Origin of the sequence: Tardiphaga sp. 42S5, assembly GCF_034044155.1 — a bacterium.
In the GTDB taxonomy this organism is placed as follows: Bacteria; Pseudomonadota; Alphaproteobacteria; order Rhizobiales; family Xanthobacteraceae; genus Tardiphaga; species Tardiphaga robiniae.
The window spans coordinates 6,100,515-6,156,817 of sequence record NZ_CP139027.1 but is presented as its reverse complement, the minus strand read 5'-3'; the positions used below and the strand labels follow the sequence as shown (position 1 = coordinate 6,156,817).

Below are 56,303 nucleotides of genomic sequence, written 5' to 3'. Positions count from 1 at the left end.
CGTGAAAGTGTAGTTAGCCATCACCGGCGTTGGCGCCCTTACAGCGCGCTGAGGTCGCTTGGCACTTCGCCAAAGGCGCGGATCACCTGGGCGTCGCCGAACTCGCCGATCATCGGATCGCCGGTACGGCTGAAGGCCAATGCGCCGATTGAACCTGGCGCACGGGACAATAGTTCGGCGCGGCGGATGGCGCCGGATGCGCTCTGACATTCCTCGGCGGCACCGGCGGCCGGCGAACCAGAGTCGTCGTGCAGGAAGGGCAGTGCGACATAATAGGTGATATCGGCCATGGTGCCCTCACGAGTCGATTTGATCTCGGCGCAAGGATGTTCTTATTTTGTTCTTATTGTCAAGTTTCGACAGCGCCTCGTTTGCAGTCGCCCCATTCCGCTCTTGTTAGGCCGCAATAGCTGGCTTGCGCAGTGCGAGCGTCACGTCGGCCAGCGCGAGCGCCATGGCGATCAATTCGCGGAGCCCAGCAGTTTTTACCGCGCCACAATGCGATGCTGGCCAGAATTAAGTCTGCTGTCGTGCCTACGATGCCGCGCGAAAAGAGCGGCGGCCGTCGCGAAGCAAGGTTTTGACGACGGGCGAGTTCAACGCCCAGCCTGCTGCATTCACCGCGAGTTAAAGAAAGCCGATCCATCGATCATCGCGCGTTGAGTTCGTAGCCCTGGCCGTTCTTTAACCCACAGCCACAGCGCGACGCGTTGTCTCAGGCAATAATATCCGGGGTGATCTGGTCTTCGATAAAGGAGATCCGGTCTTTCAGTTGAAGCTTCCTCTTCTTCAACCGTTGCAGTCGCAAAAGATCGGGTGCCGGTGAATGCTGCAAGGCATCGATAGCGGCGTCGAGGTCGCGATGTTCCTGCTGCAATCGGGCGAGTTCTAACGGGAGTTCGCGATCTTCGTCGTCGTTCATGTTTCTAGCTGACTGGATTCGCAAGTCATTTGCGAGAGATTTCTAGAGTGACTATCGCCGGTGCAGGCGCACCACGCAAGCCGTCCGGTTCCAGGTTTTTGCGGCGCAATCAGGTCACGATTCGTTTCAGACGATACCCGAAACTCAAAATACACTTTTCAATACCCATCGACAGATGTCCACTGTCATGTAGAATTCATCGTCCAACCGAACGTATCCTGAGGTTCAATCCTACCGAGGAGTTTTCGAATGGCACTACAGGCGCATCTCGTCGAACTGGAACGCAAGCACAAAGTTCTCGAAAGCGAATTGCACGAAGCGCTCGTGCACCTGTCTACCGACGATCTCCGCATCGTCGAACTCAAGCGTCGAAAACTGATGGTCAGGGACGAAATCCAGCGTCTCAAAAACGGGGCCAGCGAAACGGTGCATTGATCAACGGCTGCACTGATCAGCGAACGATAAATCACAGCATCGACATCGCCGTCTACGTCACTGCTTTCGCGTAGGTGCGATGACGTCTTCCCCTCATCCCGCGATAGGTTTGCGACGAAGCTCCAGTATTCGGTTGGCCTGGATCGCTTCGCCTGCAACCTTTCGCGTTCAATGTCCCGCCATCTCAGCCACGTAGTCCGCGATGGCCAGCGATGATGTCAGCCCCGGTGACTCGATGCCGAACAGGTTGATAAGACCCGGCACGCCATGGGTCTGGGCACCTTGGATCATGAAATCCTGCACCGCGACTGCGGGCGGCACGATCTTCGGCCGCATTCCGGAATAACTTGGCATCAACGCGCCGTCCGGCAAACTCGGCCAGTAACGCCTGATGGCCGGATAGAACCTCTCTCCGCGTGCCGGATCGACCGTGTAGTCGATATGATCCACCCACTCGACGTCAGGGCCGAAACGCGCCTGACCGGCCAGATCGAGCGTCAGATGCACGCCGAGGCCGCCCGGTTCCGGCACGGGATAGATCAGCCGCGAGAACGGTGCTTTCGCATTGCAGCTGAAATAACAGCCTTTCGCCAGATAAGCGGGCGGTATCAGGTCGAGCGGCATGCCGTCGAGCATGCGGGCGATCGCGGTTGCGGACAGGCCTGCGGAATTGATCAGCATGTCGCAGGCTAGTGTCATCGGAGCCTCGCCGCCGACATCCAGTTCGAAACCGTCGGCGGTGACCCGGCCACGTTCTAGGGGAGCGAGGAATGCGAAGGCCGCGCCCGCGGCTTCCGCTTCACCGCGCAGCGACAACATGTAGCTGTGGCTGTCGACGATCCCCGTGGAGGAGGACAACAGCGCGGCTTCGCAAGCCAATGCCGGCTCCAGCGCCCGTGCCTCTGTCCCGGATAATTGCTCGAGATCAGCGACGCCATTGGCTTCGGCATGCGCTTTGATCGACGCCAGTTTGGCGATCTCCTCCGGACGTGTGGCGACGATCAGTTTCCCGGAGTTGCGATGTGGGATGCCGCGATCGCGGCAATAATCATAGAGCGCCTGTTTTCCAGCGACGCAGAGCCGTGCCATCAGGCTTCCGGCCGGATAATAGATGCCGGCATGGATGACCTCGCTGTTGCGCGACGAGGTCACGGTACCGATCGCGTCCGCGGCCTCCAGCACGATGACCTCGCGTCCCGCTTCCGCCAGTCGCCGGGCGATCGCAAGACCCACGACGCCGGCGCCCACCACCACGCATTCAACCTTGTCCATGTCGCGTCCGATAGTTTGCTGCGCCGGTCAGCTGCGGTTCGACCTTGCGCATGTGGCGCATTAGTAAAACATTAAGCATCACAGCTAATTACCACCAAATTTCGCCGCATTCTGCAGGTGCGACGATACGCATTTACCTGATCCACATACCTGTAACCAAACACTCACGCTGCGAATACGCGGGTGTGTAATGACTGGCAAGATCGGGCGATCAGACAGCAAGGCGGCAGTGTCCGTCATCGCGGTCGCGTGCCTTCTTGGCAGCATTACCGGGGCCCATGCCGAATCCCCGGCGGTTCATTATATCAGTGAACTCGACCCGCAAATGATCTGGCAGATTCTCATCGGTGGGTTTGTCGCGCTGGCATTTCTCGCCGCCATTGTGCTGTGGGTCGCCTCGGCGCTGCGAAATGTGCGTCGCGAGCAGCAGCGTCGCAATGCGTTTGTCGGTTCTGCCCTCAATCATCTCGGCCAAGGTATCGTGATGCTCGACGACCAGAAGCGGGTCGTGTTTTGCAATGATCGCTATCTTGAGATCTACGACCTGACGCGCGCCGACATCACCAAGGATATTACCGGCCCAGGATTGCGTGAGTTACGCCGCCAGCGTGGCAAGCTCGATCTGACCACCCAGAGCTTCTACGAGCAGACTGTTTCCGCCGGCGAGTACATTGCCGAAATGCCCGGCGGGCAATCCGTTCACGTCAAGTTCAGCCGGCTTCCCAATGGCGGCGCCATCGGCATTCATGAGGACTGCACCGAGCAGCGTTTCCTGCAACGTGAGCTTGCGACCACCAAGCAATTCCTCGAATCTGTCCTTGATCACGTCCCGATCTGCGTCGCGGCCAAGACCATTGACGATGGCCGCTATATCTTCGCCAACCGGGCTTTCGAGACCTTCTCTCGGCTCTCGCGCGATAAGATCGTCGGCAAGCGACCGGATCAGATATTCTCCGCACAGTCTGCGAAAGCGATTGCCGAAGCCGACGCCCTGGCAGTGGAAACACGCAGTCAGTGTCGCAGCGAGTTCAATGTGGAGATTGGTTCAGACGTCCGCACGCTGGATAGCAATCGCGTGATTGCCTTTAACGAACGCAATGAGCCGGCATTCCTGATTGCGCTGTTCGAGGATGTGACCGACCGCAAGTCGCTGTCCAAGGAACTGGAGAACGCCAAGAAATTCCTTGAGACCGTACTCGACAACATTCCTGTGTCGCTGATGGTGCAACAGATCAGCACCGGTCGTTATCTGTTCGCCAACCGCGGCGCAGAAGTCATTCTGGGTCGCAAACGCGAAGACGCTATCGGTCTGACCGTTCCCGAAATGCTTCGCCCGGAAGAAGCGAAGCTGATCGTCAGCCGGGATCAGGCAGCGATCAGGGGCCGAACACCGATTGCGGAAGAGCATCCGATCAGCACGCGCGACGGATTGCGGCTGTTCCTGACCCGGCGGGTCACCGTCCTCGACGAAGCAGGCGAGCCGCAATATCTGATCAAGACCCACGAAGATGTCACCGACCGCCGCCAGACCGAGGCGCGGATGGCGCATATGGCCTATCACGACGGCCTGACCGATCTGCCGAACCGCCCGGCCTTCTTGCAGGCTCTGTCGCAGATGATCGATGCCTGCGGCGAGACCTCCGAGGAATTCGCGGTGCTGTCGATCGATCTCGACGGCCTGAAGGAGGTCAACGATGTCTTCGGCCATGCCATCGGTGACAAGCTGCTGATCGAGGTGTCGCGTCGTGTCGATGCAGCCGTGGGCGGCGGAGTTGTGGCGCGGCTCGGCGGTGACGAGTTTGGCGTGATCATCGACGGCGCGCAGCCCGCGGCCGGGCTGTTGATCGCAGAGCGGATCTCCGCGGCCCTTGCGGAGGAATTCCCGATCGAGGGCAAATCGGTGCGGACAGGCGTCACCACGGGCATCTCGCTGTTCCCGCGCGACGGCCATGACCCGGCCGCGTTGCTGGCGAATTCCGGCGCGGCGCTGTTCCGTGCCAAGTCGCAGTCGCGCGGTTCGATCAGCATCTTCGAGCCGCAAATGGACCAGCAACTGCGCGATCGCCGCGTGCTGCATCAGGACCTCTCGGCCGCGATCCGCAATGGCGAATTGTCGCTGCACTACCAGCCCCAGGCACGCGCCGGCCAGACCGTCGTCGATGCCGACATTACGGGCTTCGAGGCGTTGGCGCGGTGGATTCATCCGACGCGCGGTTTCGTGCCGCCCGGAGACTTCATTCCGCTGGCCGAAGAAAGTGGCCTGATCGTCGAGATGGGCGAGTGGATCCTGCGCCAGGCCTGCCTTGAGGCCGCCTCGTGGCCGGTACCGCTGCAGATCGCAGTCAACCTGTCGCCCGCGCAGTTCATGCACGGCGATCTCGTCGGCCTCGTGCATTCTATCCTGCTCGAAACCGGCCTGCAGCCCGGTCGCCTTGAGCTGGAAATCACCGAGGGCGTGCTGATCGAGGATTTCGATCGCGGCGTCGCGTTGCTGCGGCGGTTGAAGGCGCTCGGTGTGCGCATCTCGATGGACGACTTCGGCTCCGGCTATTCCTCGCTGACCTATCTGCAGGCATTCCCGTTCGACAAGATCAAGATCGACCGCGCTTTCGTGATCAATCTGGGGCTCAATCCGCAGTCCGCCGCCATCGTGCGCGCGGTCATCGGGCTGGGCCATGGCCTCGACGTCGCGATCGTTGCGGAAGGCGTTGAGACCCACGAGCAACTCTGCTTCCTCGCCAGCGAAGGCTGCGACGGCGTACAAGGCTACTTCATCGGGCGTCCTGCCCCGATTGCGCAATATGCTGCGCTGGTCGGACGGATTGCCGCCGCTGCGCCCGCCGCGCGCATGGTCGGTTGAGCGACAGGCCGTTGCGAAGTGCTGATGTTGTTGAGCCCGCGGCGTTCCGCGGCTAGCTTGCGGTTATGACGAATCTCACTGCGACAGTCGCGGATCCGGCGGCCAGCGATGCGCCGGTCATCGCCTATCCCACGCCCTTGCTGCGGATCGACGGCGTCACCAAGAAATTCGGCGCGCATAGCGCAGTCGACGATCTCTCTTTGGACATCAAGGCCGGTGAATTCTTCGCGCTGCTTGGCCCGAGCGGCTGTGGCAAGACCACGTTACTGCGCATGCTGGCTGGTTTCGAAGCGCCGGACACGGGCAAGATCGAGTTGAACGGCGAGGATATCGCTGCGGTCTTGCCGCATCAGCGGCCCGTCAACATGATGTTCCAGAACTACGCGCTGTTTCCGCATCTCAACGTGCGCGACAATATCGGTTTCGGTCTCAAGAGCGCTGGCCTGACGCGTCTCGGCATCGATACGCGGGTTGCCGAGATGGTGGCGCTGGTCAAGCTCCAGGGACTGGAGAAACGCCGGCCGGATCAATTGTCGGGCGGCCAGAAACAACGCGTGGCGCTCGCCCGGGCGCTGGCGCGGCATCCGCAATTGTTGCTGCTCGATGAGCCGCTGGCAGCTCTCGACAAGAAGCTGCGCGAGGAAACCCAGGTCGAGTTGATGGCGCTGCAGCGCCAGCTTGGGACCACCTTCGTGATCGTCACCCACGATCAGGAGGAGGCGATGACCATGGCCGACCGCATCGGCGTCATGAATGAAGGTCGCCTGCAACAGGTCGCGACACCGCGACAGCTCTATGAGGCGCCGGCATCGCGCTGGATCGCGGAGTTCGTCGGTGACATCAACATCATCGAGGGTGGCATCACGCACCGCGACAGTCATCGCCTGACCATTGCAGGCCGCGATGTAGGAACCCTGTTTGCGATCGAGCCGCGACAGCCTGTCGGCGATGCGGTCATCTGCGTTGCGATCCGCCCGGAGAAGATCCGGTTGTCGCGTCGCGGGCCGGCAACGGACCTCGTCAATAGCGGCGCCATGAACAGCCTTGAGGGTGTCATTTCCGACGTCGGCTATCTCGGCGGTCGCTCGCTCTACAAAGTGAAGCTCGACCGTGGAGCCACATTGCGGGTCGCTCTCGCCAATACGGCGCGGCTCGATGTCGATGCCTATTCGATCGGCGAGCGCGTTGCGGCATGGTTCGCCCCCGATGATTGCGTGGTGCTGGTTCAATGAGCCGCAATCGCATCTTTACGGCGCCGGCGCGGCTTGCTGCGATCCCGCCCTATGTCTGGATGGTGCTGTTCTTCCTGGTGCCGTTCGGCTTCGTCTTGAAGATCAGCCTGTCGCAGACAGCCATTGCGCAACCGCCCTACACGCCGGTTTTCGGGCTGTCCGAAGGGATCGCCGGGCTGAAAGCGTCGTTTGCCGCGCTGTCGCTGGATAATTTCCGGCTGCTCGTTTCGGACAATCTCTATCTCGCATCCTATCTGCGCAGCGTCCTCGTCGCAGTGGTGTCGACCTTGATCTTGCTCACGGTCGGTTATCCCATCGCCTATGGCATGGCGCGGTTGCCGCGGCGCTGGCAGGGCGTCGCAATGATGCTGGTGATCGTGCCGTTCTGGACCTCGTTCCTGATCCGCATCTATGCCTGGATCAACATCCTGCAGCATGACGGCTTGCTCAATAAGGTCCTTCTTGCGCTGCACGTCGTATCGACGCCAATCGTGTGGCTCTCCACCGACAGTGCGATGTATCTCGGCATCGTCTATTCCTATCTGCCTTTCATGATCCTGCCGCTCTATGCCACGCTGGCGAAGCAGGACCCGTCGCTGATCGAGGCCGCCGCCGATCTCGGCGTCTCGCGCATCGACGCCTTCTGGCTGGTGACAGTTCCCTTGTCGCTGCGTGGCGTCGGCGCCGGTGCACTGCTCTGCTTCATTCCGATCATGGGCGAATTTGTAATTCCTGATCTGCTCGCCGGTTCGAATTCGCTGATGATCGGCCAGACACTGTGGCTCGAATTCTTCACCAACAAGGATTGGCCGGTCGCCTCTGCCACTGCCATCGTGTTGCTCGGACTGCTGTTGATCCCGTTATTGGTCTATGACCGGCTGCAGCGCCGGCAGCTGGAGGCGCGCTGATGGCCCTGCATCCGCTCCGCCTGTCGCGCTTTAACGTCACGTCGCTGGTGCTTGGCCTGGCGTTTCTCTATCTGCCGATCGTCATTCTGGTCATCTATTCGTTCAACGCGTCTCGCCTCGTGACCGTGTGGGGCGGCTGGTCGACGCGCTGGTACACCGAATTTTTCAACGACCGCGCGATGCTGGACGCTGCCTGGATGAGTCTCCGTGTGGGTGTCGTGTCAGCAACACTGGCAACGCTGCTCGGCACTTTGGCAGCTATTGCGTTGACGCGTGGCGCGGGATTTCGCGGCCGGATGCTGATGTCCGGGATGCTCTATGCGCCGCTGGTGATGCCCGAGGTGATTACCGGCCTGTCGCTGCTGCTGCTGTTCGTGGCGCTGGATGCCGGGCGCGGCTTTGTCACGGTGACCATCGCCCACACCACACTGACCATGTGCTTTGTCGCTGTCGTGGTACAGTCGCGTCTCGCCGGGATCGATCGCAGCCTCGAGGAAGCGGCGATGGATCTCGGCCGCGATCCGCTCCGCGCATTTATAGCCGTCACGTTGCCGCTGATCTGGCCGGCCATTGCAGCGGGCTGGATGCTGGCCTTCACACTGTCGCTCGACGACCTCGTCATCGCTAGTTTTACGACCGGGCCGGGTTCGGCGACGCTACCGATCCGGATCTATTCGGAAGTGCGTCTCGGCGTGAAGCCGGAGATCAACGCGATCTGCACGCTGATCGTCGGTTTCATCGCCGTCGTTATCGTGCTGGCATCGCTAGTGTCGAAACTGTCGAGCGCCCGCGGCGAAAGCGCCGCGCCGTTGTAAGGCAAAAAGTTAGTTCGCCTTTGGTGCTGCATCCGCAGGCGCTGCCGCCGCAGGTGCATCGGCGGGCTTATCCGGCTCTGCTACCGGCGCCTGTTTGGGCACACCCGTAAAGCGCTCGATCACCGAGCGTACGGCGTCGCGGGTCTTGCGATCCTTCACTGCATCCAGCAAAGGCGCCGCGCCCGGCGAACGACGGATCAGGCTTTCCGGATCTGGGAAGATCAGCGGATCGTCCCATGGGCCCTGGATCACGAAAGGGAGCTCGAAGCCGCCTGTGCCGTTGGTTGCCGGGTTGAGACTGGCGATGCCCTTGAAGTCATATTCGCGCGCCGGCACCGACGCGGTACCGGTCAGCGTCAGTTTCGCAGCGGGACCATCGATCCGGATATCCTGCGCGGTGGCGATGCCGTCGTTGAATTTCACGGACATGTTGAGCGTGTTGAACGGCGTCGAACCCGAACGGAAATTGCCGGCGCCGGACAGCGGACGTCGCTCCAGCCTTTTCAATAGCTGTTCGACGTTGAAGCCGCTGATGGCGCCGTCATGACCGGTCAGCGTCGCGGTGCCGTCAAGCGATTGCGCGAGACCGAAGGGCGATGAGCCCGAGGCCTCCAGCATCATGCTGAGATTGCCGCGTCCGGTGAGCTTGTTGACGCCGAACAGATCGCTGGCACAGGCCTGCAGATCGACATCGCTGAACTGGAACTGGGCCTTCACATCAGCCACGGCATCGGAATGGGCAACATTGAACGAACCACGGACGATGCCGCCATACATCTGTGCCTCACCCACCGACAGCGCCAGTGTGCCGCCGCGCAGGTTGGCGCCGAGCGCGGTGCGGCCGAGTACCGAGGAGCCGACGGTGACCTTGGCGGCCGATAGGCGCATGTCGAGATCGGTGGTGGACAGCGCGTTTAAGTCGAACAGCTGCCGGTTCCAGTCACGCGCGCCGGAGGCCAGCAGCCGCACGGTGGACACATAGGGTGTGAAATCGAGCGCGCCGGCTGCCAGCGTCGCCTGCAGCGTCTGGCGGCCGGTGTTGCTGTAGGTCATGACGCCTTCGGCGCTGTTGCCGTCGAGCTCGACATTGACGTTGGTCAGCGCGATCGACGGACCGACCAGGCTGGCACGCGCCTTCAGGGCAAAGCGGCCGAAACCGCCAGAGCCGGGGGGCGCCTGACCGACCCAGCGCAAGGCGTTGCGCAGCGACATGCTGTCGGCAGTTAGCGTGCCTTCCATGACCAGACTGGCCTTGTTGGCGACGGTGCCGTCGAAGGCCAGCTTGATCGGCGCACCGGCGATGCGGGCCTTCACGCCTGAGCGTTCGCCGGACAGTGCCGCAATGAAGTCGCTGACGCTGAGGCTGCCGTCGATGCGCTCGCCGCGCCAGTCGAACTGACCGGTTGCAGCGAATGAGCGCGAGATCGATGGCCAGGCGAGCGACAGGTCGATGTCGCCGAGACGCTCGGTGTTGTTCGGGTCCTGATAGTGCAGCACGCCGTCCTGGATGCGGATCTCGGAGAAGGATAGTGGCTGTTCAGCGCCCGGCCTCATGGTCCGGGCGATGGACTCGATGAATGGCGTCCAGTTGCTTTCGCCGGAGGCCTCGCGGATCACGCGGATACGTGGCCGCAGCATCATCATGTCGGCGATCTCGAAGCGCTGCAGCAGCAGCGGCAAGAGCCGCAGATTGGCCGTCAACACGTCGACCGTCAAAGCGGGATCGATCGACCCGCCACCTTTCAGGCCAACATCGTGAAACGAGACATAGCTACCCGGAAAGACCGAGACATCGACCGCGCCATTGACGACGAAGTCCAGCCCGGTCACGGCCCGGATCTGTGCCTCCACTGCATGACGCAGCGTATCGCGGTTGAGCAGCCACGACATGGCGAACAGCCCGATCACTGCAACACCCAGGAGCGCCGCAATCGGCATCCCCAGGCGTCTTATTCCTTGGGCACTCGTCAATGAACTATCCGGGTTGGTTGGTGGTCATACATAGCGGGGCGGCATCCACGTGCGCCCACGTCCAAGGTCCTCAATTTGAAGGGTTTTCTTGACGCTTTCAAGGCCATAGCGGGGGTGATGGGGTCGCAGTCCCCCGCGATTGACCTGCCGCGGAGTTTCCGCCTAATAATCCACGACATAGCCGCCCGCGCCCGCTGGGTTCTCAGCGCATTCCTGCATCAGGTCGATTCCCATGAACAAGGTCTACCCCGACGCCAAATCGGCACTCGACGGCATTCTCAAGGACGGCATGATGATCATGTCCGGCGGCTTCGGCCTCTGCGGCATTGCCGAGGACCTGTCGGACGCGCTGCGCGATTCCGGGGTCAAGGACCTCACCGTGGTGTCCAATAATGCCGGCGTCGACGGCATCGGCCTGTCGCGCCTGCTGGAAACCCGCCAGATCAAGAAGATGATCTCGTCCTATGTCGGCGAGAACAAGCTGTTCGCCCAGCAGTATCTGGCCGGCGAACTGGAACTCGAGTTCTCCCCGCAGGGCACGCTGGCCGAGCGTATCCGGGCCGGCGGCGCCGGCATTCCTGGCTTTTACACCAAGACCGGCGTCGGCACGCTGATCTCGGAAGGCAAGCCGACCATGGAATTCAATGGCGAGACCTACATGCTGGAGCGTGGTCTGTTCGCCGACATTGCCATCGTGCACGCCTGGAAGGGCGATACCGCCGGCAACCTCGTCTATCGCAAGACCGCCCGGAACTTTAACCCGATGATGGCGACCGCCGCCAAGATCACCATTGCCGAAGTCGAGCATCTGGTGCCGGCCGGCGAGATCGACCCGGATCACATTCACACCCCCGGCATTTTTGTGAAGCGCATTGTCGAGGTCGGTACCGGCAAGAAACGGATCGAAAAAGTCACCTCGCGTCAGCGTCCCGCGTAACCGCCAAAAGCAAAAACAGGAGAGAACGATGGCTTGGACCCGTGATCAAATGGCAGCGCGCGCGGCTAAAGAACTGCGCGACGGATATTACGTCAATCTCGGCATCGGTATTCCGACGCTGGTGTCGAACTACATTCCCGAAGGCGTGGACGTTCAGCTGCAGAGCGAGAACGGCATGCTCGGCATGGGTCCTTTCCCCTATGAGGGCGACGAAGATCCGGACCTCATCAATGCCGGCAAGCAGACCGTCACCGAACTGCCGGAGACCAGCTATTTCTCGTCGGCGGATTCGTTCGGCATGGTCCGTGGCGGCCATATCGATCTGTCGATCCTTGGCGCCATGCAGGTCGCCCAGAATGGCGACCTCGCCAACTGGATGATCCCAGGCAAGATGGTGAAGGGCATGGGCGGCGCGATGGACCTCGTCGCCGGCGTCAAGCGCGTCGTCGTCGTGATGGAGCATTCGGCCAAGGACGGCGCCAAGTTGCTGAAGAGCTGCAACCTGCCGCTGACCGGCGAGCGCGTCGTCGACATGGTCGTGACCGATCTGGCAGTGTTCACCATCGACAAGCACGGCAACGATGGCATGGCCCTGATCGAACTCGCCGATGGCGTGACGCTCGATGAGGTGAAGGCCAATACCGAAGCTGAATTCCGGGTCGCGCTGACCAACACCTGAACGATTGCGCGCTCCGAACGTTGACATGATGCCCGGCCCCGTGCCGGGCATTCGTGTTAGTATCTGCCTTTTCATCTCTTTAGTTGAGCATGATCGTTCGGAAAACCGGTTGCCACTTTTTCGGGTCATGCTCTAGGAAGCCGACATGCGCGCCAGTCTCGAAGACCGTTTCTTCCTGCTTCTGATCGTCGTGGTCACGTTGGCCTTCGGCTGGATCATGAGCTCGTTCTACAGCGCGATCCTGTGGGGCGTGGTGATCGCGATCATGTTCGCACCGATGCACCGGCGCCTGGAGCGCCGGATGCCGAAGCATCCAAATTCGGCAGCTCTGCTCACCGTAGGTCTGATCGTGTTGATCGTGATCTTGCCGCTGACATTGGTTGGCGCATCGCTGGCGCAGGAAGCGGCCGTCGTTGTCGGAAAGATGAAGTCGGGCCAGTTCAACCTCGGCACGTTTCTGCAGCAGATACTCGATGCCGTCCCGCAATGGGCGAAGGGACTGCTGGATCGCTTCGGCGTTGCCAATCTTGGTGGCATGCAGGACAAGCTGACTGAGGGCCTCGTCAAAGGCAGTCAGTACTTTGCATCGCAGGCGCTCAATATCGGTCAGAGCACTTTCGACTTCATCATCAATCTCGGCATCATGCTCTATCTGCTGTTCTTCCTGTTCAAGGACGGCGAAGCGTTGTCGGAGCGTGTGAAGAATGCCATTCCGCTGCGGTCGGAGCTGCGCGATGATCTGATGGAGAAGTTCACGGTGGTGATCCGCGCCACGGTGAAGGGCGGCATTCTGGTCGCGCTGGCACAGGGCGCGCTGGGCGGGCTGATTTTCTGGATTCTCGGCATCAATGCCGCGCTGCTGTGGGCGGTGCTGATGGCGTTCCTGTCGCTGTTGCCCGCGGTGGGTGCTGGCCTCGTCTGGATGCCGGTCGCGCTCTATCTGCTGGCTACGGGCTCGGTCGTTCAGGGTGTGATCCTGATCGCCTATGGATTTCTCGTCATCGGTCTGGTCGACAACATCCTGCGCCCGATGCTGGTGGGCAAGGATACCAAGCTGCCGGACTATCTGGTGCTGATCGCCACACTTGGCGGCATCGATGCTCTCGGTCTGAACGGTTTCGTTGTCGGTCCCGTGATTGCGGCGATGTTCGTGGCGGCCTGGGCGATCTTTGCAGAGTCTAGAAAGAGGGTGGACAGAGAAGTCGCTTAATCTCGGAGAAGAGCAATGAGCGACGTTTCTCGTGAGTACAGGGACATTATTGAAGCCTATCTCAGTGAGAAAATGGCCATAGGCGATCTCGTCGATGTTTACCTGAGAAAGTTCAAGAGCGACTACCGCAAGATTCCGGCTGAGGAATTTTACGTGCTCGATGAAATTTTTGCTTGCCTCGATTGCTTAACAACAGACGTGGATTTGATTGAAGAAAAACCGGATTTCTACCTCAATGAAAGTCAACTGAAGGACCACCTAGTCAAAGCTCTCGCGCGGCTTTCGTAAATACCGCAGTCTGGATTTACGCTGGCCCGCTAGGCACGTCGGCGAAACGGGTCAGCCACACGACGGGACCGATGCTCGCAGCGACGATCAAGAGTGCGGCCAGGGCGCCTTCTTCAAAGCTGCCACGGCTCGCATATTGATAGATCGAAGTCGCCAGCGTTTCGACATTGAGCGGTCGCAGTAACAGCGTTGCTGGCAGCTCCTTCAGGCAGTCGACAAAGACCACGATGACGGCGCCGAAAAATGCCGGACGCAATAGCGGCAGTTGAATCACGCGCAGCGTGGTCATTGCCGGCGCACCGGCAGCGCGGGCGCTGTCGTCGTAATCGACGGGGATGTGCTCGAAGCCGGCCTTGATGAAACCGGTCGGCACCGCCAGGAACCGGATCACATAGGCGATCACCACGGCGGCGCCGGAGCCGACCATGACAAGCCCGGGCGATGTGAAACTGAGCCATCCGGCGAGCTTGCTGAATCCATTGTCGATGAACAGTATCGGCGTCAGCAGACCCAGCGCCAGCACCGTTCCGGGCAGCGCATAGCCGGTCTGGGCGATAGCGACGGACAGGTTGGTCAGCCGCGAAGCACGCCAGCGCTGAGCGACGATCACCACTAGCCCGAGAAGCAGCGCGGCTCCCGTGGCAATTGCGGCCAGTGCAATGGTGTGGCCGGCATCGCGCCAAACCGTCGTTTCCATCGATAGCAGACCGCGGCGCAGGCTCTCGCGCAGCAGATAGAGCAAGGGCACGGCGAAGCCAAGCAGGGCAGGGAGGAGACAGGCGGTGAAAGCAAGCCATCCGCGTAAGCCTGTCAAAGGCGTGCGCGGTGCCAGTCGCGGATTCTCCGAAGAAAATTCCGCGCTGCCTTCGCGGCGGCCGAAGCGCTCGATGGTGATCAGCACCGCGACGATGGCGAGCATGAACAATGACAGCTGCGCAGCACCTGCAAGGCTGCCGCGGTTGAGCCAGGTCGTGAAAACCGAGACGGTGAGCGTGCGAATGCCCAGATATTCGCTGGCGCCGATATCGTTCAGCGTTTCCAGCGATACCAGTGCGAGGCCCACAGCGAGGGCGGGGCGCGCCATCGGTAGCGAGACACGGCGGAATGTCGTCCAGCGATCGGCACCGAGTATCTTCGCGGCCTCGGCAAAATCTGCGCTGCGATGCTGGAACATCGCGCGGGCAGAGAGATAGACGTAGGGATACAACACGATGCCGATCACGAAGATGGCGCCAGGCAACGAACGCAGGCTCGGCAGCCACCCGATTGCGCCGGGCAACGACATTGCCGTTGCCAATGCGCGATGGACGAGGCCCAGTGGCTCGAACAGGTCCACATAGACGTAAGCGGCGAGATAGGTCGGAATCGCCAGCGGCAGCGGCAAGAGCCAGAGCATGAGCGTGCGGCCGGGGAAATCATGCGCCGAGACCAGCCATGCGGTGCCGGCACCGATCGCGAGCGTGACGATACCGACGCCGATCAGGAGGGCTGCAGTGTCGCGCAGCGCCTGCGGCAACACATAGGCGATCAGATGCTGCCAAAGCTCGGGCTCCGGCTGCAGCGCCAGTAGCGCGATGCTGATGACAGGCGCAGCCACGAGGAGCGCGGTGGCAACTGCGACGAGAATCGCGAGCGCTTCGGTGCGGGAAGGCCTCACGGGCGTGCATGCCCGCGTGAGCACTCTCCACATGTCATCCCCGCGAAGGCGGGGATCCATACCCCAAGGAGAAGTAAGTCAGAAATTGCCGTAGCCACAGCGCCCTACCGAGAGTTCGGTGCGTATGGGTCCCCGCCTTGTGTGCGCTGCAGGCACACAAGGCGGGGACAACATACCGATAGGGTGTGTATCATCGCATCCTACGGAGCAATAGCCGGGCTCAATTATCAAACCCGACCTTGTCCACCAGCGTCGACGCGGCTTTACGGTTGGCGGCAATCTTGGCGATGGGCATCGGATCGGCATTGAGCTTGCCGTAGCCTGCGATCGTCGGGTTCACAGTGATGCCGGCGCGCACGGGATATTCATAATTGGCGTCGGCATAGACCTGCTGGGCATGCTCGCCGGCGAGCCATTCGATCAGCTTCATGGCATTGGCCTTGTTCGGCGCATATTTGGCAAGCAGCACGCCGGACAGGTTCACATGGGTGCCGCCGCCTTCGAAGGTCGGCAGGATCACCTTGGTGGCTTCGGCCCATGGCTTCTTGTCGGGATCGGCATTCATCATCAGTGCCCAGTAATAGGTGTTGCCGATACCGAGATCGCATTTGCCGGCCGCAACGTCCCGCGCGGTCTCGCGGTCGCCGCCGGAGGGCTTCTGCGCCAGATTGGCTTTCACGCCGCGCAGCCATTCTTCGGCCTTGGCCTCGCCATGCTTGGCGACATAGGCGGCGAACAGGCCGTTATTGTAGATGTGCTGGCCGGAGCGGATGCAGATCTTGCCCTTCCACTTCGGATCGGCCAGTTCCTCATAGGTGATGGCGTCCTGCTTGACGCGATCCTTCGACGCATAGACCACGCGGGCGCGCATGGAGATGCCGGCCCAGTGGCCGTCGGGATCGCGATATTGCGCCGGCACAACCTTCTCGATCACCTCGGATTTCATCGGCTGCGTCACGCCCGCCTGCACGGCTTCGTCGATCCGGCCGATATCTACCGTCAGCAGCACGTCCGCCGGGCTGTTGGCGCCTTCGGCCTTCATGCGTTGCTCGAGGCCCGAGCTCGCCGAGATCACATTGACCTTCACGCCGGTGTCCTTGGTGAAGGCCTCGAAGATCGGCTGCACCAGCTTGGTCTCGCGATAGGTATAGACATTGACCTCTTCAGCCGCCTGCAGCGCGGATGAGCCGAGGGCGGCGAAGAGGACGGCGGTGGCAAGGGCGTGATGCTTGATCATGAAATGGCTCCGGCAAGGGGCATATCTACAATGTCAGGTGGAATAGCGCAGTGGGCGTTCGAATGTCAGTGACTGAACGTCGCGTGACAAAAGATTAGATTGATTCCAGATTCGAACGTGGGCCGCAGATTAAGCAACGGCTTACCTGCGGCCCGAGATGAGAGATCTTAGAAGTTAGCCGTCACCGAAGCCCGGAACGCACGCGGCGAGCCCGGCGTGATGTTGTTGGCCGCATCGGCGGTGGCGTAGTAGCTGGTATCGAACAGGTTCTCGATGTTCAGCTGGGCACGCCACGTCTTGTCGAGCCGGAAGTAGATTGCGGCATCGACGCGGGTGAAGGCTTTCAGCTTCACAGTATCATCCGACGTGGCGAAGAAGTCGTCGTAATGGATGACACCGAGGCCGGCGCCCCACATCTCGTTGAACTGATATTTGTTCCACATGGTGAAGGTGTTGAGTGGCACCAGGCCGACGCGGTTGCCCGCGACGATCGTGGCGGAGCTGGCATCGACGATGCGCGCATCGGTGTAGGCGTAGCCGCCGGTGACCTGCCACTGATCGGTGACATAGCCGGTTAGGCTGAGCTCGGCACCCTTGGTGTTGGTCTTGCCAAGGGCGACGACCTGGCCGCCCACGATGAACCGCTGATTCTCACGGTCGAGGTCGTAGATGGCCGCGGAGGCCTGCAGCCGCGGGGTAATGTCCCACTTCACGCCGACTTCGTTGTTGATGAACTTCTCCGGCACGGTGACGGCGAGCGATGGCGTCAGAGAACTGAACTGGTCGCCGGCGCTTGGCAGGTAAGAGATGCTGTAGCTGCCGTATACCGAGACGTTGTCGACCGGCTTGATAATCACACCGGCGCGTGGCGACACCAGGTTATCCACGCGGCTGTCGAGAGTACCGCCCGGATTGAGGTTCTGTGAGGTGAGGTCGAAGCGATCGTAACGAACGCCGCCGATGAACTGCAGGTAACGACTGACCTCGATCTGGTCCTGAACATAGACCGATGCGACGTCGAGCGTCGCATAGGAGTTGTTGTCGGTAGCGGCGTGCGGGAATGACCACGGTACGAAGGTGGTCGGGCTGGACGCGAGAACGGGCAGGGTCGTGCCGCCGTTGATCTGGCCGGTGTTGCGGAGGCTGAACGTGTTCTGCCGTCCGAACTCGGTACCGAAGACGATGGTGTGCAGCACGGGGCCGGTATTGGTCTTGTAGGTCCAGTCGGTTTGATTGAAGAGGTTTTCGCGCTGGGCAAGGTTGTTGTAGGCGGAGATCGAAGCAATGCCACCGGGCGTAACGAACGTCCCCGTGGTCGGGAAGACGTTTTGATAGAATTTATCGTAATTGGCGTAGCGTGAGGAATTCTTGACGGAGAGGCCGTTGTTGAAGTCGTGGTCGATCACCGCGTTTGCGATGTGAACTTCCTGCTTCGAATAGCTCTGGTCCGGATTGCCAAAGAAGGTTGAGCTATTGGTCGCAAACGGCACGGTCGGGCGTGCATTCGTCGGCGCTGGCACTGTGCCCTGTGCCGGAATGCCGCGATCCGCGGTGCGATCGTCATGCAGATATTCGTAGCTGAGCTTGACCTTGGTGTCCTCGCCGCGGATCGTTACGGTCGGATTGATACCGTAGCGCTCAAGATTGACGAAGTCGCGATAGCTGCCGGAGTTTTCATACATTGCGTTGATACGCGCTGCGACATTCTCGTTCACGGCGCCGCCAGTATCGATGGTGACGCGCTTGGTGTCGAACGATCCGCCCTGAACTGTCACTTCGCGGATCGAAACACCATCGGCTTCCTTCTGCACGCGATTGATGACGCCGCCGCCGCCACCGCGACCGAAGATCATGGCATTCGGTCCCTTCAGGACCTCGACGCGCTGGGTGTTGTAGAGATCGCGGAAATACTGCACGTCGTCGCGGATTCCGTCGATAAAGAAGTCGGCATTGGTGCGCTGGCCGCGGATGACGACGTCATCGCGATTGCCTTCGCCCTGATGCGGCACGACGCCCGGCACATAGCGAACCGCTTCGCCGATGCTGCGGAAATCCTGATCCCGGATGAATTCCTTCGTCAGCACCGTGACGGATTGCGGCACGTTGAGGAGCGCGGTGTTGGTTTTGGTGCCGCTCGAAATATTGCGGGTGATGTAGCCGACCTGGCCGGACTGTGCGTCCTGAGGGTTGACGCTGAGCGGCTGGCGAACCGGCTGCGGCGCAACGGGGCGCGTCCGGGCGACGCGGCCGGATGCGGCGCGCTGCGGCTGGGCACGGCGTACGCGCGGCGCGCTGGGAGCGTCGACCTGCACCGGCGGCAATGTCGATGCGCCGGAATTCGCATTCTGCGCAATCGCCGGCTCTGCGATGCAAAATCCAGCCGCGATGATGGCCGCCGCGCTCGTCGAAATCAGAAAAGCTTTGCGCGCCGCCGTGCCGCGCGCGCCGATAGAAGTCCTGGAAGTCATTACTACGCCCCTGAAATATTCTCCGCTCACGCAAACGCCGGCGGTCCTTGTGCTTCCTCGGAAACACTTGGACACATCTGCAATTCGGAGTATTAGGCGCGAATTAGATGGCGTTTAGAATAAATCGAACTTCGAGGGATATGCTCAGGGTGTGTGATCCGTGCACCAATGGGCGTCGAAATAATTTGTAATCGTTCTAAACGAGGGGCGGCGGCTAACCTGCGCCAAACGATTGGTCACCGGACAAGCGCTGCGCGTAAGCGCCGCAGTCACCGACACTTGGGATAAGGGAATATCGGGATGCCTCCGATGTTGTCTGACTGACTGACCTTCCGAAGGTCCTGCAGGCACGAGATTGAATGATGCGCGTTCTACTGATCGAAGACGATGCCATGTTCGGCAAGGCGCTGGTGCGTGGCCTGAGCGAGAATGGCATGAGCGTCGACTGGGCGCGCAATGGCCGCGATGGCTTCGCCGCGATGGACCGGTCGGAATATGCGGTCGCACTGATCGATATCGGTCTTCCCAAGATGTCCGGCCTGGACGTGCTCAAGGCGAAAAGAAAAGCCGGTATGACCACGCCGGCCCTTATCATAACCGCGCGGGATGGCGTGTCCGACATGGTGGCGGGTCTCGATCTCGGCGCAGACGATTACATCGTCAAGCCGTTTGAACTGCCGGTACTGCTCGCGCGAATCCGCGCAGTCACGCGCCGCGCCAATGGTCGCGTGGTATCGCTCATGACGTCTGCGGAGATCACGCTGGATCCATCGACGCAGGTGGCGACGTTCCGCGATATCAAACATCTGCTGTCGGTGCGCGAATTTGCAGTACTGCAGGCCTTGATGGAGCGGCCCGGGCAAATCCTGTCGCGCAGCCAGATCGAGAGCCGGATCTACGGCTGGGGCGAGGAAGTCCAGAGCAACGCAGTCGACGTGCTGATTCACGGACTGCGCAAGAAATTTGATAAAGACATCGTCCGCAATGTCCGGGGTGCGGGCTGGATGGTGACCAAGGAGGGCGCATGACGTCGTTGCGAAAGACCGTGATGACTTACGTCACGGGACTGCTCATCTTCGTCGGCGTTGCTGCGGCCGTCACGTCCTATTATTTCGTCAAATACGAGGTGAACAGCTTCCAGGACAACGCGCTTCACGAGGTGGCACTTACGGCGGGCATGGTGTTCCGGCATGATATCGAGCCGCGGATTGATGCCGAGCTGGAAGACCAGCTGGTGATTCAAATCTGGGATCAGTCGAAACAGCCCATTCATCGTTCGGGCCCCTCGGTCGATATCCCGTTTCAGTCGGAACTCGGCTATGCCGACGTGACCGCGGGTGGAGAACGCTGGCGCGTGTTTCGTTCGCGTGATGCGACGCATGCGATCCAGGTTGCGCAGCGCTGGAGTGCGCGTGAGGAAGTTGCCGCCTATGCGGCCGCGGGCGCTGCGGTGCCGTTGATCGCCGCCATTCCGATCGCATGGCTGATGATCTGGTGGGCCGTGAAGCGCGTATTGTCCGGGCTTGGGACACTATCGGCTGATATCGGCCAGCGCAGTGCCGATGCGAAGGACGCGCTAAGTCTCAAAGGCGTTCCGGTCGAAGTCGCTCCGCTGGTGACAGCCATGAACTCGCTGATCGAGCGACATCAGACCGCGCTGGAGACCCAGCGTCGCTTCGTGTCCGATGCGGCACATGAATTGCGGACTCCGCTCGCGGCTCTTCAGATCCAGATCGATAATCTGCGGGCACGGGAGCTCAATGCGCCTGAACGTGAGATCGCGCAGGATCTGCTCGACGGGATTCGAAGAGCCTCTTATTCGGTCAACCAGTTGATGACCATGGTTCGCGCCGATGCCGGCATCGAAAGCGAAGCCGAAGTCGTCGATGCGGAGGCTTTCGTGCGGCTGGTAGTGTCCGGTTTCGTGTCCATCGCCGAGGCAAAGGGCGTCTCACTCGCGATCGAGCCGGGGACGCGTGATGAATTGAATGTTCGTGCCGCCGATCTCCGGCTGATCGTCTCGAACCTGCTCGACAATGCGGTGCGTTACACGCGTGCCGGCGGCGCGGTCAGCATCAAGACTGTGCGCCGAGGCACGGATCTCGTCATCGAGGTGATCGACAGCGGATGCGGAATACCGGAATCCGCCGTGCCGTATCTCTACGACCGCTTCTTCCGCGCGGCGCCGATGGATATCGATGGCACGGGGCTCGGATTGGCGATTGCCCGGACGGCGGCGGATCGTAATAGCTTCAGCCTCGATATCGGAAATCGTAGCGATGCTCAGGGCGTCAGGGCTGCCGTCTCGATCCCACTCCGAGAAGTGTCGAACGAAATCAGACAGTCCGAAGCCGCGTAGACGAGCTACGCATCTTCGCCGCCGGGCACAGCATCGGCGAGCGCACGTAACATCTCGGGTTCACGCAGCACGATGCGTTGCCGGCTGCTTTCGATCAGCCCGCGCTGTTCCCAGGTGCTGAGCGTGCGGCTCACGGTGAAGACCGTGGCGCCAGTCATTTCCGCGATATCCTGCCGGCTCAACTGGAAATCGATCTCGATACCTTGCGCGGTCTTGCGGCCTGATTGGTTCACCAGTCGCAGCAGGGCGTGGGCGACGCGTTGCTCCACCTGCTGGGTCGACATTTCCACCACACGCGTATGGGCTTCCTGCAGCCGGCTGCCGACGGTCTTGAGCGTGTTGGCGGCGAGGGCGGGATAGTCGGCGACCAGCCGTGCCCAGACAGCGGTAGGCCATACCAGAACCACGCTGTCATCCACCGTCGTTGCGGTTGCCGGATAAGCCGTCAGTCCCATCGCCTGACCGATCCCGAAGATCTCGCCGGTCGCGACATAGCGCACGATCACCTGTTCGCCGGCGGGCGTCATCTTGGTCGCGCGGATATGGCCATGGAGCAGCAGATAGAACGAGTGGACGTCCTCGCCCTGCTCGAAAATCACCTTGTTCTTCGGGACGCGGATCGAACGCGCCTCGCGCAGGATCGCCTCGCAGGCTGCGGTGTCGAGACTCTCGAACAGCGGCAGATGCGCGACCATGGAGCTGTCGACCGCCGACATGCGTTCTCCGTCAAATTCCGGTTCCGGCTACTTCTAGACCGTGATTGCGGGCGTCGATCAAGCGGAAGTTTGCGCTGGCGCAATGTCGAGGCCGGGCCATGCGCCTAATTTGGCGCATCCGGCTGAAATGACCGGAGTTTACGGAGAAATACGATGCGCAAGGCTCATATGCTTGCAACCGCCGCCGTCCTTTTCGCTCTGACAGGCGCCGCTGGCGCTGCGGAGGTCGAGGTCAAAATGCTCAACAAGGGCGCTGACGGGGCCGCCATGGTGTTCGAGCCCGCATTGGTCAATGTGCAGCCCGGCGATAGCGTGAAATTCGTGTCGACCGACAAGGCGCACAGCGTTGAATCGGTCAAAGGCATGCTACCCGCCGATGCGACGCCCTTCGTTGGCAAGATGAGCCAGGACCTTGTGGTGACCTTCGACAAGCCTGGCGTCTACGGCGTGAAATGCGCGCCACATTACGGCATGGGCATGGTGGGACTGGTGGTGGTCGGTACGCCAACCAACGCGGCCGAAGCCAAGGTAGTGACCCATCCCGGCAAGGCCAAGACAGTGTTCGCGGCGTTATTCGAGAAAATCGCTGCGAAGTAACACGCCCCAAACGGGAGAGTGACGATGACGCTTCTTCGTGTTCGCTCCATCGCCGATTGGCCATTGCTCTCGGCCGGCTTCCGCCCCTTTTTCCTGCTCGGTGCGTGTTATGCCGGCTTGGGAATTCTAGTCTGGATGCCGGCCTTCCATGGCCGGCTGGCGCTGGCCAGCGGTTTTGCGCCGCGCGACTGGCACATTCACGAGATGCTGTTCGGCTTCATATCGGCTGTCGTCACCGGCTTTCTGTTCACGGCCATTCCGAATTGGACCGGCCGGTTGCCGATCCGCGGCTTGCCGTTGCTCGGGCTGGTCGTTCTCTGGATCGCGGGACGGATTTGCCTGACCTTTTCGGCCTATACCGGCTGGCTCACGGCGATGCTGGTCGATGTGAGTTTCCTGACGCTGGTCGCTGTCGCTGCAACCCGCGAGATCGTGGCGGGCCGCAACTGGCGTAATTTGCCAGTGGTCGGCATCGTCGCCTTCCTGCTGGTCGGTAACATCGCCTTTCATGTCGAAGCTCATCTTGCCGGGGCCGCAGACGTCAGCATCCGGATCGGCGTCGCGGTCGTGGTGTTGCTGATCTCGCTGATCGGCGGGCGGATCATTCCGAGCTTCACCCGCAACTGGCTGGTGCGCGAGAATCCCGGTCGGCTGCCAATGCCGTTCGCGCGTTTCGATATGATTGTCATTGCCATCAGCGCCGCCGCGCTGCTGCTGTGGATCGCGCGCCCCTTTGGCGCATTAACGGGAGTGGCTCTCGCGCTGGTCGGCTTGCTGCATATCATGCGTCTTGCGCGCTGGGCCGGCGATCGCGCCTCGCGCGAGGGCCTGCTGCTGATCCTGCATATTGGTTACGCTTTCGTGCCGCTGGGTTTCCTGCTGAATGCCGCAGCGGCAGCAGGATGGGTCGCGCCCAGCGCCGGGCTGCATGCATGGATGGCAGGTGCGGCCGGCGTGATGACGCTGGCTGTCATGAGCAGGGCAACACTGGGGCATACTGGCCAGGCACTGCACGCCTCACGCACCACGCTGATGATCTATGCTGCGGTCATCGTGGCGGCACTGGCGCGGATCGGCGCCGTGATCGAGCCCGCTTACAGTCCGCCGCTGCTCCATGTTGCGGCATTGGCGTGGGTCGCGGCCTTTATCGGCTTCGCCGCCTCATTCGGTCCGCTGCTGATCGGCTATCGCAAGCCACGCCGTTCCGACGCGGCGATGGCGCTCAGTCGCTAGATCGAAGGCCGCTCAGGCTTTCATTGCTGCGTTCGAGAACGCCACCTCGATCAGCGTGCCCGAGCTCGGCGCGGTCTTGATCTGGAAGCGCGCGTTGTTGGCTTCGACGAGGGCCTTGGTCAGCGACAGGCTGACACCCGAGCTCTCCGAAGAATCCGCCGGCGTCGAGCTCCGGAAAGGCTCCATCGCGGCAGCGAGTTCGTTGTCGTTGAGGCCGTGCCCGGTGTCGCGGACGCGGAGCACGATCTCACCGAAATCCGACAATGCAGTGGAGACGATCACCTGACCACCGGCATTGGCGAGGTGGATCGAATTGCCGATCAGATTCAGCGTGATCTGCCGCAACGCACGGGCGTCGGCAACGACGGTCGGCAGCAGATGTGCCAACGAGGTGCGGATGATGATGCGGCCACGATTGGCTTGCGGCTGCATCACCGCAACGCATTGCTCCACCATCTCGTTGAGGTTCTGCGTGGTGAAAGCGAGGTCGATCTTTCCGGTCTCGATGCGTGACAGATCGAGCAGATCGTTGACGATCGCGATGACGCGTTCACCCGAAGCGCGAATGTCTTTCATGTATTCGACATAGCGCTCGTTGCCGAGCGGGCCGAAGCGTTGGTCGACCATCACTTCCGCAAAGCCGATGATGGCATTCAGCGGTGTCCGGACCTCGTGGCTGATCCGCGCCAGCACATCCGCCTTGGCGGTTGCCGCACGATCGGCCTGGCGGCGTGCATTCAGCAGTTCGGTTTCGGTCTTCTTCGTCTGCGTCAGGTCGCGGAACACGGCAAAGAAGTTCGGTCCATCCGTGCGCGTGCGGCCGATGGTCATCGACAGCGACACGAGGCCGCCGGCGCGCACCTGGCCCAGGGCCTCACGGCCATGATCCATCAGGCTGGCCACGCCGGAGTCCTTGACGCTTGCGAGATAGTCCTGCACCACGCGGCGGCTTTCTGCTGCGAAGAGGTCGGTCAGATTCCGCTGCGTTAGTAATTCGCCGCTATAGCCGAACAGCGCCTCGGCGCTGCGGTTGCAGGAATTGATATTGCCTTCGGCGTCGAACATGATGACGCCTTCGGCCGTGGTATCGAGGATCGTGGCCAGATCTTCGGCATCGATATGGCCCGCGGGCAATGGCGCGTCCGCAACGGGCGCAGCGATCGTAACAGGGGCGGCGACAGGCTCTGCCTTGGACGGAGAGAAAATCAGCGCATGCGCCGGCTCGTTGTCCCATGAAATCGTGTACAGGCGCGCTTCGGCGGGCACTGTGTTGCCGGACTGATCACCGCCCGAAATCGTGACGGCGGTGCCGTCATCCGAGGTGCTGGCCGCAGAAGAGACATTACCTCCGACATAGAGCGCATCGAGGCCACCCGCTTCTTCCAGTGCGTTCAGACTTGGATAGTTCATCCGGGCGAGGAAGGCGGGATTGGCGAACAGCAGGCGATCAAGGCGATAGATAAGGACGCCGACCGGCATCAGGTCGAGCAGCACCTTGTCGCGCATCATCTCGCCGCGCGGTGCAGCCGGTGGCGTTGTCAGCCAGGCAGCCTGTGACGCCGCCTCAGCTGGCTGAGACAAGGTCTGGGCAGCCGTCGGTGCATCATCCGTCTCGCTGTCCGCTTCGGGTGTGTTCGTGCTCGTGATCAGTCCCGTTTCCGACTCAAGCCGCGCCGACAATTGCCGCGCAAGCTCGTTGAAGGCGCTGTTCTCGACAGGCGTCAGTGCCGGCGATCTGGGATCGCCTGGTCGAAATGGCACGACGTTCTCGGGTGGTTGCACGGTGCTGTCCGGTGTGGTTGGCGGTGGTGTCTGTTCTGGTATCGGGTTGGTGGTGAGGGCAATCGGTTCATCGAGACTGTCGCCGACAGGGCCGGCCTGCGCGACATCGGCGGATAATGGTCGAGGCGGTGGATCGCCGATGTGATCATGTCGACGTTGCTCGGCGAGCCGCGTCATTCCATCGAGGTCACGGCAAACGCCGAAACCGCGATAGCCGGTGAAATTGCGCTCGCGATCGAACAGCGGCAGGCCAGAGAGTTCGACAGGCAGGCGGCCACCGCCATCCACCGGCCAGAGCAGCGTGATGCCACTCCATGTCTGCTGCGTGGCCATCGCCTTGACGACGTGGCTGTCGGGATCGAGGTTGAATTCGGCTGTGAGATCGTTCCACTTGTGGCCAAAGCTTGCCGCTGTGCGCGGGCCGATCAGGTGGATGAACTCGTCAGAGTTCAGTGTGAAACGCTTCTCCGCATCGATCTGCCATACGAAACGGAGCGGCGTCGTGCGCGGTTCGATCTCGGGCAGCGCAACGGACGCAGGTTGGTCGGCAACGGCTTCGACGGCGGGCGACTGCGCATCAGTCTCAGTCGGTGCGCCGGCATGTGCGATGGTTTCGGCGATCACCTCTTCGAGATGTACGTCGCGATCGATCTCGGTTTTTTCCGGCTCGATCGGGGCGTCTATGTCGATGGCGTTTTCGCTCGGGTCTTTTGCCCCGGTGGCCTCATCGAATTCGACAAATAGGTCGCTCGGCTCTGCAAGGGCGCTCTGCGGTTCAACGCTGGCTTCGGGTTTTGTGGGAGCTTCAAGTTCTTCTTCGCTCGGTGCCGGATGCACAGCGCCCGGCGCGATCAGCGCCACCAGTCCGACATCGGCGCCACTGCCCACGCGCTGCAGTACCATGCGGCCAAAGCCGATAGGCGTTTCGATGCGGCCGTCCTTCAGCGCGCCGTCGCGCGCATGATCGAGGCCGGCATCGGAGAGATTGCGAAAACCAAGCAGCGCCCGAGCCATTTCGTTGGCGCCGACGAACAGGCCGTCGCGTGCAAAGGCGGCGATCGGGGTGTCGATCCCCTCGACGAGATTTTGCAGCCGTTCGACCAGCGGCATGCCGCGGCCACCGAGCGGTTCCGCTGCGACAACGAGAATGCCGCTGCCGCCATCGGGAAATTCCAGCTGCGAGCAGGCGCAGGTCATCAGGCTGCCCAGCGCCGCGCCGAAGCCGCGCAGGCGCTCCAGTCGCATCGTTCCACTGGCCGGCAGCCGTGAGCCGAGCTGGGCTATCTGGCGGCGATGGGTATCGGCGGGTCCGAAAGCCCTGGCAAACAGGTCCGCTGCATTACGGGCGCCGAACAGTCGCGCGCCGACCGGATTGGCCCACAGCACACGGGTGCCGTCGCGCGACCACAGCCAGACCGGCTGGTTGCTGGTGGCGAGTACGGCCAGCCGTGCATCGCCAACGCCCCGCAACTGAAAATCCGCATTGTTCATCGGCACTTCATGACTGACTCGTTGGGCGCCCGTCCGGTATCCGCGTCACAGATTGCGGGCCAAACGATGACATCCTTAATAATTCGTTAGTATCGCCCGCGCGGACGCGCAGGTCCACGTCCCCCGCCCATTCCAGCAGGCCAAAGCAGCAATAACGTTAATCCGCTCCGAGGGTTCGGCATTCTGCCGAACGGAGGGGCTGGGCCATGCGTTGGCAGTTGCAAAACAAAAACAAAGGTCCACGATGGGATCGGACGAGGACGGGACGCCGCGTCACATCGGCGATGCCAAGCTCGGCTAGATTGCAGTGGGCGACACGGGAGACGGGGCCGTGGACGGCTTCGTCAATGCAAAATGGAGCGGGACATGACCGACCAATTCGAAATTCCGAAGGAAATGCGCGCGATGGCCGAAGCCAGCTTTGATCAGGCCAAGCAGGCATTCGAGAAGTTTCTGGCCAGCGCCCAGAGCACGGCGTCGTCGATCGAAAACCGTGGTGAGACCGTGCGCGCCGGCGCCAAGGATGTCAGCACCAAGGCCATCGCCTATGCCGAGAAGAACGTCGCCGCGTCGCTGGATTATGCCCAGCAGTTGCTGCACGCCAAGGATCTCGGCGACGTCATGCGGCTCCACAGCGAATACGTGCAGTCGCAGATGAAGTCGCTGGCAGAGCAGGCCAGCGAAATGGGCCAGATCATGAGCCGCGCTGCCATGGACGCCGCCAAGCCCAAGAGCTGACCGACCCCTGCGCTCTCCGTTCTGCAATCAATAGTTGATATTGAGCGAGTTCCATGACGTGGGCGCGCATTCGATCCGAGTCTCATGCGATTCTGCGGTGCAATATTCTGTTGCGCCGCACAATTCCGACATGATATTGCGGTAACCACAATGACGCATCGCTGATGGCGATGCCGCTCTGTTTCCCGCCAGCTGATGAAAGGCACCGGTGCCTTCCGCAGCCTCCACGGGTTTATTGATTTCACCCCCCACCACGAAGGATGCACGCTATGGCCGAATCGACCGATCCGTTCTCATCTTCCGTTATCCCGTTCCAGGTGCCGGAGCAGGTCCGCGCATTCGCCGAAAAGGGCGTCTCGCAGGCGCGCGAGGGTTATGCCAAGTTCAAGGACGCTGCCGAGACCCATAACAGCACGGTTGAAGCTGTGTTCGGCACGGCCACTAAGGGCGCTGCCGAATATTCGGCCAAGCTGCTCGACATTGCCAAGACCAACACCAATGCGGGTTTCGACTTCGCCCAGTCGCTGATCGGCGTGAAGTCGCCGTCGCAGGCGATGGAGCTGTGGACCGCTTTTGCGCGCAGCCAGGTTGAAACCTTCACGGGTCAGACCAAACAGCTGGCCGAACTCGGCCAGAAGATCGCCACTGAGACCGCCGAACCGATCAAGACCGGCGCTTCGAAGCTGTTCCAGCCGGCCGCCTGAGCCGATCGCACCGCCAAATAATCGAAAGCCCGGGCCGCAAGCCCGGGCTTTTGATTGCGCCAAAAATCATCATCGCGGCCTTGCCAAAGTGATGCGTTGCACCTAGTTTCCCGCCTGTTCGGGACCCCCTGATTTTGGGGCCGGTCAGGATGCAGTTGTAGCTCAGTTGGTTAGAGCGCCTGTTTGTGGAGCAGGAGGTCGGTGGTTCGAGACCACCCAACTGTACCATACAAATCAATCATTTAGCCGATTCGAGCGTGGCCGTTGCTTTGGGCTGCGGCAATGTCTGACCGCTTGGGTCGGGCCGGCAATGCCGGCGCGCCGGTCAGATCATTCAGCGTGCGCACGATCTGCCCGGGGCTGTAGGGCTGGGGCACAAACAGCCCGCCTTCGGGCAACTCGACGTCGTAAATGCCCGCGTGCTTCCGCCAGGCCGGTCGTGGAACTCGATTGCCATCGTTCCGTTGGCTTCCCAACGACAGGGAGGCAATCATGATCGACGCTGACATCAGCAATACCGCTATTGCGATGATGTGCGACATCGCGCGCGCCTCCGGGCTCGATCTCAATGCCGAAAAACGTGCCGTGCTTGACGGGCTGATTGCTCAAGGGCTTGTCGAGGTAATCGATCAAGCCAAGCCGGCAGCGGGGCCGAAATTTAGGATCACGTTGAAAGGGCAGCAACTCCTTGATGAGCGCGGCGTTGGCGTCAATGAGGCCTGATGCGGTTTTCTGCGTTGCTGTTACTTGCCTTTGCAAAGGACGTCGCTGACCCCGCCGAGAACGGCCTTGGTCCAGATTGCGTAGCCGGCATCATTCAGGTGAATGCCATCGGTTGTGTATTTCGCCGGCATGGACGGGATGGTGACAAGGCTCGCGCCAGTATCACCGGCGATGGTTGGCAGCAGCGCGTTGTAGTTGTCGATCGCCTGATCGTTGATGCGCGCGCTATCGGATTTGCCGGCTTCAACGGGCGTCACGGTCGCGATGGCCATTCGTGGAGTCGTGGATTTCAGCGTCGCGAGCAAAGCGAGATAGTTGGTCTTGTATGAGTCCGCGTTCGCAGGGACCGCAGCATCGTTGAGTCCGAGGGAGACGACGACCATGGCGGCCTGTTTCCCACCAAGTGCTTTTGTCAGCATGGCATCGAGACCGCTCGATGTCGTCGATCCGTCGATTCCGGCATTGACGATGGGCCGACCGCAGACGGCACGGGGGAAGGTTGCGCGTTTGACGATACTGTCGCCGAGGATGATGACGGGATCATCGACCTGTTTCAGTGCTGCCCGGATCAGAAGTGGGCGCGGCGGCGTCGCGTCATTTCCTTTGGGCCATGCGGCCCAGCCGCACAACCCCACGAAGCCGATAATGCCAATACGGGTCCAGTTCATGATCGTGGACCGCCCGCGCAGGTTCGGAGTATCGCTTTTGTCTCACTGTTCATCTTGGACCGTCTCTCGCACGAGGTCGCGACGGGGCAACGGCGCCGCGATGTCCGAGAAACTACAGGGCCGGCGCGAAGGCAAGCCCGATCCCCGTCACGTCCACCTTGCCAAGCTGGCAATCGTCTCCGACACTCCCACGATAACGTGCAACCAGGGGGGACTAATGTCGGTACGTCCAGGGATTTTGAGCGGGTCGCTTGCCATGTCACTCATGATCGGCGCGTCGTTCTTGGCGACGCCGTCGCAAGCCTATACCGACGATCAGCAACAGCTCTGCACCGGCGATGCCTTTCGGCTCTGCAGCGCGGCCATTCCCGATGTCGATCGCGTGACGGCCTGCATGATCCAGAAGCGGGCGCAATTGAGCCCGGGCTGCGCGCAATTCTTTCGGGCAACGCCGGCCAGCGCGCGCAAACCCGCGGCCAAGTCGCGAAGGGCGAAAAAGCCGACGCGCCCGAGCTGATCAGGCTTCGCTTTCACGTGAACGGAAGTTTAGTCAGCGTGCAGAACGGCGCGATCTCGCCGAGTCGCTGCACCGTGACGCCGTCGATCGTGGCAAAAAAGTGAACCCGTGACAAACTGACACGTTGGTATCACGCCACGAAGCAACATCTCCAGACCACGAGGAGCGTTATTTTGAGCAGCGAAACCAATATCGACTACAAGGCCGAACTCAATCGGCATTTGGCCTGGTTCGAAACCAAACTTCCGCCCCGACCGGCTCGATTTGTAGGTTGGTTGCGCAAGCCCTCATCGAAGCTCATTCGATTCCCGCTTGGCATTTTGCTGATTATCGGCGGGATTTTCAGCATTCTTCCTGTGCTCGGCCTCTGGATGTTGCCGCTCGGACTCATCCTCATCGCGCAGGATATTCCGCCGCTGGAAAAACCGGTGGCGCAGTTTCTCGGTTGGCTTGAGCGAAAGTGGATCGAACGTCAGCGCGCGAAGGGCATTGCTATCGAAGGCCCGGACTCAACTCGTTCCAACGGCGCTGATAGCAAGATTTGAGCGTCTGACTTGATACCAGAGTGCGACAAAGTGGCGACAAGCGTACTACACCTGACTCATTTTGGGCCTGTTGCGGCGCACTGTGTGACTCAAAAACCAACATTCCAAACAAATCAGGCACATATCCTTGAATTACGCGTAAATATGACTTTAACGAATCAGCAGACTGATTCATTTTCGCCTCCTGGGGTCAATCTGGAGGCCAACATATGAACGTCATAGTTTTCGCATCGCGTAAAGGCGGCTCGGGGAAGAGTACCCTGGCTGCACATCTTGCTGCTCAAGTTCATAAATCAACGAAGCCTTGCTTGCTCATCGACGCGGATCCGCAGGGTTCGTTGACGCTGTGGCACAAGCTGCGGGGAACAAATGAACCGCCGCTGAAGATCGCAAATCGCAGCGTGACCGAAATGGTTGCCGCAGCGAAGCGTGACGGTTTCGAGTGGGTGTTCATCGATACGCCGCCGAACACATCGGCTGTGGTCGACGATGCCATCAAGAACGCAACCATGGTGATCATTCCTGCGCGTCCCGGCGTGTTCGACGTCGATGCCGTGCAGGCGACGATCCAGTCCTGCCGTTCGGCCCGCAAGCCCTATGCGGTTGTCATCAACGGTGCGCCGGCACGCCGTGACGATTCCGAAAGCCGTATCGTGACGATCGCCCGCGAAGCGCTCGCCAAGTTCAAGGCTCCGGTGTGGTCCGGTCAGATCACCAACCGTGCAGATCTCCTGCTCGCGCTTGGCAACGGCGAAGGCGCCCGCGAATATCAGGCAGAAGGTCGCGCAGCCAGCGAGATCGGGAAGCTGTGGGCGGCGATCGAACGTTCGATCAAGGCTATTCGCGGCAACGGATCGGCGACCGGCGCGATGCACAAGCAGGCGGCCTGATAGCCGTTCTGCTCTTTTGACCCCAGAAAAAGCGCGCGAGACTTTCGCGCGTTTTTTGTCGTTGGTATGACCGTGACGGTGGGGTGTTCGCGCCTATGCTGAAATGGCGATATCTCCGGCGGGCGAGGTCACCCCTTGGGTGACTTCACGGAAGTTGTCTATGTCAGCCGGACGGCCGAGCAGATAGCCCTGCGCCTCGTCGCATTTCTCGTCGCGCAGGAATGCGAATTCCGCTTCGGTTTCCACGCCTTCGGCGAGCACCGGTAGCCCAAGCCCGCGGCCGAGGCCGAGGACGGCGCGCACGATTGCTGCTGCCTGGCTGTTGGTGTTCACCGACCTGATGAACGATCCGTCGATCTTGATCTTGTCGAAAGGGAATGCGCGCAGGTTCGACAGCGACGAGTAGCCGGTGCCGAAGTCATCCATGGCGATGTGAACGCCGAGCGCCTTGATCCGGCGAAGTGTCAGCAATGCGCGATCGAAGTCGCGGATCAGCGCGGTCTCGGTGATCTCCAGTTCGAGCCGATGCGGGGGCAGGCCGGTTTCCAGCAAGACCTCATGGACGGTTGCGACAAAGCTATCGTGGTGGATCTGAACCGCCGAGACATTGACCGCGATGGTCAATGGATGCTTCCACGTCGCTGCTTCACGGCAGGCGGCGCGCAGCACCCATTCGCCGATGCCGAGAATGGCGCCGGTGTCTTCCGCAATCGGAATGAAGATGTCGGGGCGAATATTGCCGCGGACGGGATGGTTCCAGCGCAGCAGTGCCTCGAAGCCGATCACGCGGCCCGACTCCATGGTGCCCTGGGGCTGATACACCACTTTCAGCTGATTGGCATCGATGGCGTTGCGTAGATCGTGTTCGAGCAGCCGGCGGTCGCGCACGGCTTCCCCCATTGCAGGTTCGAAGAAGCGCCAGGTCGCGCGGCCTTCGGATTTGGCGCGGTAGAGCGCGGTGTCGGCGCAAGCGAGCAACGTGTCGCGATCACTGGAGTCGTCTGGGCAGAGTGCGATACCGACACTGGCGGTGACGCTGCCGAGTTCGAAGGTGGCATCCTTGCTCCGGAATGCTTCCAGTATCCTGTCGGCGAACTGACTCGCAACTGCGGGCGAGGTCAGGTTCGGCAAGAGAATGGCGAACTCGTCGCCGCCAAGACGCGCCATCATCTCGCCTTCGCCAAGCAGGGCGGTGATGCGCGCCGTTACGCTCTTGAGGACCTTGTCGCCGGCGGCGTGGCCGAACAGATCATTGACCTGTTTGAACTGATCGAGATCCAAAGCGAGTATGGCGAGCGGGCGGTCCTTGGATAGTGTCGCAATCTCCTGATCGATTCGATCATGGAACGTGCCGCGATTGGGCAGTCCGGTCAGGGAGTCGTAGTGGGCGAGATAGCGGATGTGCTGTTCGGCCTGCTTGCGTTCGCGGAGGTCACGTACAGCGATGACCTGATGTGGCTTCCCCGCAAAGTCGATTCCACGCAGGATCAATTCAACCGGAATCGTCTGGCCGTTGCGCTGCCGCAGGCTCGCTTCCACCGATTTGTCAGGCTGGCTCATGATCTGAGTCCGCGTATCTCCATCGGGGAAGCAGTCTTGTAGACGCCCGCCAATCAGCAATTCAGCGGACGATCCCGCCAGCGCGGCGAAGGACGTGTTGACCGTGACGATCGTGTCGCCGTCGCACACCAGCAGCCCTTCGACGGCAGCATTGGCGAGGCCGCGCATGCGGTCGGCTTCGAGATCGGAGCGGCGGTGATCACGGATATCCAGCACGATGCCAGCCAGCGCCAGGCCAATGATGGCGAAGCTGATCAATGAGACGCCAAGTGCGAGCCATCCGGCGGGGATGGTGAGCGGCGAGACGGCGATGGTCGGATCCGGGGTGATCGTGACCGCGCTCATCGCCGTGAAATGGTGAGTGCAGATCGCGAGCGTTAGCAGCAGCGCGCCGCTGATCTTCCAGCGCAGGGTGGTGCCATGCAACCCTACCGGAAGCGCGATCGCGCCGAGCACGGCTCCCAATACGATCGAGACGATGACGAGCGTCGTATCCCAGTTGATGCGCGCCTGAAGTTCGAAGGCGGCCATGCCGGTGTAATGCATCGCCGCGATGCCACCCGCTACGACGGCGCCGCCGATCCAGAGGCCGGCACGAAAATTCGGGATCAACGATACGGCGAGGCCGGCGCCGGTCAGCAGCAGCGCGGCGATCAGCGAGACGACCGTAAGTACGATATTGTAGCCGCTCGGCATCCCCGGCGAGAATGCCAGCATCGCTACGAAATGCGTGGCCCAGATGCCGAAGCCCGTGGAGATCGCGGATACCGCGAGCCAGACGAGGCGCATCTGGCCTGTGGCGCTTCGCGCATGACGGAGCAGGTTGATAGCAGCGAGGGACGCGATCGCGCAGATGATGGCCGCAAGTCCGACGAGCCTGAAATCATGGGCATTGGCGATGCAGTTATAGATCGTAAGCATGTACAGATACCGCGAGCGGGATTACCGCAATTGCGCGGGACGTTAGATATAAGTACGTAAAGACACGTAAATACCGGCGATCGGCGCTATTAGATCGCCCCGTGTGCTATCGCTGCGCATGCTTATCCAACCGTAAATTTTGCGGATATTCGCCGGCTCTTGATGACCTAAAGGTGTGGTCGCATTTCAGCGCCACCCTCACCGGGCAAAAACCGTAACGACTGATCAACCGTTTTCCAACATCGCGGCCGCTCGTCGCATTCGCGTCACCGGTCGACGCGGCTGACTACGTCCATCAACTCGGCGATCTTGCGGCGTTGGTCGGCCTTGTCGCCTGACGAGATCGCGTGCTCCACGCAATGCGCGACATGGTCGCGCAGGATCTCTTCCTCGACGCGTCGCAACGCTGCGCGGGCCGCGGCGATCTGCGTAACCACATCGATGCAATAGCGGTCGGCCTCGACCATGCCGGCAAGGCCGCGGACCTGGCCTTCGATCCGTTTGAGGCGTTTTAAACAGGACGTCTTGATCTCGCTGCGCATGAGGTCCATATACCCCCATAGGGTATATGTTTCAAGAGGCGAGGTCACGGTGGCAGAGACAACTCACGCGCATACGGGGCACGATGCCCACGCCGGTCACACGCATGGCGCATGCTGTTCGCATGGTCACCATCACCCCGAGGCTGCACCGACCAAAGTGCTCGATCCGGTCTGCGGCATGACCGTCGATCCCGCCACCGCCAAGAACCGTCTGATCTATCAGGGCCACGAGTATTTCTTCTGCAGCGCGCGCTGTCGCGAGCGGTTCAATGCGGATCCCGAGAGTTTTCTGAAGCCGAAGGAGCCCGCGCCGCCCGCGCCAGCCGGCACCATCTATACCTGCCCGATGCACCCGGAGATCCGTCAGGAAGGACCCGGGAGCTGTCCGATCTGCGGCATGGCGCTGGAGCCGGAGCAGGTCTCGCTCGACGACAAGCCCGATCCTGAACTGATCGACATGACCCGGCGCTTCTGGATCGCGCTGGCACTGACATTGCCCGTGTTCGTGCTGGAGATGGGCGCGCATCTCGGCCTGATGCAACTGGTATCGCAGACCACATCGAACTGGATCTCGTTGGTGCTGGCGACACCCGTGGTGCTGTGGGCCGGCGCACCGTTCTTCGAACGTGGATGGCGCTCGGTGGTAACGCGCAATCTCAACATGTTCACGCTGATTGCCATGGGTACCGGTGTGGCCTGGATCTACAGCGTTGTGGCCACCTTCGCGCCCGGTCTGTTTCCCGACACGTTCCGTGACCATCACGGTGCAGTGGCGGTCTATTTCGAAGCCGCTGCTGTCATCACCGTGCTCGTTTTGCTCGGACAAGTGCTCGAGCTGCGCGCGCGCAATCAGACGTCAGGTGCGATCCGCGCGCTGCTCGGTCTCGCACCGAAGACCGCGCGGCGCATCGGCAAGGACGGTGATGAGGACGTCGCCCTCGAGGCCATCGCCATCGGCGATTTGTTGCGCGTGAGGCCGGGCGAGAAAATTCCGGTCGACGGCGTCGTCACCGAGGGGCGTTCGTCGGTGGATGAATCCATGGTGACCGGCGAGTCCATGCCGGTGAGCAAGGTCGAAGGCGCGCGCGTCATCGGCGGTACCGTCAATCAGAGCGGCGGCCTCGTGCTGCGGGCTGACAAGATCGGCCGCGATACGATGTTATCGCGGATCGTCGACATGGTCGCCAAGGCGCAGCGCTCGCGCGCGCCGATCCAGCGTCTCGCGGATCGTGTCGCCGGCTGGTTCGTGCCGGCCGTGCTCGCCGCGGCGGTGATTGCATTCATCGCCTGGGCGACATTCGGGCCAGAGCCGCGGCTCTCGTTCGCGCTTGTTGCTGCGGTCACCGTGCTGATCATCGCGTGCCCCTGTGCGCTCGGCTTGGCAACACCGATGTCGATCATGGTCGGCGTCGGCCGCGGCGCCCATGCCGGCATTCTGGTGCGTGACGCGCAGGCGCTGGAGCGCCTGGAAAGCATCGACACCATTGTGATCGACAAGACCGGTACGCTGACGGAAGGCAAGCCGAAACTGGTGAGCATCTCGCCAGCGGAAGGGTTCAACGAAAGCGACATTCTGCAACTTGCTGCAAGTATCGAACGTTCCAGCGAGCATCCGCTGGCGCAAGCCATCGTCAATGAAGCAAAGCAACGCAATGTGGTGCTGAGCGATGCCAGTGACTTCGCCTCGCCGTCCGGCAAAGGCGCGTCGGGTGTGGTCAATGGCAAGCGCGTTGCGCTCGGCAATGCGATGCTGATGGACGAATTGAAAGTGGATACGACGCGCTCCGACGGCGTCGCCGAGCTGGCGCGGCAGAACGGTGCGACTGCCATCTTCGTTGCCATCGATGGCAGCGTCGCCGGCGTGATGGCGATTGCCGACCCCGTAAAGCCATCGGCGCAGGATGCGTTGAAGAAGCTGCGCGCCGACGGCCTGCGGATCGTCATGCTCACCGGCGACAATGCGACGACGGCAAAGGCCGTCGCAAAGACACTGGGTATCGATGAGGTCGAGGCGGGTGTGTTGCCGGAGCGCAAGAGTGACGTGGTCACACGTCTGCGCGGCGAAGGCCGCCGGGTCGCCATGGTTGGCGATGGCGTCAACGATGCGCCTGCGCTGGCTGCTGCGGATGTCGGCATCGCCATGGGCACGGGGACCGATGTCGCGATCGAGAGTGCTGGTGTGACACTGCTGACCGGCGATCTGATGGGGCTGGTGCGCGCGCGCGAACTATCAAAGGCCGTGATGAGCAATATCCGTCAGAATCTGATTTTCGCCTTCATCTACAACGCGGCCGGCGTGCCGATTGCGGCCGGTGTGCTGTATCCGATCTTCGGCATCCTGCTGTCGCCGATGCTCGGCGCTGCAGCGATGGCGCTGTCCTCGGTGAGTGTGATCGGGAATGCGCTCCGGCTGGCGAAAGTGAAGCTGGACTGACAATTCGGGGGCGCAAAAAAAAGCCGGACTCAAACGAGTCCGGCTCTGAGGTATTGGCCTCGAGAGGCCGACACAATCACCTTCCAAGAGGGATTACTGAGACTTCGCACCACTGGAGGAGGGGGACAAATGCGCAGCGCAAAATCTCAGCATCTGAGAAGTATGATCCCTGAAGGTGGCATGCAGCAACGCATCACTTGGCATGTCTGACATGCTGGGAAGCGTGGGCATATCTGCCCTGAAATATTGCGGGTTAGGACGGCCAGCGCTGTGCCTTGCTGACGATGAAGTCGCGGAACACCTGCACACGGGCGACCGTCTTCAACTCTTCGGGATAGACAAAATAAGTGTCGAGTTGAATTGAGTCCGACTCGCTGAAGAGCTGAACCAGACGATCGTTTTCTTCGACCAGGTAGTCCGGCAATGCTGCAATGCCCAAGCCCTGCTGGCAGGCGCGCATCAGGCCCAGAATATTGTTGACCTTGAAGTAGGGTTCGCGCGGGCCGGAGCCGTTGCGCCCGGCATCGATCAGCCAGCTGCGGTTTTGCAGGTGCGGGGACACCTGGGCGTCGCTGAGCATGATGATGCGGTGCCCGTCGAGCTCGTCGAGGGTGCGCGGGGTGCCGAAATGCTTGATATATTCCGGCGAGCAATAAGCGTGGAATCCCATGGCGAACAGCTTGCGCTGGATCAGGTCCGGCTGGGTCGGCTTGCGGGTGCGGATGGCCACATCGGCCTCGCGCATCGACAGGTCGAGTTCCTCGTCGGTAACGATCAGCGAAATGCGGATTTCCGGATAGAGCGCGGTGAACTCGCCAAGGCGTGGGATCAGCCAGTTGATGCCGACGCCCGGGGTAGTGGTGACCTTGAGGTCGCCGCTCGGCCGCTCGCGGCTGTCGGTCAGCTTCGCGCGTGCCGCCTGGAGCTGCATGAACACGTCATGGGCGGTGCGGAACAGCAGGTCGCCCTGTTCGGTGAGGATCAGGCCGCGGGCGTGGCGGTGGAACAGCGAGACCGCCAGTTCCTGCTCAAGCGCGCTCACCTGTCGTGAGACTGCCGATTGCGACAGGCCCAGTTGCTCGCCTGCATGCGTGAAGCTCCCCGCTTCCGCCGCCGCGTGAAACACCTTCAGCTTGTCCCAGTCCATATCTGTAAATCCGTCGCGGGTTCGTTTGATCATCATTCGGCCGCTGCGCGGTCATGAGCATGCGCGGCAAGATAGCGTTCGGCTTCGAGGGCGGCCATGCAGCCCATGCCGGCGGCGGTGACTGCCTGCCGATAGGTTTCGTCCGCCACGTCGCCGGCAGCGAACACGCCGGGCATCGAGGTTGCGGTGGAATTCGGAGCCACTTCGACATAGCCCGAGGGCTTCAGCTTGATCTGGCCCTTGATGAGTTCGGTCGCGGGCGCGTGGCCGATGGCAATGAAGACGCCGTCGGCTGGCACCTCGGTGGTGGCGCCGGTCTTGACGTTCTTGAGGCGAACATGCGTGACCTTGGCCGGGCCTTCGGTGCCGCGGATCTCGTCGAGCGCCGAGTTCCAGACCACCTTGATCTTCGGGTGCTTGAACAGTCGCTCCTGCAGGATGCGTTCGGCACGGAAATGGTCGCGGCGATGCACGATGGTGACCTGCGAGGCGAAATTGGTCAGGAACAAAGCTTCCTCGACGGCCGTGTTGCCACCGCCGACCACGATCACCTCCTTGTTGCGATAGAAGAATCCGTCGCAGGTGGCGCAGGCGGATACGCCGCCGCCCTGGAATTTCTCTTCCGACGGGATGCCGAGCCAGCGCGCCTGCGCGCCGGTGGCCAGGATCACGGTTTCGGCGAGATAGACATCGCCGCTGTCGCAGGTCAGGCGGAACGGGCGCTGGTTCAGATCCATGTCACTGACCAGATCGGTGACAATCTTGGTACCGACATGATGCGCCTGCTTCTCCATCTGCTCCATCAGCCAGGGCCCCTGGACGACGTCGGCGAAGCCCGGATAGTTCTCGACATCCGTGGTGATGGTCAGCTGGCCGCCGGGCTGAATCCCCTGGATCAGGACGGGCTCGAGCATCGCACGTGCGGCGTAAATAGCGGCAGTGTAGCCAGCCGGGCCTGAGCCGATGATGACGACTTTGGCATGGATGGGGGCGGCCATGGTCGAGTCCCTTTCTGAAGGGAAATTGGTCATTGCTGAGGCGAAATGTGCCGGCGAACACGTCGCTGCGGCGTCGAAAGTCTTGTCTGCTAGTGTAGAATATCTGGCGAGCCATGCAAGAATTGCAATTCGTCCCGGCAATTTTTCCCCCGGAGACGCTTAATTTCTGCGATGCACGCGCAATAAAATTGCGCAAGTTGCGGCTCCTGCGCTAAGAGAGTTCAAACGGTTTGTTTGAATACCAGCCAGGATCCGCGCCGCGTGCCGAAAAGCCTAGACGACATCGACCTCAAAATTCTCAGCGAAATCCAGGCCGACGGCCGAATCACCAATGTGGAACTCGCCAAGCGCGTCGGCATCTCGCCGCCGCCCTGCCTGCGCCGGGTCCGGACCCTGGAAGAGGCTGGCTATATCCAGGGCTATCGCGGGTTGCTGGATCCCCGATTGCTCGGTTTCGATGTTACGGTGTTCGCCTCGGTCCACCTGTCGAGCCAGGCGGATGCCGATCTCAAGGCGTTCGAGGATTTCGTCCGCAAGGAGCCTTTGGTGCGGGAGTGCTGGATGCTGTCGGGCGAGATCGACTTCATCCTGAAATGCGTGGCGCCCGACATGGCGACCTTTCAGGATTTCGTCGGCCATCTCACGGCCGCACCGCATGTCCGCAATGTCCGCACGTCTCTGGTTCTGCAGAATTCGAAATACGCAGCCGCCGTGCCGCTCGAGCTGAGGGCCGCGGATTAGCAGCGAGTGTTAAAGCAAAGGGCGCCCACCTTGCGGTGAGCGCCCTTTTTTATTGCCGTGATGTCGAGCTTAGCTCTTCTTGCGCAATATAGCGTCGAGGCTGATCGGGCCTCCGCCTGACGTCGCAAGATAGAGGCAGGAGAAGCAGAACAGGATGGCAGCGGTGCCGCCGTTCAGCAGCGGCAGGAAAACCGGATCCGCGCCTTTAAACATGTGGCCGAGGAAGTAAGCGAAAGCCATTTCACCGGCGAGGATGAACGCAACTGGGCGCGTGAACAGGCCGAGCAGCAGCAGCGCACCGCCGACGAGTTCAAGCGTTGCCGCGACCTGGATCAACGGCGGAATATTCGCGAAATAGGGCAGAACCGGAAATTTGAAGATCTTGGCGATGCCATACTGCAGCAGCAGCAGGCCGGTGATGAAGCGGAAAAGGCTTAGTGCAGCAGGCTGAAATTTAGCGAAGGCTTGGTCCATGTCATTAGTCCCCCTGTGATGACCATCGTTTCTAGCATTACTGCAATGCAAAATGCTGGTCACTCTCGTGTGAAAACACATGAGCTGTGGAAGTATTCCAGAAGTTTCCGTGAGTGGCGATGGCTGGATACCGCAATCAGGGGACAATAAAAAAGCCGCGCATCATGCGCGGCTTTCTTGTTTCGCGTTGAGCGCTGTCGATCAGCGCCACTCGACCTTGGTGATCTCATAGGCCTTGGCCCCGCCGGGAGCGACGACTTCGACCGATGCGCCTTTGCTCTTGCCGATCAGCGCACGCGCCAGTGGCGAGGTAATCGAGATGCGACCTTTCTTGGCATCAGCCTCGGGCTCGCCGACGATCTGCCAGACCGCCTTCTTCTCGGTGTCCTCATCGATCAGCGTCACGGTCGCGCCGAATTTGATGGTATCGCCGGACAGCTTCGAGATATCGATGATATCGGCGCGGGCGAGCTTGTCCTCGATATCGCTGATGCGGCCTTCATTATGCGACTGCTCTTCCTTGGCGGCGTGATACTCGGCATTTTCCGAGAGGTCGCCATGGGAGCGCGCTTCGGCGATCTGCTCGATGATCCGCGGACGGTGCACCGACTGACGTTCCTTCAGCTCGACCTCCAGCGCAGCGTAGCCACCTGCTGTCATCGGGACCTTCTCAACCATTCTCTTCGTCCTCTAACGTCATGCGGAACGCGGCGGCGCGCGCATGAAACCATTCGTTCTGCAAGATGTCGGCTTGGCTGCGCTTGCAGCCAGTTCAGACGCCGGCTTCGAGTGCCGAAACAAAACAAAGACGCGACCGGTGAGTTCCGGTCGTGCCTTGCCTAGCTGATCTCGTCGGACCTGCAGTCCGCCCGAATTCAGGCTTCGGAAAAGTAACTCTGCAATGTGCGGACCTCAAGGTCCCCGCCCAGATAGGCCCGGACGCCCTGTGCAGCCGCCACGGCACCCGAAAGAGTGGTGTAATACGGTACTTTATGCAAGAGGGCAGCCCGCCGCAGCGAGCGGCTGTCGGCCAGGGCCTGCGGCCCGTCGGTGGTGTTCAGAACCAGCTGAATCTCGCCATTGGTGATGGCATCGACGATGTGCGGCCGGCCTTCCAGCACCTTGTTGATCTTCTCGGCGGGGACGCCATTGTCGACCAGGAAGCGCTGGGTCCCCGACGTCGCGAGCACCTTGAAGCCGTTCGACGAGAGCAGCTTCACGGCATCGAGAATGCGCGTCTTGTCGCTTTCGCGCACGGACACGAACACAGTGCCACTGCGCGGCACGCGGGTGCCGCCGCCGAGCTGGCTCTTGGCGAAGGCGATTTCGAACGAGCGGTCGATGCCCATCACTTCGCCGGTGGAGCGCATCTCCGGGCCGAGCACCGTATCGACGCCGGGGAAGCGCGCGAACGGGAAGACCGATTCCTTGACGCCGACATGGTCGAGCTTGCGCTTCTTCAGATTGAAGTCGGCGAGCTTCTCGCCGGCCATGATACGCGCGGCGATCTTGGCCACCGGCATGCCCATCACCTTGGCAACGAAAGGCACGGTGCGCGACGCGCGCGGATTGACTTCGAGCACGTAGATGTCGCGATCCTTGACCGCGAACTGCACGTTCATCAGTCCGACCACGTCGAGGCCGAGGGCCATGTCGCGGGTCTGGCGTTCGAGCTCGGCGATCATGTCGTCGTCGAGCGAATGCGGCGGCAGCGAGCAGGCCGAGTCGCCGGAGTGAATGCCAGCTTCCTCGATATGCTCCATGATGCCGACGATGAAGGTATCCTTGCCATCGCACAGGCAGTCGACGTCGACTTCGATGGCATCAGACAGATAGCGATCGAACAGCAGCGGATTGGTGCCGAGCACCGTATTGATCTGGCCGGTCTTGTCGTTCGGATAGCGCGCTTTGACGTCGCCAGGCACCAGCTCCGGCAGCGTGCCGAGCAGGTAATCGCCGAGCTGGCTTTCCTCGCGGATGATCTGCATCGCGCGGCCACCGAGCACATAGGACGGACGCACCACCAGCGGCAGGCCGAGATCGGCTGCGACGAGGCGGGCCTGTTCGACCGAATAGGCGATGCCGTTCTTCGGCTGCTTGAGCTTGAGCTTGTCGAGGATGCGCTTGAAGCGATCGCGATCTTCGGCAAGATCGATGGCATCCGGCGAGGTACCGAGGATCGGCACGTCGGCGGCTTCCAGCGCGCGTGCGAGCTTCAGCGGGGTCTGGCCGCCGAACTGCACGATCACGCCGTGCAGCGTGCCGTTCTGACGTTCGGTGTCGATGATCTCGAGCACGTCTTCGGCAGTCAGCGGTTCGAAATACAGGCGATCCGCAGTGTCGTAGTCGGTCGACACGGTTTCCGGATTGCAGTTGACCATGATGGTCTCGTAGCCGGCGTCGGCGAGCGCGAAGCAGGCGTGACAGCAGCAATAGTCGAACTCGATGCCCTGGCCGATACGGTTCGGGCCGCCGCCAAGAATGATGACCTTGTTCTTGTCCGACGGCTGACTCTCGTCAGCGAAGGCGCCGGCGAAGGACGACTCATAGGTCGAATACATGTAGGCGGTCGGCGAGGCGAATTCGGCGGCGCAGGTGTCGATGCGCTTGAACACCGGTCGCACATCGAGCGAGCGGCGCAGTGCCTTGACGTCGGCCTCGGTCTTGCCGGCGAGCACGGCGAGACGCGCGTCGGAGAAGCCCATGGCCTTCAGCGTCCGCATGCCGAAGGCGTTGGCGGGCAGGCCATTGGCCTTCACCTTGGCTTCCATTTCGACAATGCCGCGCATCTCGGCGAGGAACCACGGATCGATCTTGCAGGAGTTGAAGATCTCCTCATCGGTCCAGCCCAGACGCATGGCCTGGCCAACCTGCAACAGACGGTCCGGTGTCGGTGTGCCGAGTGCAGCGCGGATGGCGTTCTTGTCGTCGCCGCGGCCGAGATCCTCGATCTCGATTTCGTCGAGGCCGGTCAGGCCGGTTTCAAGTCCACGCAGCGCCTTCTGCAGCGACTCCTGGAATGTGCGGCCGATGGCCATCACTTCGCCGACCGACTTCATCGACGTCGTCAGCGTGCGCGATGCGCCGGGGAATTTCTCGAAGGCGAAGCGGGGAATCTTGGTGACGACATAGTCGATGGTCGGCTCGAACGACGCAGGGGTTGCGCCGCCGGTGATGTCGTTGGCGATTTCATCGAGCGTGTAGCCGACAGCGAGCTTCGCTGCGACCTTGGCGATCGGGAAACCGGTGGCCTTCGAGGCCAGCGCCGACGAGCGCGACACGCGCGGATTCATTTCGATCACGACCATGCGGCCGTCGGCGGGATTGACGCCGAATTGCACGTTGGAGCCGCCGGTCTCGACGCCGATCTCGCGCAGCACCGCCAGCGAGGCGTCGCGCATGATCTGGTATTCTTTATCGGTCAGCGTCAGCGCCGGCGCGACGGTGATGGAGTCGCCCGTATGCACGCCCATCGGATCGAGATTCTCGATCGAGCAGATGATGATGCAGTTGTCCTTCTTGTCGCGGACGACTTCCATCTCGTACTCTTTCCAGCCGAGCACTGACTCTTCGATCAGCACTTCGTTGGTCGGAGACGCGTCGAGGCCGCGCTCGATGATGTCAAGGAATTCTTCGCGGTTATAGGCAATGCCGCCGCCGGTCCCGCCCATGGTGAAGGACGGGCGGATGATCGCGGGCAAACCAATTTCAGACAGCGCCATCAGCGCCTGGCCGAGGGCATGCTCCTGATAACGCTTGCGGCGGTCGCCTTCATGCAGCACCCACTGCCGCTCGTGCTCGGCCAGCGCGTCGCCCGTCAGCTTGGCTTTTTCGGCCTGATGCTGCTCGCGATACTGTTTCTTCAGCGCGGATGCATTGGCGAGCCGCGACTTCGGCGTCTCCAGGCCAATCTTCGTCATCGCCTCGCGGAAAAGCTGGCGGTCTTCGGCCTTGTCGATCGCTTCGGCGGTGGCGCCGATCATCTCGACGTCGAACTTCTCCAGCGTGCCCTGCTGGCGCAGCGACAGCGCGCAGTTCAGCGCGGTCTGGCCGCCCATGGTCGGCAGCAGCGCAAAACCCTTGGAGCGGTCGCCGCGCTCCTTTTCAATGATCTTGGCGACGATCTCGGGTGTGATCGGCTCGATATAGGTCGCGTCCGCCAGTTCCGGGTCCGTCATGATCGTGGCCGGATTGGAATTGACCAGAACGATCCGGTAGCCCTCTTCCTTGAGCGTCTTGACGGCTTGCGTGCCCGAATAATCGAACTCGCAGGCCTGGCCGATCACGATAGGACCGGCGCCGATGATCAGGATGGTGGATATGTCGGTACGTTTTGGCATTTAAACTCGCGGTGGTGACAAATCGGCACAAAAAAAGGGCGCGCATACGCGCGTCCCTCGGGCCCGGGCGCCAAATCAGCCATTGACCCCTCAGGGAGCCATAGGCCGATCCTCGCGCGCGGCTGTCTTTAGACCACTATAACGGGGCGGGGAAGGCTTTTGAAGGTGCCATCAACCGGCAATTTGGGCCGGTTTCGGGCGCTTCAGAAGGTGTCCGGCGAGGACGAGCGCGAGGGCTGCCGCCTCGGCGCAGCCGCCGATCCAGCCGAGGTGGTTGGAGCTCAATGTCGACAGCACCACGCCGCCCAACGCGCTGCCGGCGGCAAAGCCGATATACATGGCGGAGGCGTTCAGCGAGAGCGCGATGACCGAGGCTTCCGGCGTGACGCGCACGAGATGCGCGACCTGTCCGGGATAGAACATCCAGCCGGCAATGCCCTGGGTAAAAATGAAGACCAGAAACAGCACACCCGCAGTGGCGGGCGGTGCGAATGTCAGGGCCGCCGATTGCAGCGTCAGTGACAGCATCATGCCGATCAGGCCTAGCGTCGAGGTGCGGAGCGGCCCGATACGGTCGGACATCGCGCCGCCCAGGGTGTTTCCGATGGCCGCGGCGACGCCAAAGACCAGCAGTGCCAGGCTGATTCCGTTGGCGTCAAAGCCAAGCCGGTGCAGCGGCACAGCCAGATAGGTGAATGAGGTAAAGCCTCCGAGGCCCCACATGCAGGTCACAGCAAGGGTTTTCAGCACTTCGGGATGGCGCGCGACGGCAAGCCTCTGACCGAGTGTGGCTGCAGTGCGTGGCAAACCGCGGGGCAATCCCAGCAGCAGCCCGGCCAATGCGACGGCGCCGAGCGCTGCGACCATCACGAAAGTCGACCGCCAGCCAAAATGACTGCCGACCCAGGTTCCGAGCGGCACGCCCAGAACCGTCGCCACCGTCAGGCCGGAGATCACCAGCGACGCGGCGCGGCCACGGCGTTCCGGTGCAGCGATCGCGATTGCGACGGCCATGGCGGTCGGCATGCATAGTCCGGCGCCGACGGCCATCAGCATGCGCGATAGCAGGAGCGTGCCGAATGTGCTGGCAACGGCCGCCAGAAGATTTCCGACGATGAAGCAGACCAGCGCCAGCGAGACGACGGTGCGGCGGTCAAAATTGCTGAACAGCACAGCCAGGATCGGCGAGCCGATGGCATAGGTGATCGCGTAAACGGTGACCAATTGTCCCGTGGCCGCCAACGTGACATTCAGGTCCGCCGCCATGATTGGAAGAAGACCAGCAATTACAAATGCTTCGGTCCCAATCGCAAATGCCACCAGGGCCAGCCAGAAGACGCTCATCGCCAAATCCTTAGTTCAATCTTCGTTGAACTATTGATGCGGCGGTGCAAAATGTCAAATGGTTCAAGAAATATTGAACATTGCGACAGCCGGCCGGAATCAGTATTGAGGAGTCATGAGCCGCATTCTCCCGCATCCCACGCGCGAACAGATCGAATTGCCTGGCGTGATGGATTGCCTGAGCGACCCGATCCGGCTGGCGATCGTCTACAATCTGGCCAAACGCGAGAAAGAGGTCGGTGAATTGCGCTGCGGCGATTTCTACGGTCTCAGCGGCAAGTCCAATCTCGCCTATCATTTTGCGAAACTGCGCGAGGCTGGCCTGATGGAAACGCGCGCGGTGGGGACGGCGAGGTTGATGAAACTGCGCCGCGAAGATCTCGAGAGCAGGTTTCCGGGTTTGCTGGATGCGGTGCTCGCATCGGCCGAGCGCGATGCCGAGCGCCTGCAGCTTCCGGTGCTGGAATTCACCGAAGCCTGACAGCGCCGATGCGCGGGTGGCCGACGCATTGGTCAATGTCTGAGAGGTTGGAGGCCCAGCCTGGACTTGAACCAGGATAAAGAGCGATGCATCGCCCCCGCGTAGACATTTCCGCCACCGGGCCGAGCACAATGTTACCGATCACGGCGTGGCGATCCACCGTAAGTTTTGTAAACCGTCTGTTAACCTTAACCGTCCGTTTGCCCCAGCCGATGCCTCAGAATGCGTGATGGGCGACGAAGGTCATGCGCGAGGAATTATGGCCGATATTGACCGGTGCCCGCGACGCCCGGAAACCGGCCGCGGTCAGCTTGGCCAGCATCTCCGCCTCGCTGTAGCGCTGCAGGCCGACCTTGGTGCGCAGCTGGCGGTAGTCAGAGAGGGCCGTGCGAACAAGCCCAACGAACGCATCCCACAGAAAGCCGTGTTCCCGGGCGAGCTTCAGCAGCGCCATGACATCGGTCGCCATGCCGACATCGGGCTGCAGGATGTCGCCGACCACCAGCTTGCCGCTAGGCGCCAGCAGCCGCTTGATGATCGCAAAGGCATCGTCGAGTTCGGGGCCTGTCATGTACTGAGCCACCGAATTCATGACGGCCAGGTCGATCGACTGCGCCGTCATGTTGCGCAACTCTTCCAGCGACCGGACCCGGATTTTGGTGTTGGGCGCGAAGCGGGCGACCAGTCGCCCGCGAACGCCAGGCGCGGGCTCTGCCAGGATCAGCTTGCTGCAGGCATTGGCCACTTTGGCGGCCGAGAGCGCTTCGCCGCAGGCGTAGTCGAGCACGACGGCATCCTGAGAGGCGATGTAGCCAATGATGTCGCGGGCGATGACCTCGAAATGCACGTCACGATGCAGCTTGCTCGCATAAATCGTATGCGTGGAATCGTAATAATCGATCCAATCTTCCATCGTCTGCCCGGCCCGATTGTTGTTCCCGTCTCGGGAACCCATATATTTGTGATGCGTTGAAACGGTCTAGAGCGTTTTCAGGCGCGTGGGAAACCGCCTTTCCTTCAAGAACCGCAGTTTTCGGAAATTTGCAGTGCTTTCCGTCAAGACCACTCCGATTTTTCCTGAAATCTTCCGCCCTGACGACAACCCTCCAGCCATCAAATCATCCGACACGGGAAGGTAAGTAACGTGAGCACCAAGACATCGAAAATCGCTGCCGAAATGAATACCCCGACTGACCTCTCAGCCGACGCCGTGGAGAAGGTGGCCAAGGCGCTGAACGGGTTGCTCGCCGACGCTTTCGCGCTTTACCTGAAGACCAAGAATTTTCACTGGCATCTCAGCGGGCGCCATTTCCGCGACTATCACCTGATGCTCGACGAGCAGTCCGACCAGATTTTTGCGACGACAGACCCGTTGGCAGAGCGCGTGCGCAAGATCGGCGGTCGCACGCTGCGTTCGATCGGCGAAGTCGCCAAGCTGCAGACCATCAAGGACAATGATGAGGCCTATGTGCCCCCGGTGGAGATGCTGCGCGAGCTGATGAACGACAACAAGAAGATGGTAGCGGCGATGCGCAAGGCCCACGAGGTTTGCGATGACGCCAAGGACATCGCCAGCGCCAGCCTGCTGGAAAACTACATCGACGACACCGAGCGCCGCACCTGGTTCCTGTTCGAGGCGTCGCAGCAGGAAGGCGGCAACGAGGCGTAAGCTTCGTTCCCGATTGAATATGTCAAAGCGCCCGCTTCACAGCGGGCGTTTTCATGTGGAGATGCTGCCGTTGTTCGGCACAAGCGCTGGGCCGCGGTTATTCAGGTTGAATACCGAGTTCCTGAATCGTCTTGCCCGTGGCGATAAGCTCGGCGTCGTAAAAGCGCTTTGCGCCCGCAGGCGTCACCACGTCACCGGAGGCGACATCGAAGCCGAGCACGGGCGCGCGCTCCTGCACATCCGGCGATTTCAGGGCCTGCGCAATCTCGGCACTGAGTTTGTCGACGATCTCGGCAGGTGTCCCGGTCGGGGCCATCATCATGAACCAACCCTGCAGATCCGCGCCCTTCAACGTCTCGGCGATCGCGGGCACATCCGGCAATGAATCGACGCGCTTGTTGCCGGCAATGGCGAGTGCCCGCAGCGTACCGGCCTTGATGAAGGACTCAGCCACCGATGCGGACTGGATCGTCACCTGGGTGCGTCCGGTCAGGCTGTCCTGGATCGCGTTGGTGATCGTGTTGTAGGGGACCAGCACGAAACTGGTGCCCGCCTGCTTGTTGATGGTCTGAGCGATCAGGCCGGAAATGTTGCGCGCGCCGTCGACCGCCATGCTCAGGGAGCCGGGAGCGGATTTTTCGAGTGCAATCAATTCCGCCAGCGTCTTTGCCTTCACTTCCGGATTGACGAGCAGGACGTGATTGCTTCGCGCCACCATCGCCACCGGCACGAAATCCTTCACTGGGTCGTAGGGCAGTTTCTTGAACGTATAGGGATTGGTGACCAGCGCCGCCGACGTCGCGAACAGGAAGGTGTAGCCGTCGGGGGCGGCGCGCGCGACCGTCTGTGCGCCAACGAGGTTCGCGGCGCCCGGGCGGTTCTCAACGATGAATTGTTGTCCGAGCGAGCGGGAGAGTTTTTCGGCGACGATGCGGCACAGCACATCCGGGCTGTTGCCCGCCGCTTGCGGCACCACGATCGTCACCGGCTTTTGCGGCCATGATTGCGCATAGGCGGGCAGCGAGAGGCAAAGAATGCCACCGCTCAACAAGAAACGACGGGACAATGTGAGCATGGATTTCCTCCTGAAATGGTTGGCCTGCGATTTTTGATCGCTTGTTGAGGCGTGCTTTTTGAACGAGCGGGTCTTGTCGTGCGAAGCAGCCCGCGGCGCTGGTGGCGCGTGCTGCCGCTTGCATCAGGTCTCGTCGGCCACGCCGTTGCTCAGCACGCCGAGCCGATCGATCTCGACCTCGACGATATCGCCCGGCTTCAGCCAAAGCGGAGGCGTGCGCTTGGCGCCCACGCCGCCCGGCGTGCCGGTGGCGATCACGTCGCCCGGCTCAAGGCGGGTAAAGGACGAGCAGTATTCGATCTGACGCGGGATATCGAAGATCATCTGATCGATGGTGGCGTCCTGCACGACCTGGCCATTGACGCGGGTCTGCAGCCGCAGCGGCGCAACATCGCCGAGCTCGTCCGGCGTCATCATCCAGGGGCCGAAGCCGCCGGTCTCCGGAAAATTCTTGCCGGGCGTGAACTGATGGGTGTGACGCTGAAAATCGCGCACGCTGCCTTCATTGTAACAGGCATAGCCGGCGATATGGCTCCACGCATCGGCCTGCGTGATGTGTCGGCCGGGCTTGCCGATAATGATGGCGAGTTCGCCTTCGAAGTCGAGGTGGGTCGAGACCTTCGGCCGGATGATATTGGTGAGATGACCGGTCTGGCTGTTGGCGAAGCGGCCAAACACCGTGGGATTGTCGACCTCGGCGCGTCCGGTTTCCTTGCGGTGCATTTCATAGTTCAGGCCGATGCAGAGAATCTTGTCCGGATTTGGAATGACCGGCAACCAGGTGATATCAGCCGTCGGGATACGTCTGGCCTTGTCGGCTGCATCACGCACCGTGGACAGCGCGTCGGCTGCAATGACGGATTTGAGATCGGGATAGCGCGCTCCAAGAACCGCGCCGATGTCGAGCGCCTCGTCGCCCTCGATCACACCCCAAGTCTTGCTGGTGCCGATCTGAAAACTTGCCAACTTCATCGTGATGTCCTCGCTCTGGAAGCTGCATGTCCGTGGGGAATGCTGGTGTGTTTACGCTGTGCGGCCGGCCTGATCATCGGAGCCGCTCCGCAAGATCGGTGAGCAGCGCGTCGAGTGCGCTGGTCTCGCTGGCGACGCCGAAGACGTAGTGGTCGGGCCGGACGATTGCGGCGCGACAGTCGTGACGGTCGAACCAGGCAGCGAGAACGCCGTCCTCTTCAGTAAGTACGTCATCGGCGGCAGGGCCGATGCGAATTGGCCTGATGTCCAGCTGAGTCATGATCGCTTGCAGATCGGGACTGAGCTCCAGTTCGTTGCGCATATCGAGCACAAGCCGCCATTCGGTGCCGGCGACGCTATCGAGACGGCGCCGTCCTTCTGCGGTCCTGATCCATGGCTGTGGAAACAACGTGCCATGCGCTGCATGAAGCGGGAACGCCAATAGGCCAGTCTGCAATGGCGGCACGATTTCCTGACGGGTGATGGTGCGGGGTTGGCCGCCACCCTCCGCAAGAATGCGCTCGTCGCGTGCTGCTGCGGCGTCGGGATCGCGTTCGCAGATCACATGGCCGATGGCCTTGATGCGGGAAGTGAGCTGGCGCACATGCTCGCCGCGCTCCTCGCCGTAGCTGTCGAGCAATTTTGCATTGGATTGTCCGCGGAGTACGCGGTCGAGCTTCCAGACGAGATTGCCGACGTCGCGGATGCCCTGGCACATGCCCTGGCCGATGAACGGCGGCTGCTGATGCGCGGCATCGCCGGCGAGAAAAATGCGGCCGCGTCGCCATTCCTTCGCGACCAGCGCATGAAACCGGTAGCTCGCAGCACGCCACAGCGTGGCATCATCGGGCGTAATCCAGCGCGCGAGCAATCGCCAGACCTGCGCGGCCGTTTCCATCTCGCGCGGATCTTCGCCGGGCAGCAGCATGATTTCGAAGCGGCGATGATTGCCGGGGCCGATGATGAAGGTCGTGGGCCGCGATGGATCGCAGAATTGCGCCGCGGTCTGCGGCAGCTTGCTGAGGGAGGCGTCGTTGACCTGAAGATCGACGACAAGCCAGGGCTCATCGAAGACGAGATCCTCGAATGCGATGCCAAGCTGTTGCCGGGTGCCGCTCGATGCGCCGTCGCAAGCGATGACGTAGTCGGCGGTGACGGCGCGTGTTGTGCCGCGATCGTCGCGCAAATGCAGTGTCACACGATCGGTCGATCGCTCGAAGCCGAGCAGTTCGGTGCCCAGCTCGACCTCGACGCTGTCATAGGCCGCGGCATGTTCGCGCAAGGCAGCCTCGACCGGTGGCTGCGTGAACACCATGCTGGGTGTGTAGCCGAGCGGATAAGGCTCCGCGACCATGTCGATGCGGCGGATCAGCTGCCCTTTGGCGCCGAAATGCTGGGAGGCGGGGAATGGAGCAACGTAAGGCAGCACGCGCTCGGCAGCGCCGATATTGTCGAGCAGGCGCAGGATCTCATGATCGATCGCGATCGCACGCGGTTTGTCATAGACCTCTAGCTGACGGTCGATTGCCAGCGTGCGGATGCCCAAGTCGCCAAGGAGACTGGCCGCGACGGCGCCCGATGGGCCGTGACCGATCACGACAACCTGGAAGTCGTTCTGCGGCCGTTCGGATGAAAGTGTCACGCGGCACTCCAGTCGGCATAAGGAACCGCGGTCTGTGCCGCCTTGACGTGATCGGCCCTGGGCGGGGCGATACCCCAGTGATCGGTGCGGCCGGGTGGCCAGACCCATTCCGACGGGCCGCGCACCACATAGCTGTCGTCCACTTGCAGAACTTCGGCGGTGTATTCGATGACGATCCCGACCGGATCGATGAAATAAGCAAACACATTGTCGCCGGGGCCGTGACGGCCGACGCCCCAGGCAATGGGAAATCCGGCATCGATCATGCGACCCGAGCCCCGCATCACCGCTTCGAGATCCGGCATCAGGAAGGCGACGTGATTGAGCCCGTTCACGGCAGCGTCGGCAATGACGATGGCATGGTGATCGCTGTTGCAGCGAACGAAGGCCATGATCTTCGAGCGGTCGGTCAGGCGAAAGCCGAGCGCTTGTTCGTAGAACGCGGCGAGATTGTCGACGCCGGTGCTGTTGACATTGACATGCGCGAGGCGTGTCGGCCGGTTGGCCGATGACGGAGCTTCGGCATGTTGCAGGTCGCCATGAACGAAGCGCAGCACGCCGCCACCGGGCGCGCGAATGCTCATGATCGTTCCGCCATCGGGCCCCTGATTCGGAGCCGGGCCTGAGAGCAGCGTGGCGCCGTGTTTCACTGATGCTGCGGCGATCGTTTCGAATTGCGCATCCGAATGCAGCCGGAACGTGATGGCCCTTAGCGCGGGGCGATCGCCCTGCCGCAATGCGACGACATGGTGGTCGGTACCGCTGGCCCGGAAGTAAGTGACGCCTTCGTGGCGTGTCACGAGGTCGAGTCCCCACACAGATGTGTAGAACTGCTCGGATTGCAGCAGATAGGGCGTGTCGAGATCGACGCTGCGTAGGGCGGAGATCGGGAAATGGGTCATTGCGAAGCCTGCTCGTCAAGGCCGAGGAAACGTCTTGCATTGGCATGAAGGACGAGATCGCGCGTGGCCTCGTCGCCGATGGCCGATGCGGCGCGCGTTGCCGGCGTGTGATCGTGAAATGCGAACGGGTAGTCTGTGCCGAGCATGATCTGCGTCGCGCCGAACTTGGCGATCAGATGCAGCAGCGTGGGATCGTCATAGACCAGCGCGTCGTAATAGAGCCGGCGTGCCTGCAAGATCGGCGATTCCTGGATGCTCTCCTGCAATACCGGGAAGACCTGATATCCCTCCTGAAGTCGCGGCAGCAGCGACGCGAGCGTGCCGCCGCCGTGGCTGAACGCCATGCGCAGGCGCGGGTGGCGCAGCAAGAGGTTTGAGGTGATGACGGATGCGGCAGCGAGGCCGACATCGGTCGGATAGGCCAGCACCTGCTGCAATTGCGCAGGGCCGACGAGGCGGTCCATGCCGCAAGGCCGCAAGGCGTGGACGAACACCGCCATGTCGAGCTTCTCGACCTCGGCGAAGAATCCATCGAAGTCGGGTGATCCGATCGGCTTGCCATTGATGTTGCTGCCGATCTCGATGCCCGCAAAGCTGAGTTCGTGCTTCAGCCGATGCAGCTCGGCAATGGCGCGGTCGATGTCTTGCAGCGGTACCGCGCCGAGGGCGACGAGGCGGCCACCGGAATGCATGACCATCGCGGCCATCTGGTCGTTGATGTAGCGGAGGAGATCATTCGCCGCTGCGGGCTCCATCCAATAGGACAATAGCTCCGGCATCGGCGAAATGGCCTGCAAGCCGAGTCCCATCTCCGCCATATCAGCGACGCGCTTGGCGACATCCCAGCAGCGATCCGACACCGTGCGATAGACGCGGCCGGCCATCATCACATGCTTGTGGCAGGGTTTGGCATCCGCCATCGACGGCCAATCGGCCGGCACCGCCGCGCCCAGGTAGGACGGGAAGGAGGAGGGCACGACATGCGCGTGGACATCGATCCCGCAGCTGCATGGGGAGATGGCGCTCATAGGCACTGTGATCGGGCAATGCGCGGCTGGACAGCTGCGAAAACTGCTGATGTCTCAAACGCTTGCTCAGCCTTGCCAAACATTGTTGTGCCTCCCGGCCAGGGTCTCTCAGGACCTTCGGCAAACTCATATCCTATATAAACTTGCCCCGACAACAAAAATTTATAGATTTTTCTGAAATCATAAAAAGTGTATAGAAAATGAGACTGGCTGACAGATGATTCCGGGATTTAAGAGCGTGGACACAACATCACTGGAATTGGCTTTGCCGCCGCCGTCCTCGACCCAGGCCAGCACGGTCTATGACCGGCTGCGGGAGGACCTGTTGTCCGGACGGCTCGAGCCGAGCCGGAAACTCCAGATGCGTTTCCTGACCGAGCTGTATCAGACCGGTCAGACGCCGCTCCGCGAGGCGCTCAACCGGCTGACCGCCGATGGTCTGGTGGAGTGCCGCGAGCAGCGCGGATTCTATGTCGCAGATATCGGCCGCAGCGAACTGGCCGAACTGACCAAGACCCGGTGCTGGGTCGAGAGTCTGGCGCTGCGGGAATCCATGGCGGCATCAACGCCGCAATGGGAAGAGCAGCTGCTGCTCGCCCAGCATCGCCTCGGGCGAACCCCGCGCTCGCTCAATGCCGAACACTTCGAAGACAATCCGGAATGGGAGCGACTGCACCGCGTCTATCACCGCACCTTGATCGGGAATTGCGGTTCGCAGTCCCTGATCGCGTTCTGCGGACAACTCGCCGACCAGCTCTACCGCTATCGGCGTCTGTCGATCCGCAAGGCCTTCCCGTCACGCCATGTGACGGACGAGCATCAGGCGATCATGACTGCAGTTTTGAGCGGCGACGCGGACCGTGCCGTGGATCTGCTCACCGCGCATTACAGGCAGACCGCTGAAGTCATTCTCCAGGACAAGCAGATCTTTTCCGAACTGCATGAGGGCGAAGACGCGGCATCGTAGCGGGCACGGACGCAGGCCGAGCAAGCACCTCTGCGGGCATGAAAAAGGCCTCGCGACGCATGCAAGGCCTTGGAAACATGTCTGCAAGATTTGGTAGGCAGAAAATTTGGTAGCGAGGAGTGGACTCGAACCACCGACCCCAGGATTATGATTCCCGTGCTCTAACCAACTGAGCTACCCCGCCACGGCATCCGGAGGGGACAAATTGTCCCCCGGCGAATGCGCGGCATATAAGAAGTCGAGGGACTCGATGTCAAGCAAAGTAGCGCCTGAAATCGGTGCCTGAATAGATGTTCCCGCAACCCGGTCGCCGATTTGGAGATCGGGCAGCTATCGCCGCCCGATCAGGCACTTATGGCCACGTCTAGCCGCCGTCGAAGGCCTTCTTCAGGGCGGCCATGTCGAGTTTGACCATGCCCATCATGGCCGTCATGGCACGCTTGGCGCCCTCGCCATTCTCACTGGCAAGCATTTCAGTAAAGCCGTTCGGCACGATCTGCCAGGGCACGCCCCAGCGGTCGTTGATCCAGCCACAGGCATTTGCCTTGCCGCCATTTGTCAAAATGGCGTCCCACACACGATCGACTTCGGCCTGGTCTTCGCAATGGATGGTGAAGGACACGGCCGTGCTGAATGTGGCGGGGCTGCCGCCATTGAGGCCAATGAAGCTTTGGCCGGCCAGCGTGAAGCCGACCACCAGCACGTTGCCTGCTTTGCCGCCGGGATAATCGATCGGGGCGCGCTGCACGCGATCGATGGAGGAATTGGGCACCAGCGAGCAGTAGAACCTAGCGGCTTCCTCGGCCTCGGTCTCGTACCAGATGCAGGGTGAGATCTTTGACATCGCTGCTATCCCTCTCTCGATCAGGCCTGAGCCATCGCAGATTGCGCGGCGGCCATGTCCATCCACATCACTTCCCAGATGTGACCGTCGGGGTCCTCATAGCTGCGGCCATACATGAAGCCGAAATCCTGCACCGGCGTCGGATCCACGCCGCCGCCGGCGGCCTTCGCTTTTGCGACCAGACCGTCGACTTCGTCGCGGCTATCGGCGGAGACGCAGATCAGCACTTCGCTCGATGTCTTTGCATCGACGATCTTCTTCGAAGTGAACTGGCGATATTTATCATGGGTCAGCAGCATCGCGTGGATGGTGTCGGAGAACACCATGCAGGCGGCGGTGTCGTCGGAGAATTGCGGGTTTTTGGTTGC

General features: G+C 61.4%; 51 protein-coding genes, 2 tRNA genes and 1 pseudogene (2 of these 54 cut by a window edge). 26 read left to right on the top strand and 28 right to left on the bottom strand.

Annotation, left to right across the window (positions count from 1 at the left end):
- A pseudogene (locus tag SFY93_RS28715) lies at positions 1–13 on the top strand (GGDEF domain-containing protein); it begins 640 nt to the left of the window's first position.
- A 25-nt stretch (positions 14–38) separates the two neighbouring features.
- Here SFY93_RS28715 and SFY93_RS28710 read toward each other — a convergent pair.
- Together SFY93_RS28710 and SFY93_RS28705 are read right to left on the bottom strand one after the other, a co-directional pair.
- Entirely contained in the window at positions 39–290 is a 252-nt protein-coding gene (locus SFY93_RS28710) for a hypothetical protein (RefSeq protein WP_068728784.1), read from the bottom strand.
- Positions 291–715: 425 nt separating this feature from the next.
- Positions 716–922, bottom strand: a complete 207-nt coding sequence (locus SFY93_RS28705; protein ID WP_068728782.1) for a YdcH family protein — start codon at positions 920–922, stop codon at positions 716–718.
- Positions 923–1,171: 249 nt separating this feature from the next.
- On the opposite strand from SFY93_RS28705, the gene SFY93_RS28700 reads away from it, so the two are divergent.
- Positions 1,172–1,357 carry a YdcH family protein gene (locus tag SFY93_RS28700; protein ID WP_068728781.1) on the top strand — a complete coding sequence of 62 codons (186 nt, stop codon included), beginning with the start codon at positions 1,172–1,174 and terminating at the stop codon, positions 1,355–1,357.
- 168 nt (positions 1,358–1,525) lie between these two features.
- Here the strand turns inward: SFY93_RS28700 and SFY93_RS28695 are convergent, their stop codons facing one another.
- Entirely contained in the window at positions 1,526–2,629 is a 1,104-nt protein-coding gene (locus tag SFY93_RS28695; protein ID WP_320445491.1) for an NAD(P)/FAD-dependent oxidoreductase, read from the bottom strand.
- Between the two features lie 190 nt (positions 2,630–2,819).
- Here SFY93_RS28695 and SFY93_RS28690 point away from each other — a divergent pair, with 190 nt between their 5' ends.
- From SFY93_RS28690 to SFY93_RS28675, 4 genes are all read left to right on the top strand, one after another.
- On the top strand, positions 2,820–5,489 hold the full coding sequence (locus tag SFY93_RS28690; protein ID WP_320445490.1) for a sensor domain-containing protein: 2,670 nt from the start codon (positions 2,820–2,822) through the stop codon (positions 5,487–5,489).
- 65 nt (positions 5,490–5,554) lie between these two features.
- A complete protein-coding gene (locus SFY93_RS28685) occupies positions 5,555–6,721 on the top strand; it encodes an ABC transporter ATP-binding protein (protein WP_320445489.1) in 1,167 nt (388 codons plus the stop codon).
- A complete protein-coding gene (locus tag SFY93_RS28680) occupies positions 6,718–7,629 on the top strand; it encodes an ABC transporter permease (RefSeq protein WP_320445488.1) in 912 nt (303 codons plus the stop codon). Before SFY93_RS28685 ends, SFY93_RS28680 begins: the two co-directional genes overlap by 4 nt.
- Positions 7,629–8,444, top strand: a complete 816-nt coding sequence (locus tag SFY93_RS28675; RefSeq protein WP_320445487.1) for an ABC transporter permease — start codon at positions 7,629–7,631, stop codon at positions 8,442–8,444. The genes SFY93_RS28680 and SFY93_RS28675 overlap by 1 nt, the downstream gene beginning before the upstream one ends.
- A 9-nt stretch (positions 8,445–8,453) precedes the next feature.
- Here SFY93_RS28675 and SFY93_RS28670 read toward each other — a convergent pair whose 3' ends face one another.
- On the bottom strand, positions 8,454–10,382 hold the full coding sequence (locus tag SFY93_RS28670) for an AsmA family protein (RefSeq protein WP_320445486.1): 1,929 nt from the start codon (positions 10,380–10,382) through the stop codon (positions 8,454–8,456).
- Between the two features lie 265 nt (positions 10,383–10,647).
- Here SFY93_RS28670 and SFY93_RS28665 point away from each other — a divergent pair, with 265 nt between their 5' ends.
- From SFY93_RS28665 to SFY93_RS28650, 4 genes are all read left to right on the top strand, one after another.
- Complete coding sequence (locus tag SFY93_RS28665; protein ID WP_068728766.1) at positions 10,648–11,352, top strand: CoA transferase subunit A; 705 nt, start codon at positions 10,648–10,650, stop codon at positions 11,350–11,352.
- A gap of 28 nt (positions 11,353–11,380) precedes the next feature.
- Positions 11,381–12,031 (top strand): 3-oxoacid CoA-transferase subunit B, encoded by a 651-nt coding sequence (locus tag SFY93_RS28660; RefSeq protein ID WP_068728764.1) that lies wholly within the window; start codon positions 11,381–11,383, stop codon positions 12,029–12,031.
- Between the two features lie 145 nt (positions 12,032–12,176).
- On the top strand, positions 12,177–13,241 hold the full coding sequence (locus tag SFY93_RS28655; RefSeq protein ID WP_184512006.1) for an AI-2E family transporter: 1,065 nt from the start codon (positions 12,177–12,179) through the stop codon (positions 13,239–13,241).
- Between the two features lie 15 nt (positions 13,242–13,256).
- Entirely contained in the window at positions 13,257–13,529 is a 273-nt protein-coding gene (locus tag SFY93_RS28650) for a colicin immunity domain-containing protein (RefSeq protein ID WP_320445485.1), read from the top strand.
- Between the two features lie 16 nt (positions 13,530–13,545).
- On the opposite strand, the gene SFY93_RS28645 is transcribed toward SFY93_RS28650, so the two are convergent.
- The 3 genes from SFY93_RS28645 to SFY93_RS28635 form a co-directional block, all read right to left on the bottom strand.
- Positions 13,546–15,219: an ABC transporter permease gene (locus SFY93_RS28645; protein WP_320445484.1), complete on the bottom strand. Its 1,674-nt coding sequence runs from the start codon at positions 15,217–15,219 to the stop codon at positions 13,546–13,548.
- Positions 15,220–15,406: 187 nt separating this feature from the next.
- Positions 15,407–16,423, bottom strand: a complete 1,017-nt coding sequence (locus tag SFY93_RS28640; protein ID WP_320445483.1) for a Fe(3+) ABC transporter substrate-binding protein — start codon at positions 16,421–16,423, stop codon at positions 15,407–15,409.
- Positions 16,424–16,590: 167 nt separating this feature from the next.
- Complete coding sequence (locus SFY93_RS28635; protein WP_320445482.1) at positions 16,591–18,891, bottom strand: TonB-dependent receptor; 2,301 nt, start codon at positions 18,889–18,891, stop codon at positions 16,591–16,593.
- Between the two features lie 362 nt (positions 18,892–19,253).
- Between SFY93_RS28635 and SFY93_RS28630 the strand changes: the two genes are divergently transcribed.
- A complete protein-coding gene (locus tag SFY93_RS28630) occupies positions 19,254–19,919 on the top strand; it encodes a response regulator transcription factor (protein WP_089266246.1) in 666 nt (221 codons plus the stop codon).
- On the top strand, positions 19,916–21,250 hold the full coding sequence (locus SFY93_RS28625; protein ID WP_320445481.1) for an ATP-binding protein: 1,335 nt from the start codon (positions 19,916–19,918) through the stop codon (positions 21,248–21,250). Before SFY93_RS28630 ends, SFY93_RS28625 begins: the two co-directional genes overlap by 4 nt.
- Before the next feature lie 5 nt (positions 21,251–21,255).
- Here the strand turns inward: SFY93_RS28625 and SFY93_RS28620 are convergent, their stop codons facing one another.
- On the bottom strand, positions 21,256–21,966 hold the full coding sequence (locus SFY93_RS28620) for a Crp/Fnr family transcriptional regulator (RefSeq protein ID WP_320445480.1): 711 nt from the start codon (positions 21,964–21,966) through the stop codon (positions 21,256–21,258).
- A gap of 153 nt (positions 21,967–22,119) precedes the next feature.
- Between SFY93_RS28620 and SFY93_RS28615 the strand changes: the two genes are divergently transcribed.
- Together SFY93_RS28615 and SFY93_RS28610 are read left to right on the top strand one after the other, a co-directional pair.
- Positions 22,120–22,563 carry a pseudoazurin gene (locus SFY93_RS28615; RefSeq protein WP_320445479.1) on the top strand — a complete coding sequence of 148 codons (444 nt, stop codon included), beginning with the start codon at positions 22,120–22,122 and terminating at the stop codon, positions 22,561–22,563.
- Between the two features lie 24 nt (positions 22,564–22,587).
- The gene (locus tag SFY93_RS28610) at positions 22,588–23,796 is read left to right on the top strand and encodes an NnrS family protein (RefSeq protein WP_320445478.1); all 1,209 of its coding nucleotides are present in this window, start codon (positions 22,588–22,590) and stop codon (positions 23,794–23,796) included.
- Positions 23,797–23,808: 12 nt separating this feature from the next.
- On the opposite strand, the gene SFY93_RS28605 is transcribed toward SFY93_RS28610, so the two are convergent.
- Positions 23,809–27,069, bottom strand: coding sequence for a PAS domain-containing protein (locus tag SFY93_RS28605; RefSeq protein ID WP_320445477.1), 3,261 nt, complete (start codon positions 27,067–27,069; stop codon positions 23,809–23,811).
- A 366-nt stretch (positions 27,070–27,435) separates the two neighbouring features.
- Between SFY93_RS28605 and SFY93_RS28600 the strand changes: the two genes are divergently transcribed.
- The 3 genes from SFY93_RS28600 to SFY93_RS28590 all read left to right on the top strand — a co-directional run bounded on the left by SFY93_RS28600 (position 27,436) and on the right by SFY93_RS28590 (position 28,739).
- On the top strand, positions 27,436–27,807 hold the full coding sequence (locus SFY93_RS28600; protein WP_115033036.1) for a phasin: 372 nt from the start codon (positions 27,436–27,438) through the stop codon (positions 27,805–27,807).
- Between the two features lie 269 nt (positions 27,808–28,076).
- Complete coding sequence (locus SFY93_RS28595; protein WP_068728746.1) at positions 28,077–28,511, top strand: phasin; 435 nt, start codon at positions 28,077–28,079, stop codon at positions 28,509–28,511.
- A 151-nt stretch (positions 28,512–28,662) separates the two neighbouring features.
- Positions 28,663–28,739 (top strand) — tRNA-His (locus tag SFY93_RS28590).
- Positions 28,740–28,753: 14 nt separating this feature from the next.
- Here the strand turns inward: SFY93_RS28590 and SFY93_RS28585 are convergent.
- A complete protein-coding gene (locus tag SFY93_RS28585) occupies positions 28,754–29,020 on the bottom strand; it encodes a hypothetical protein (RefSeq protein ID WP_320445476.1) in 267 nt (88 codons plus the stop codon).
- Between SFY93_RS28585 and SFY93_RS28580 the strand changes: the two genes are divergently transcribed.
- The gene (locus SFY93_RS28580) at positions 29,004–29,234 is read left to right on the top strand and encodes a hypothetical protein (RefSeq protein WP_184511980.1); all 231 of its coding nucleotides are present in this window, start codon (positions 29,004–29,006) and stop codon (positions 29,232–29,234) included. The two genes, SFY93_RS28585 and SFY93_RS28580, sit on opposite strands and share 17 nt — an antisense overlap.
- A 20-nt stretch (positions 29,235–29,254) precedes the next feature.
- Here the strand turns inward: SFY93_RS28580 and SFY93_RS28575 are convergent, their stop codons facing one another.
- Positions 29,255–29,902, bottom strand: coding sequence for an SGNH/GDSL hydrolase family protein (locus tag SFY93_RS28575; RefSeq protein WP_320445475.1), 648 nt, complete (start codon positions 29,900–29,902; stop codon positions 29,255–29,257).
- 256 nt (positions 29,903–30,158) lie between these two features.
- On the opposite strand from SFY93_RS28575, the gene SFY93_RS28570 reads away from it, so the two are divergent.
- From SFY93_RS28570 to SFY93_RS28560, 3 genes are all read left to right on the top strand, one after another.
- Entirely contained in the window at positions 30,159–30,419 is a 261-nt protein-coding gene (locus tag SFY93_RS28570; protein WP_320445474.1) for a hypothetical protein, read from the top strand.
- Positions 30,420–30,592: 173 nt separating this feature from the next.
- Positions 30,593–30,964 carry a hypothetical protein gene (locus tag SFY93_RS28565; RefSeq protein WP_244499613.1) on the top strand — a complete coding sequence of 124 codons (372 nt, stop codon included), beginning with the start codon at positions 30,593–30,595 and terminating at the stop codon, positions 30,962–30,964.
- Positions 30,965–31,173: 209 nt separating this feature from the next.
- Complete coding sequence (locus tag SFY93_RS28560) at positions 31,174–31,854, top strand: AAA family ATPase (protein ID WP_068728738.1); 681 nt, start codon at positions 31,174–31,176, stop codon at positions 31,852–31,854.
- A 93-nt stretch (positions 31,855–31,947) separates the two neighbouring features.
- On the opposite strand, the gene SFY93_RS28555 is transcribed toward SFY93_RS28560, so the two are convergent.
- Positions 31,948–34,335: an EAL domain-containing protein gene (locus tag SFY93_RS28555; protein ID WP_320445473.1), complete on the bottom strand. Its 2,388-nt coding sequence runs from the start codon at positions 34,333–34,335 to the stop codon at positions 31,948–31,950.
- 266 nt (positions 34,336–34,601) lie between these two features.
- A complete protein-coding gene (locus SFY93_RS28550) occupies positions 34,602–34,877 on the bottom strand; it encodes a metal-sensitive transcriptional regulator (protein ID WP_089266249.1) in 276 nt (91 codons plus the stop codon).
- Here SFY93_RS28550 and SFY93_RS28545 point away from each other — a divergent pair.
- Entirely contained in the window at positions 34,876–37,311 is a 2,436-nt protein-coding gene (locus tag SFY93_RS28545) for a heavy metal translocating P-type ATPase (RefSeq protein ID WP_414717005.1), read from the top strand. The two genes, SFY93_RS28550 and SFY93_RS28545, sit on opposite strands and share 2 nt — an antisense overlap.
- 253 nt (positions 37,312–37,564) lie before the next feature.
- Here SFY93_RS28545 and SFY93_RS28540 read toward each other — a convergent pair whose 3' ends face one another.
- Positions 37,565–38,458: a LysR family transcriptional regulator gene (locus tag SFY93_RS28540; protein ID WP_089266250.1), complete on the bottom strand. Its 894-nt coding sequence runs from the start codon at positions 38,456–38,458 to the stop codon at positions 37,565–37,567.
- A gap of 32 nt (positions 38,459–38,490) precedes the next feature.
- Positions 38,491–39,456, bottom strand: coding sequence for a thioredoxin-disulfide reductase (trxB, locus tag SFY93_RS28535; RefSeq protein WP_320445472.1), 966 nt, complete (start codon positions 39,454–39,456; stop codon positions 38,491–38,493).
- A 261-nt stretch (positions 39,457–39,717) separates the two neighbouring features.
- On the opposite strand from trxB, the gene SFY93_RS28530 reads away from it, so the two are divergent.
- Positions 39,718–40,197 carry an Lrp/AsnC family transcriptional regulator gene (locus SFY93_RS28530; RefSeq protein WP_068730339.1) on the top strand — a complete coding sequence of 160 codons (480 nt, stop codon included), beginning with the start codon at positions 39,718–39,720 and terminating at the stop codon, positions 40,195–40,197.
- Between the two features lie 69 nt (positions 40,198–40,266).
- On the opposite strand, the gene SFY93_RS28525 is transcribed toward SFY93_RS28530, so the two are convergent.
- From SFY93_RS28525 to SFY93_RS28510, 4 genes are all read right to left on the bottom strand, one after another.
- Complete coding sequence (locus SFY93_RS28525) at positions 40,267–40,671, bottom strand: DoxX family protein (RefSeq protein ID WP_093757105.1); 405 nt, start codon at positions 40,669–40,671, stop codon at positions 40,267–40,269.
- A gap of 201 nt (positions 40,672–40,872) precedes the next feature.
- Positions 40,873–41,349 (bottom strand): transcription elongation factor GreA, encoded by a 477-nt coding sequence (gene greA / locus SFY93_RS28520; protein ID WP_068728727.1) that lies wholly within the window; start codon positions 41,347–41,349, stop codon positions 40,873–40,875.
- A 197-nt stretch (positions 41,350–41,546) separates the two neighbouring features.
- Positions 41,547–45,011 carry a carbamoyl-phosphate synthase large subunit gene (gene carB / locus SFY93_RS28515; protein WP_089265918.1) on the bottom strand — a complete coding sequence of 1,155 codons (3,465 nt, stop codon included), beginning with the start codon at positions 45,009–45,011 and terminating at the stop codon, positions 41,547–41,549.
- Positions 45,012–45,182: 171 nt separating this feature from the next.
- Positions 45,183–46,355, bottom strand: a complete 1,173-nt coding sequence (locus SFY93_RS28510; RefSeq protein WP_320445471.1) for an MFS transporter — start codon at positions 46,353–46,355, stop codon at positions 45,183–45,185.
- A gap of 115 nt (positions 46,356–46,470) precedes the next feature.
- Here SFY93_RS28510 and SFY93_RS28505 point away from each other — a divergent pair, with 115 nt between their 5' ends.
- On the top strand, positions 46,471–46,836 hold the full coding sequence (locus tag SFY93_RS28505; RefSeq protein ID WP_089265920.1) for an ArsR/SmtB family transcription factor: 366 nt from the start codon (positions 46,471–46,473) through the stop codon (positions 46,834–46,836).
- 217 nt (positions 46,837–47,053) lie between these two features.
- Here SFY93_RS28505 and SFY93_RS28500 read toward each other — a convergent pair whose 3' ends face one another.
- Complete coding sequence (locus SFY93_RS28500; protein WP_320445470.1) at positions 47,054–47,749, bottom strand: class I SAM-dependent methyltransferase; 696 nt, start codon at positions 47,747–47,749, stop codon at positions 47,054–47,056.
- 264 nt (positions 47,750–48,013) lie between these two features.
- On the opposite strand from SFY93_RS28500, the gene SFY93_RS28495 reads away from it, so the two are divergent.
- Positions 48,014–48,505, top strand: a complete 492-nt coding sequence (locus SFY93_RS28495; protein WP_320447877.1) for a Dps family protein — start codon at positions 48,014–48,016, stop codon at positions 48,503–48,505.
- A gap of 97 nt (positions 48,506–48,602) precedes the next feature.
- On the opposite strand, the gene SFY93_RS28490 is transcribed toward SFY93_RS28495, so the two are convergent.
- The 5 genes from SFY93_RS28490 to SFY93_RS28470 all read right to left on the bottom strand — a co-directional run bounded on the left by SFY93_RS28490 (position 48,603) and on the right by SFY93_RS28470 (position 54,124).
- Entirely contained in the window at positions 48,603–49,580 is a 978-nt protein-coding gene (locus SFY93_RS28490) for a Bug family tripartite tricarboxylate transporter substrate binding protein (protein WP_320445469.1), read from the bottom strand.
- A 123-nt stretch (positions 49,581–49,703) separates the two neighbouring features.
- Complete coding sequence (locus SFY93_RS28485; protein ID WP_320445468.1) at positions 49,704–50,552, bottom strand: fumarylacetoacetate hydrolase family protein; 849 nt, start codon at positions 50,550–50,552, stop codon at positions 49,704–49,706.
- A 73-nt stretch (positions 50,553–50,625) separates the two neighbouring features.
- Complete coding sequence (locus SFY93_RS28480; protein WP_320445467.1) at positions 50,626–52,194, bottom strand: bifunctional 3-(3-hydroxy-phenyl)propionate/3-hydroxycinnamic acid hydroxylase MhpA; 1,569 nt, start codon at positions 52,192–52,194, stop codon at positions 50,626–50,628.
- Positions 52,191–53,096, bottom strand: coding sequence for a VOC family protein (locus tag SFY93_RS28475; protein WP_320445466.1), 906 nt, complete (start codon positions 53,094–53,096; stop codon positions 52,191–52,193). The genes SFY93_RS28480 and SFY93_RS28475 overlap by 4 nt, the downstream gene beginning before the upstream one ends.
- The gene (locus tag SFY93_RS28470) at positions 53,093–54,124 is read right to left on the bottom strand and encodes an amidohydrolase family protein (RefSeq protein ID WP_320445465.1); all 1,032 of its coding nucleotides are present in this window, start codon (positions 54,122–54,124) and stop codon (positions 53,093–53,095) included. Before SFY93_RS28470 ends, SFY93_RS28475 begins: the two co-directional genes overlap by 4 nt.
- A gap of 238 nt (positions 54,125–54,362) precedes the next feature.
- Here SFY93_RS28470 and SFY93_RS28465 point away from each other — a divergent pair, with 238 nt between their 5' ends.
- Positions 54,363–55,091, top strand: a complete 729-nt coding sequence (locus SFY93_RS28465) for a GntR family transcriptional regulator (RefSeq protein WP_320445464.1) — start codon at positions 54,363–54,365, stop codon at positions 55,089–55,091.
- Positions 55,092–55,198: 107 nt separating this feature from the next.
- Here the strand turns inward: SFY93_RS28465 and SFY93_RS28460 are convergent.
- The 3 genes from SFY93_RS28460 to SFY93_RS28450 all read right to left on the bottom strand — a co-directional run.
- Positions 55,199–55,275 (bottom strand) — tRNA-Met (locus SFY93_RS28460).
- Positions 55,276–55,455: 180 nt separating this feature from the next.
- Complete coding sequence (locus SFY93_RS28455; RefSeq protein WP_175367852.1) at positions 55,456–55,935, bottom strand: VOC family protein; 480 nt, start codon at positions 55,933–55,935, stop codon at positions 55,456–55,458.
- 20 nt (positions 55,936–55,955) lie between these two features.
- A protein-coding gene (locus SFY93_RS28450; protein WP_320445463.1) for a VOC family protein crosses the window boundary here: on the bottom strand, positions 55,956–56,303 show its 3' portion. Its footprint extends 75 nt past the window's final position; only the last 348 of its 423 coding nucleotides appear in the window; its start codon lies beyond the right edge, outside the window — the gene reads right to left on this strand; its stop codon occupies positions 55,956–55,958.

Excerpts from the sequence above, each read along its gene's own strand:
- SFY93_RS28710 (WP_068728784.1), bottom strand. The coding sequence starts at position 290 with ATGGCCGATATCACCTATTATGTCGCACTGCCCTTCCTGCACGACGAC.
- SFY93_RS28705 (WP_068728782.1), bottom strand. The coding sequence starts at position 922 with ATGAACGACGACGAAGATCGCGAACTCCCGTTAGAACTCGCCCGATTG.
- SFY93_RS28700 (WP_068728781.1), top strand. The coding sequence starts at position 1,172 with ATGGCACTACAGGCGCATCTCGTCGAACTGGAACGCAAGCACAAAGTT.
- SFY93_RS28695 (WP_320445491.1), bottom strand. The coding sequence starts at position 2,629 with ATGGACAAGGTTGAATGCGTGGTGGTGGGCGCCGGCGTCGTGGGTCTT.
- SFY93_RS28690 (WP_320445490.1), top strand. The coding sequence starts at position 2,820 with ATGACTGGCAAGATCGGGCGATCAGACAGCAAGGCGGCAGTGTCCGTC.
- SFY93_RS28685 (WP_320445489.1), top strand. The coding sequence starts at position 5,555 with ATGACGAATCTCACTGCGACAGTCGCGGATCCGGCGGCCAGCGATGCG.
- SFY93_RS28680 (WP_320445488.1), top strand. The coding sequence starts at position 6,718 with ATGAGCCGCAATCGCATCTTTACGGCGCCGGCGCGGCTTGCTGCGATC.
- SFY93_RS28675 (WP_320445487.1), top strand. The coding sequence starts at position 7,629 with ATGGCCCTGCATCCGCTCCGCCTGTCGCGCTTTAACGTCACGTCGCTG.
- SFY93_RS28670 (WP_320445486.1), bottom strand. The coding sequence starts at position 10,382 with ATGCCGATTGCGGCGCTCCTGGGTGTTGCAGTGATCGGGCTGTTCGCC.
- SFY93_RS28665 (WP_068728766.1), top strand. The coding sequence starts at position 10,648 with ATGAACAAGGTCTACCCCGACGCCAAATCGGCACTCGACGGCATTCTC.
- SFY93_RS28660 (WP_068728764.1), top strand. The coding sequence starts at position 11,381 with ATGGCTTGGACCCGTGATCAAATGGCAGCGCGCGCGGCTAAAGAACTG.
- SFY93_RS28655 (WP_184512006.1), top strand. The coding sequence starts at position 12,177 with ATGCGCGCCAGTCTCGAAGACCGTTTCTTCCTGCTTCTGATCGTCGTG.
- SFY93_RS28650 (WP_320445485.1), top strand. The coding sequence starts at position 13,257 with ATGAGCGACGTTTCTCGTGAGTACAGGGACATTATTGAAGCCTATCTC.
- SFY93_RS28645 (WP_320445484.1), bottom strand. The coding sequence starts at position 15,219 with ATGTGGAGAGTGCTCACGCGGGCATGCACGCCCGTGAGGCCTTCCCGC.
- SFY93_RS28640 (WP_320445483.1), bottom strand. The coding sequence starts at position 16,423 with ATGATCAAGCATCACGCCCTTGCCACCGCCGTCCTCTTCGCCGCCCTC.
- SFY93_RS28635 (WP_320445482.1), bottom strand. The coding sequence starts at position 18,891 with ATGACTTCCAGGACTTCTATCGGCGCGCGCGGCACGGCGGCGCGCAAA.
- SFY93_RS28630 (WP_089266246.1), top strand. The coding sequence starts at position 19,254 with ATGCGCGTTCTACTGATCGAAGACGATGCCATGTTCGGCAAGGCGCTG.
- SFY93_RS28625 (WP_320445481.1), top strand. The coding sequence starts at position 19,916 with ATGACGTCGTTGCGAAAGACCGTGATGACTTACGTCACGGGACTGCTC.
- SFY93_RS28620 (WP_320445480.1), bottom strand. The coding sequence starts at position 21,966 with ATGTCGGCGGTCGACAGCTCCATGGTCGCGCATCTGCCGCTGTTCGAG.
- SFY93_RS28615 (WP_320445479.1), top strand. The coding sequence starts at position 22,120 with ATGCGCAAGGCTCATATGCTTGCAACCGCCGCCGTCCTTTTCGCTCTG.
- SFY93_RS28610 (WP_320445478.1), top strand. The coding sequence starts at position 22,588 with ATGACGCTTCTTCGTGTTCGCTCCATCGCCGATTGGCCATTGCTCTCG.
- SFY93_RS28605 (WP_320445477.1), bottom strand. The coding sequence starts at position 27,069 with ATGAACAATGCGGATTTTCAGTTGCGGGGCGTTGGCGATGCACGGCTG.
- SFY93_RS28600 (WP_115033036.1), top strand. The coding sequence starts at position 27,436 with ATGACCGACCAATTCGAAATTCCGAAGGAAATGCGCGCGATGGCCGAA.
- SFY93_RS28595 (WP_068728746.1), top strand. The coding sequence starts at position 28,077 with ATGGCCGAATCGACCGATCCGTTCTCATCTTCCGTTATCCCGTTCCAG.
- SFY93_RS28580 (WP_184511980.1), top strand. The coding sequence starts at position 29,004 with ATGATCGACGCTGACATCAGCAATACCGCTATTGCGATGATGTGCGAC.
- SFY93_RS28585 (WP_320445476.1), bottom strand. The coding sequence starts at position 29,020 with ATGTCAGCGTCGATCATGATTGCCTCCCTGTCGTTGGGAAGCCAACGG.
- SFY93_RS28575 (WP_320445475.1), bottom strand. The coding sequence starts at position 29,902 with ATGAACTGGACCCGTATTGGCATTATCGGCTTCGTGGGGTTGTGCGGC.
- SFY93_RS28570 (WP_320445474.1), top strand. The coding sequence starts at position 30,159 with ATGTCACTCATGATCGGCGCGTCGTTCTTGGCGACGCCGTCGCAAGCC.
- SFY93_RS28560 (WP_068728738.1), top strand. The coding sequence starts at position 31,174 with ATGAACGTCATAGTTTTCGCATCGCGTAAAGGCGGCTCGGGGAAGAGT.
- SFY93_RS28555 (WP_320445473.1), bottom strand. The coding sequence starts at position 34,335 with ATGCTTACGATCTATAACTGCATCGCCAATGCCCATGATTTCAGGCTC.
- SFY93_RS28545 (WP_414717005.1), top strand. The coding sequence starts at position 34,876 with ATGAGGTCCATATACCCCCATAGGGTATATGTTTCAAGAGGCGAGGTC.
- SFY93_RS28550 (WP_089266249.1), bottom strand. The coding sequence starts at position 34,877 with ATGCGCAGCGAGATCAAGACGTCCTGTTTAAAACGCCTCAAACGGATC.
- SFY93_RS28540 (WP_089266250.1), bottom strand. The coding sequence starts at position 38,458 with ATGGACTGGGACAAGCTGAAGGTGTTTCACGCGGCGGCGGAAGCGGGG.
- trxB (WP_320445472.1), bottom strand. The coding sequence starts at position 39,456 with ATGGCCGCCCCCATCCATGCCAAAGTCGTCATCATCGGCTCAGGCCCG.
- SFY93_RS28525 (WP_093757105.1), bottom strand. The coding sequence starts at position 40,671 with ATGGACCAAGCCTTCGCTAAATTTCAGCCTGCTGCACTAAGCCTTTTC.
- greA (WP_068728727.1), bottom strand. The coding sequence starts at position 41,349 with ATGGTTGAGAAGGTCCCGATGACAGCAGGTGGCTACGCTGCGCTGGAG.
- carB (WP_089265918.1), bottom strand. The coding sequence starts at position 45,011 with ATGCCAAAACGTACCGACATATCCACCATCCTGATCATCGGCGCCGGT.
- SFY93_RS28510 (WP_320445471.1), bottom strand. The coding sequence starts at position 46,355 with ATGAGCGTCTTCTGGCTGGCCCTGGTGGCATTTGCGATTGGGACCGAA.
- SFY93_RS28505 (WP_089265920.1), top strand. The coding sequence starts at position 46,471 with ATGAGCCGCATTCTCCCGCATCCCACGCGCGAACAGATCGAATTGCCT.
- SFY93_RS28500 (WP_320445470.1), bottom strand. The coding sequence starts at position 47,749 with ATGGAAGATTGGATCGATTATTACGATTCCACGCATACGATTTATGCG.
- SFY93_RS28495 (WP_320447877.1), top strand. The coding sequence starts at position 48,014 with ATGAATACCCCGACTGACCTCTCAGCCGACGCCGTGGAGAAGGTGGCC.
- SFY93_RS28490 (WP_320445469.1), bottom strand. The coding sequence starts at position 49,580 with ATGCTCACATTGTCCCGTCGTTTCTTGTTGAGCGGTGGCATTCTTTGC.
- SFY93_RS28485 (WP_320445468.1), bottom strand. The coding sequence starts at position 50,552 with ATGAAGTTGGCAAGTTTTCAGATCGGCACCAGCAAGACTTGGGGTGTG.
- SFY93_RS28475 (WP_320445466.1), bottom strand. The coding sequence starts at position 53,096 with ATGACCCATTTCCCGATCTCCGCCCTACGCAGCGTCGATCTCGACACG.
- SFY93_RS28470 (WP_320445465.1), bottom strand. The coding sequence starts at position 54,124 with ATGAGCGCCATCTCCCCATGCAGCTGCGGGATCGATGTCCACGCGCAT.
- SFY93_RS28455 (WP_175367852.1), bottom strand. The coding sequence starts at position 55,935 with ATGTCAAAGATCTCACCCTGCATCTGGTACGAGACCGAGGCCGAGGAA.